A 57,671-nucleotide genomic window follows, 5' to 3' on the forward strand; every position below is an offset into this window, starting at 1 on the left:
AAATGGACTTTGTGGTAAACCAGCTATGAATGCAGATTGAGGGATGCTTAAATCTTTTGCATCAACACCGAATATCCCTTGTGCAGCTGCTTGAACACCTGCGATATTTCGTCCGTTTGCATTTCTGCCAAAAGGAACAATATTTAAATATGCTTCAAGTATTTCATCTTTTTCAAAGAAGTGTTCTAATCTCATAGCGAGTACAATTTCACGTGCTTTACGATCAAAAGAAACTTCACTCGTCAATATTTGGTTTTTCACTAACTGTTGAGTTAAAGTACTTCCACCCGTTTGAACGGATGAGTTCGTAAATTCTTGAAACGTCGCACGCATGATGGCTTTTGGAACGATACCTTCATGTTCATAAAAATATTCATCTTCTGTTGCGATAATTGCATGAACTAGATAAGGAGATATTTCTTCTAAAGAAACTTCCCTTCTTTCTAGCTCAGTAGGTAGTTCACCCAACATTACATCATTAGCAAAGAAGATCTCACTCACTTCTTCATAGTTATAAATATCTTTTTTCATGTCTTCATAACTTCTTAGTTGCTCATCTTTTACAAGTGAGGCAAAAAATCCAGCACCTGCACCACCTACAAAGAATAACGAAATAACTCCGAAGACGATAAATACTAAAAATAAATTCCAGACCACTTGGTATGTAATATCAACCTTGCTTAATATTTTTCTACGTCTTAAAAAGTGAACGAAGTGCTCACACTTTGTTGATAAAGTATTTAATAGATTTCTCATGTTAAGAACCTCCTAAACTTCAACAAATATTATACCATATTTGAAATTGTCATTAGTATGGTTTTATGTTAGAAAGTAAAGTCAAAGATTGACATTAGAAAATAATTATGTTAAAAAGATTAAAATAGTATTTATTATTGCATTGAAAAGTTTTAAGTAATAGTCTCTCCCTGTTATAGAGAGCCGACGGGTGGTGGAAGTCGGTACAAAGAGTAACTATGAATTACAAGCTTGGAGCAATCTGTTATGTTTTTACATAATAGACGGAGTGATTCCGTTATCATGGTAAGTGGAAGATTAATGTTCTTCAAGAAGGGTGGTACCGCGAGAATTCTCGTCCCTTTTTGAGGGACTTTTTTTGTCCCGTAACAACTAAATGAACACAGACGTTGCCACATCCTGTGGTAACGTCTGTGTGACCCACATCGAGTGGGCCTCAACGAACCATCAGTGGGGAAGAGGAAAACCCCTCACTGATGGAAGTTTCATTTTATTATAAACTATAATTAGGAGTGGAAAAGATGGATTTATTACAAGATTTACAATTTCGAGGTCTTGTCAATCAAGTGACAGATGAAGAAGGACTATCTAAGCAACTTACTGAAGAACAATTGACGTTATACTGTGGTTTTGACCCAACTGCAGATAGTTTACACATTGGTCATTTGCTTACAATTCTTACGTTACGTAGATTTCAATTAGCAGGCCACAAACCGTTAGCACTTGTAGGCGGGGCGACAGGGCTAATTGGCGACCCAAGTGGAAAAAAAGCAGAGAGAACCTTAAATGAACAGAATATCGTTGAACAATTTTCTGATCGTATAAAAGGACAGTTATCCCGTTTTCTTGATTTTGAAGGTGAATCTGGTGCCAAATTAGTTAATAACTATGACTGGATTGGCAAACTTGATGTGATTACATTTTTGAGAGATGTTGGGAAAAATTTCGGTATCAATTATATGTTAGCGAAAGATTCTGTTGAATCGCGTATTTCATCAGGGATCTCATTTACAGAATTCAGTTATATGATTTTACAGTCATACGATTTCCTTAAGCTATACGAAAACGAGAACTGTAAACTGCAAATTGGTGGAAGTGATCAATGGGGAAATATTACAGCAGGCTTAGAGTTGATTCGAAAAACGTTAGGTGACCAAGAGAAAGCTTTTGGTTTTACGATACCGCTTGTAACGAAAGCCGATGGGACCAAATTTGGTAAAACTGAAGGTGGAGCGATCTGGTTAGATGCAGAAAAAACAACACCATATGAGTTCTACCAATTTTTAATTAATACAGATGACCGTGATGTTATTAAATTTATCAAATTCTTTACGTTCTTATCTCACAGCGAAATTGAAGAATTAGAAAAAGCGGTCGAAACAGAAGCACATTTACGAATTGCACAACGGAGACTTGCAGAAGAACTGACTCGCTTAGTACACGGTGAAGAAGCATTACAGCAAGCGATTCGTATTTCAGATGCTCTGTTTAGTGGAGAAATTAAAAATTTAACTGCAAGTGAAATTAAACAAGGTTTTAAAGATGTACCATCGTACACTTGTGAAGACGAAAACATGGTTTTAGTCGACGTACTTGTTGCAGCGAACGTTTCTTCATCTAAACGTCAGGCGCGTGAAGATATTCAAAATGGTGCTATATATATTAATGGAGAAAGAAATACTGACGTCCAACGCCAGTTGCAAGTGGAAGATCGAATTGAAGACCAATTCACAATCATTCGCCGTGGTAAGAAAAAGTACTACTTAATTCAATATTAATGTAACTGAAAAAGGCTTAGAGAAACTGTCTCTAAGCCTTTATTATTATTCTTATTTTTATAATGGAGAAGGGCTTGTTAAACGAAAAAGAACGATTGGAATTTTCCAATCGTTCTTTTTCGTTTAACTTAACGAGAATAGAACTCTACGATAAGTGCTTCTGTGATTTCAGCAGGAAGCTCAGAACGCTCTGGTAAGCGAGTGAAAGTTCCTTCTAACTTCTCAGCGTCGAAAGAAATGTATCCAGGAACAAAGTTGTTCACTTCTACAGCTTCTTTAACTGCTGATAAGTTTTGAGATTTCTCACGAAGAGAGATCGATTGACCAGGTTTTACGCGGAATGAAGGAATGTCTACACGTGCTCCATCAACCATGATATGACCGTGGTTTACAAGTTGGCGTGCTCCACGACGAGTACGAGCAAGACCCATGCGGTAAACTAAGTTATCAAGGCGAGTTTCAAGTAAAGTCATGAAGTTTTCACCATGGATACCAGGCATTTTACCAGCATCATCGAAAATACGACGGAATTGACGCTCATTTACTCCGTACATATGACGAAGCTTTTGCTTTTCTTGTAATTGTAAACCATATTCTGAGAATTTCTTACGTTGGTTAGGACCGTGTTGTCCTGGTGCGTAAGGGCGTTTTTCTAATTCTTTACCAGTACCGCTTAAAGAGATACCTAAACGACGAGATAATTTCCAAGATGGACCTGTATAACGAGCCATGAATGACTCCTCCTTTGTTATTTTGTTTTGAGCAAAACAACAACAGTTTTGGCAATCTCCTGATATGGTCATTTTGCTTTCATGTATCTTCGCTTCGACAGCTTGAAGTTACGCGATACACCTCAATACATATACCAGCCACTGAATTGAGGAACAAAATGTGAGGGTCCAAATCAAGTTTACCTTGGCTGCCTTATTTCACACAAATACTATTATATAATTTTACTATTATGATGTCAAGAATAGGTCTTATTTCTGTCTACGAAAAGTTCATTAATATTAACATTTATTAGGGCCTTAATATATAGTAAAAGAATAATAATTCAGGTATAATGAAATAAAGAAGCATAATAAATGGGAAAATAATCAACATTAATAGGTTAAAATACCTAATTATATATTATCTAAGATGCTGTCAAAAGTATGTAACGGTGGTGCTAAACATGAATCAACTTATTCACGGTAGAGTTAATTCAATAGATGTCTCAAAACTTCTACGGATCTCAGTCACAGACAGCATCTCGATTGAAAAGTGTTTTCAGTCAGCTGTCTTATTTTTAGCTGATCAAGACGGTAAATTAATCACGATCAGAGAAGTTGGTGGATTGAAAACAAATATGATCGAAGTATTGTACAAGCTAAAAGATAGTATGCTAGAAAAAGATTTCCCGTATGAAACTAATGGATGTTATGTAGATGTTATCAACATTGAATTACAGGAACCAGTCTGGACTGGTTTTCTTGGTTTAATCGCGACAACGAATGACATAGAAAAAGGTGTGTCAATAAAGAGTTTTCTTGAAGGTTTTCGCTACTCTTTATATCTGTCTAGTCAAATCTTGATATATCAAAATGAGTTAGTCAGTAAGAGTTTAAATGAAGCTACAAACAGCTTGCACTCATTATTAAAAGAGGAAAAATATGTAATTAAATTAACTGTTATCGGAAGATTGTTACTGGAATTAGTAAAAAATACTTTTGACCGTTCTATACAAGAGGTCCTTCTCTTTGAAAAAGTAGATGATCAGCTTTTAAGCTTGATTTACTCTTCGGCAGTAGTTCATGAAACTCCGTTCCAATGTTATTTGTATGAACAAGCAATTCAAAGTGATTGGCAGACATATAATAAAGACGAGTTAGTAGAAAAAGAATGGTTGAGTTATCAATTAGAATATGCATCGGCCGTTATTGCCCCGGTTTATCATGAAGGTGAAGTCACAACGGCAATCGTTGTTTTATTAAAAAATGAAATAGAGAAAGTAGAACTAAAGCAAATTCATTCCTTCGTTAACGAAGTAAAACCGCTGTTGCTTCAAGCCTATCTGAATGAAAGAACAATCATTGAACAAAAGAGAAAATCCCTATTACTTCAAGTTACTAAAAAGTTTCACTCTTCAATGGATGTAGGTGAAGTCTTAGGTGAGATGATTAATGCAATGGAGGAAATGTACTCTTCTTTTACAGTGAAACTGCTACTATCAAGAGATTGGAAAGTCAATGAAGATTTACCTGTTCAGCAGTTTTATTATGGAATGGATTCTTCTGGGGTTGCTGAATCGGCATTTCTTACTGGGAAAATTGAAATAGAAGATAGAGGGAAAGATCAATCTTCAAGACTATACGCGCCGTTACGTGGAAAACAAGGGATATACGGAGTAATGGAAATCGAAACGACGAATACTTTAACATTTCCTAAGCATGAAATAGAATTTATTGAAACTTTAGCTGATATCGGTGGTAATGCATTAGAAAATGCTGAATTGTACCAGCAATCACAAAATTTAATAAACGACCTCCAATTAATTAACCAAACGTCACATCAACTGAATTCTAATTTGAAATTATCCGATACGATTCGATTTATGACAGATCAAATCCTTCGTTCTTTCAGTGCAAATGAAGTCGGTTATATTATGTTTGCTAGTAATGGAGAGTTACATGTACTTGAAGGAAGTACTGGATTTTACTTTACTGAAAAAGCGCAAATTCAACTGGCAACTTTAAGTAAAAAAATAAAAAAAGAAAAAGAATCGTTGTTTGTTGGTGATGCAAAAGCAGATGGAATATACGATATTGATCCTTATCAATCGTTATTAGCTGTTCCTATGGTTCAAAGCGGGGAGTTGAAAGGGATGGTTGTGGTTCTTCATAAACACCCTTACCACTTCACGTTTGAGAACTTTAAGCTATTACAATCACTTATTCATCATTCGACGTTAGCGTTTACGAATTCTATATTACATGAAGAGCTTGAACGACTTGTTATTACAGATCATTTAACAAGGTTATTTTCAAGGAATTATCTGGATCAAAAAATTCAAGAGTCGATGTTTATTGATGCTTACGGCTCCTTTATCTTAATTGATATTGATAATTTTAAAATGATTAATGATACGTATGGTCACCAAGTTGGAGACGATATTATTATTCAAGTAGCAAATGTAATTAAAAAGAGTATCCGTGACAATGATATAGCTGCAAGATGGGGCGGCGAAGAACTTGCGATTTATTTGCCAAAAGTGGATATGAAAACGGGTAAAAAAATAGCCGAACGTATTGTAAAGAGTGTTGCCTTTGAGACCAGTCCTAGAGTAACGATTTCTTGTGGAATTTCTTATTGGGACAAAAATGCTGATCAAAAGTCGTTAAAGTTATTATTTAACATCGCCGATGAGTGTCTCTATTTAGCTAAAAAGTCTGGGAAAAACCAAATGATTGATCAAAGTCAATTACGAGAAGAATGAGAGTAAGAGGAGTGGGGCGGATTGATGTTGCCATTCCATTAAAAAGAGGCTGAAAATCTATCAGCCTCTTTTTTCATGCTCATGTCAATTCCTAATCTTCTACTATGTATGTACTTGTTTTTTAGGTGTTTATATACAAAATTAGCATGATAAAACCTAATATTTCGACGGTAAAAGTAAAATGTTTACTTTCCTCTACTCCGAAACATCATAGAATAGCAAAACCTGTAGAAACATTCTCTTCGTTTGTCGATAGGTTTTCAAAGGGCATTGGTAGTAGACCCCGAAATGTATAAGTACACAGTTTGTAAAAGGAGGCACGGAAGATGACAAGTGAAAAAGAATGTACAAAACAAAAAATTATGGATGCTGCTATTTCATTGTTTAATGTCCAAGGCTTCACAGGTACATCTGTACGTATGATTGCAAATCGTGCAAATGTAAACGTTGCCCTAATTTCTTATTACTTCGGTAGTAAAAAAGGTTTACTTGAAGAGTTGATGTCGACTTTCTTTGAAGGATTTATTTCAGCATTAGAAGAAGGCGCTCAATACTTAAATAAAAGGTCTTCGAGAGATTGTTTATTGATAGCTCTGGAAAACGCACTAATTTATCAACAAGAAAATCACCATTTGGCTCGCTTTGTCCATCGAGAAATCACTTTAGACACCATGCTTGTTCGAGAAGTGATGAGTACGTATTTAATGAAAGAGAAACATATGTATTACCAAATTATAAAAAATGGAATGGACCGGCAGGAGTTTAAACGTCAGCCGATCGATTTTATTATTATTCAACTAAGAGGAATGTTAATTATGCCGTTTTTACATCCGCAATATATTCGTGAAGTGCACCATTTAATCCCACATGAGCGTTACTTTTTAAAACATTACATTAGCTACTTAACGATGTGGATGGATAGCTATTTAAGTCAAAAACCAAATCATTTTATCAAGAAGGCGTTAGGATAATCGATTAGGGATGCTGAATACCGTTTCTTTATATAGTTTATCCAGCCCTTGACATAACCCTTTGACACTATGGGCATCTGAACCGTAGATAAGAGGGATTTTTTTTTCTATAGCTTTTTTTACAACCTCTATAGGTGGGTATGGTTCGCCGCATAATGGTTTTACTACCCCAGCACTATTATAATCAAGTTCCATACCTTTTTCCTTGATTTTGTCTAAAATACGGTTGATCGATTCAGTGAAGTTTCCAATACATGGAAATTCTTGTTGGAACTTTTTGACTAATGTAATGTGCCCAATCCGTTTTGGCTTATAAATTCCTAAGTTAGCCTCGATAGATTGTTCTAACGTTGTAAAATATGTATCGTAAATAGCTTCGACAGAACCGAAAGTGTCAATCATCGTCTTAAACATTTCAGGGCTGTAATCTAGACAAAAGTAATTTTCTTTATATTTCAAAAAATGAACAGAAAGAATAGCATCGTCTAAGTAAGGTCCAACTTCATCTAAAATCTTCTTCGTTTGTTCTTCCAATCCTATAATATAATCAATTTCAAGACCTACTAATATGGAAATTCTCCCTTTATACTTTTCTTTTAATTTTTGAACATCTTCTATATAAGCTTCTAGGTCTTTTTTGGCCATAGCACTATCTTTATCTGGGACTGGATCTACAAATTCAACTGGAAGTGGGGCATGTTCTGTAAACGTGATCCCTTTCATATTCATTTCTAGTGCTTTTTTTACATAAGATTCTAATTGGTCAGTAGAACCGTGTGGACAATAAGGTGTATGAACATGGCCATCGTGAATGATCATTATAAAACACTCCTTTTATTTAACTTTTCCTAAAAAAAGTCAACCCAAATCCTTTGTTACATGGTATCATAATATGTATCAGAATCTAGCATAAAACATAAAAATCTGTAGAAATAGAAGATATGATAAAAATAATAATAGCGATTACATAAGTTTAGAACTTGTTAGGATGGAAGGGAGACCTGAAATGGTTTTATTATACATAACGATTGCTGTAGTCATACTTTTTTTTGGTTATGGGGCGTGGACGAGGAAAAGTATATATAAACAAGTTGATCGGTTAGAAGACTGGAAAATGAACATCATGAATCGGCCGATTACTGATGAGATATCAAAAGTCAAAGGGCTTACAATGTCTGGAGAAACAGAGCAAAAGTTTGAAATGTGGAGAAAAGAATGGGATGGCATAGTCGATGTCGTTCTACCAGATATTGCAGAAGATTTATTTGATGTTGAAGAATTAGCAAACAAGTATCGATTTAACAAAGCAAAATCGAATAGTAAACTTATAGAGGTACGCTTAAATGAAGTAGAAGAAAAGCTTAATCGAATGCTTAATGATATCAATGTATTAGTAGAAAGTGCAGAACAGAACCGTACGGAAATTGGTGACGTAAAAAAACAATACCAAGACATGAAAAAGCATTTTTCCTCACATCGCACTTCATTTGGTAAAGCGGCGGACCTAATTGACAGCAGAATAGAAGCTATTTATAATAAATTCTCTTCATTTGATGAAGCAACAAAGTTAGGGAATTACATACAAGCACGTGAAGTACTTGTATTAGCTAGTGAAGAAATCGCAAAAGAAAATGAGATGATGGAAGCCATTCCGAAATACCTTGTTCAAGTCCAAACGAACATTCCTAATGAATTAAAAAATCTTTCATTTGGGATGAAAGAGATGGAGGAATTTGGGTTCTATCTCGACCATTTTGATTTTGACAAGGAAATAGAAGCAATTAAAGAAACATGTGAAACATTAGTAGGATCTATTTACCAATTAGAGTTAGACGCGATAGAGGAAAGAATTGCTGAAGTCCAACAAAAAGTTGATGAGATTTATGAAGCGCTAGAGACAGAAGCAAAATCAAAACAATTGGTACAAACGTATTTAGATCAAATTGCAGACAAGTTTATTCAAACTGATGAAAAGCTTGAAGACTTAAATGAAGACGTAGAACTAGTTCAACAAAGTTATCGAATAGCTGAAGAAGAATTGAAAACTCATCAAAAAATTAATAACCAGCTTAAAGACTTAACAACTAAATTGAGTGTTATCGAGGAAGCGACAATAAATAATACTAAATCCTTTACAACGGTACAAGCAATGGTGGAGTCATTTAATAGTGAATATGAACAGCTAGAAATTGCGCTAGAATCAGCTCGAAACACCTTAGATGCGTTGCGAAAAGACGAATTAAAAGCGAAAGAAACCTTAAAAGAATTGAAACATAGACTGCTTGAAGGAAAACGCGTTGTTCAGAAAAGTAATATTCCTGGTTTACCATCTTACATTAATGATGAGTTGGAAATAGGGGAGAAAAAGCTATTTGCTGCCATCGAGAAATTAGCAGAAATCCCACTAGATTTGAGTGGGGTTATCAATATTGTTGAAGAGGCTGCAATCGCTGTTAATAATGTTTACACCTTAATAGAAGAAACAGTTGAGAATTCCCAGTTAGCTGAAAAGCTGATTCAATATGGAAATCGGTTTCGTAGAAATTCAGAGGAAACGAATAAGCAGTTAAGTGAAGCTGAAATGGCATTTAGAAGCTTTTATTATGAGGACGCTATTGAACTTGCAACAAGAGCGATCCAAAAGTATGAACCAAATGTACTTGAAAAGTTAACGGAAAAAGAAAAGAGTACAATCACTGTTTAACTATTCAAGCGTTAGAGGAGGGTAATATGAAAAAAGTCACCTTACTTAGTACAGTTGCTATCTTGTGTGTTGTAGTTTGGGTGGCTGTTTTGTTTACCCTCCTTAAATCACCTGTAGCATCAGATAAACAAGATGTGTTTGAAAAAGTTATTGAAACTAGCTCAATATTACCAGAAGAAGAACCACCACATATTGTGATAGAGACAATGGCTGATCGAATTAAGGAAACTGGGATTACCGATCAAAAGGCACGAGAATTAGCACCTAATAAAATCATATCAATCGATGAATTACTTAAAATAATAAAGGAAGAGGCTGACACTAATTAGTGTCAGCCTCTTCTTTTACTAAAAGACAAGAATATGAAAACCATAAGTGTTTACATCATTTCTTTTCTAATTTTGAAGTTCCATAAAGATAACCAATAACAGCTCCTAAGATTGCAGGTAAAAACCAGCCTACTCCTTCTGTATATAACGGGATGTAGCTAAAAAGAGAATTAATAAGATCGATTTGTATTGGTGTGGCGTTCAAACCATCAACAATACTAATTAATCCTGCACCAATTAATGCGCCTCCATAAACTTGAGGTATACCATGAAAAAACTTGTGTAAAAAGGAAAGAATAATGAGAACAATTGCAATCGGATAGATAGCGATTAAGACGGGTAAAGAAAATGAAATTAATTGAGCAAGTCCCATATTTGCCATCACTAAACTAAACAACGAAAGAATTGCGATAATTACCGTGTACGAAACGTTTGGCACTAATTTATTAAAGTATTCACCACAAGCAGAGACTAAACCAACCGAGGTTGTTAAACACGCAACTGTAATAACAACAGCTAGTAGTACAGTCCCCAGGAGACCAAATAATTCATCTGCTGTTCCAGAAAGAATGGCGCCGCCATTGTCTAACATGCCGAGTGTAGATACGCTACTTGCCCCTAAGTATGCTAATGCTAAATAGACAAGTGCTAATCCTGTGCCTGCAATAACTCCTGCTTTAAAGGTAATCGCTGTAATCGTTTTGGGATCCGTCACTCCTCGTTCCGTAATTCGTGACACAATCACGATACCAAATACGAGAGCAGCAATCGTATCCATCGTTAAATATCCATCGAGAAATCCTTTGAAAAACGGAGCAGTTTCATATTCAGGCGCTACACCTTCGATTGGTCCGAGTGGTGTGACGATCCCTTTAACTGCAAGAATAGTGATAACTACTAATAAAATTGGGGTTAGCAATTTACCTACCCGATCAACCAGTTTAGCTGGGTTAAGTGCTAGCCAAAAGGTTAGACTGAAAAAGATAACCGTAAATAAAAATAAGGGTAAACTAGAAGTAACGACCGATGGACTTAGAAATGGGACAGCACCGATTTCGTAAGCAACAGTACCAGTTCTAGGAATTCCAAAAAACGGTCCAATTGCTAAATACATTGTTAACGTAAAGATAACCCCAAATAAAGGGTGAACACGTGTTGATAAGTTTTGTAAGTTACCCCCAGCTCGAGCAATGGCCATAATGGCTAGTAACGGTAGGCCGACTCCAGTTATTAAAAAACCTAGTGTACTGAACCAAACATTTTCTCCTGCAGCTTGTCCCATAGCAGGTGGAAAAATTAAGTTTCCTGCTCCGAGAAATAAGGCAAATGTCATTAAACCTATCGCAACGGTTTCTTTTGTTGAAAGTGTATTCATAAGTTATACCTCCGATGAAAACGTTTACTTACCTGAAGACCATACTATCATAATTTTAAAAAAATTATTTTAATATAAAATAAGATGTAAAATTAAAATTATTCTTTTATTTCAAACATTTATGTATATACATAAGTATGCAGTCGAAAAGATGACGTACAATAGTTTGTATAAATGATTTGAAACAAAAAAAGAGGTAGGGTACCCTCTAGTTAACCGCTAAACCAACTGAGAGGAGATGCCCTACCTATGAGTACTAGTATAGGACAAAACACACTTGAAAATCAATTAGATTCTATGGTTCGTGAGTTTGTGAAAGAAAAACTTGAGACTATGATGAAAGAAGAAATGAATAGTTTTTTTGAACATGAACACCCAGAGTTAAAAAACCAGAAGAACGGCTTCTATCAAAGGCAACTTGATACCAAGTATGGAAGATTGGAAGATCTACAAGTGCCTCGTGATCGTGAAAATGCCTTTCAAACAGAGATCTTTTCTCCTTATCAACGACGTGAGCAGTGGCTTGGTGAAACCATTATCACAATGTATCAAAAAGGTGTAAGTACTCGTGAAATTGGTCAGTTTATTGAGCGTATTTTAGGTCATTCTTACTCTGCTGCAACGATTAGTCAAATCACCGACGTCGTGGCAGAGGATATTGAATCTTGGCTACAACGTCCACTGAAAAAGCGCTACTCTGTCCTTTATTTAGATGGTACTTATCTCAAGCTGCGTCGAGATGATGTTGCTAATGAAGTCGTCTATCTCGTTGTCGGCGTCACCGAAGATGGCTTCAGAGAAATTCTGGGTTTCTATGTTGGTGGCCAAGAAAGTGCCCTAGGTTGGAAGACGATTCTTAACGACCTTTATCACCGTGGACTTGAAGAAGTTCTTCTAGGTGTATTCGACGGGCTTCCAGGTCTTGAGGAAGCTATGAAAGCCGTTTATCCAAAAGCGGATGTCCAGCGCTGTGTTGTTCATAAGGTTCGTAATGCTCTCAATGCCGTCAGAAAGAAGGATCAGTCCGCTGTAGCTGAAGATCTTAAACCTATTTATAAAGCCAATACTCTAGAGGAAGCTAAGGGAAAGTTCCGCGCTTTCAAGGACACATGGCAAAAGAAATACCCAAAAGTCGTTAAAAGCTGGGAACAAGACCTTGAAGTTCTGCTGACCTTTTTAACCTATCCCTCCTCTATTCAACCGATGATTTACACGACGAATATCATCGAGCGAACGATCAAGGAGATCAAGAAACGCACCAAAACCATGAACAGTCTCCCCACTGAAAAAGCGGCTGAAAAAATCGTTTATCTTCAATCGATGGACTATAATCAACGCTGGGCAGAAAGAAAGTTAAGAGGCTTTAGTAATGCCTACTCTACTTTGCAGGAGATGTTCAAACAGCGATACGGAACCGAGCGCGAATAGGGATGTGGAAATTTTTTCTGGTATGGCCCCCGAGGGGGCCATACCAGAAACTCCCTCCCCTAAGACCTGAGGAAGTACCCTATTGATTTTTACACAAACTTATTGACACTACCGTCGAAAATGATACGGTATGTTTGTATTAATTACCCATTAACTATTATTATATGTTATGATAATTAGTTGTAAAAAGATGATCGTTATATCAGATTTAAAGGGGTATGTGTAAAATGGTTTATTTAGACAACAGTGCAACAACGAAACCTTATAAAGAAGTACTTGAGACGTATTTAACTGTTTCTGAACAATATTTCGGTAATCCTTCTTCACTTCATGCCCTTGGATTAGGGGCAGAAAAAGTGTTAACGAGATCAAGAGAAGTTGTTGCGAAATTGTTAGGTGTTCAAGCAAAAGAAATTATATTTACCTCAGGTGGAACAGAAGGTAATAATTTAGCGATAAAAGGAATTGCACTCGAACATAGTAAAAGAGGAAAGCACATTATTACAAGCGTTGTCGAACATGCCTCAACGTATGAGACATTTTCTAATTTAGAAAGTAATGGTTTTGAAGTAACGTATTTACCAGTCAATAATAATGGTTCAGTTTCGATTCAGGATTTGCAGCAGGCGCTTCGTCAAGATACGATTTTGGTGTCAATCATTCATGTCAATAATGAAACAGGAGCACTACAGCCAGTAGAAGAAATTGGACAGTTGTTAAAAGATTACCGGAAAACTTTTTTTCACGTAGACCATGTACAAGGAATAACCAAAGTTCCACTCGACTTAAAAAAAAGCAATATTGACCTTTGTACGATTTCGGGTCATAAATTTCATGGTGTCAAAGGAACTGGTGCATTATATGTAAGGGCAGGGATTCAATTATCGCCGATGTTGCATGGTGGGATCCAAGAAGCGAGATTAAGGGCAGGAACAGAAAATGTCCCAGGAATTGCAGCCTTAACAAAAGCTCTAAGAATGGCAAGTGACAAGGCATTAGAGGGAAAACAACGGCTCAAACAATTACAAAAGAATGCTATAGCTGGATTAACAGAAATCGAAGGCGTTGTTCTGAATAGTGACGAAGGCCAAGGGTATGCCCCTCACATTATTAATTTTTCCATTTTAGGAGCAAAACCTGAAGTTGTTATCCAAGCACTCTCACATCGTGGAGTTTATGTATCAACAAAATCTGCTTGTTCATCAAAATTGTCAGCCCCAAGTCGAATACTCTTAGAAATGGGTTTAGGCAATGAAAGAGCAGGAAGTGCGATTCGAATTAGTTTTTCGTACGAAACAACAGAGAAGGATATTGAAACATTTTTAAAAATAATGAATGAAGAAGTCCCAAAATTATTACAAGTAATGAGGTAGAGAGATGAAATATGATCATATATTGGTGAGAATTGGTGAATTAGCATTAAAAGGGAAAAATAGGAAAGTGTTTGAAAGGGCATTAGCAAGCAATATTACTGTAGTATTAAAAAATTATGATATTAAAGTAATTTCGACTTTTGGAAGAATTATGATTGAACTAAAGGATAACCGAGAAGGTGAAATTATTGAGAAACTTAAAAATGTATTTGGGATTCATTCGTTTAGCCTTGCTTTAAAAACGGAAAATGATTTAGACGACATCCAAAAAGGAGCACTTATTGCCCTTACTGACAGCAGAAATCAGCCTGTTCGAACGTTTAAAGTAACGGCTAAACGCCCTAATAAAAATTTTCCGATTGGTTCACAGGAATTAAATCATCTTGTAGGTGGATACATTCTCAAAAATACTGAGCATATTACCGTTGATGTCCACAATCCAGATGTGGAAGTAAGAGTAGAAGTTAGGGAAACGGCTACTTATATTACTTGCGGCAATATTCGGGGTGCAGGTGGATTACCTGTAGGTACAGGTGGAAAAGTTATGCTTATGTTGTCTGGTGGGATCGATAGTCCAGTTGCTGGTTATTTGACAATGAAACGTGGGGTAAAGATCAATGCGATTCACTTCCATAGTCCGCCGTACACGAATGAACGGGCAAAAGAAAAAGTAAAAGAATTAGTGCAAATTTTAACGAAGTTTAGCGGGACGATTCAGTTGCATCTCGTGCCATTTACAGAGATGCAGACAACGATTCATGAAAAAGTCCCTAGTGATTATGCGATGACGATTATGAGAAGAATGATGCTACGAATAAGTGAAAAAATCGCTCATGAGCAAAAAGCCCTTGCGATTACAACAGGAGAAAGCTTAGGGCAAGTAGCTAGTCAGACGCTTCATAGTATGAATACCATCAATGAAGTGACCAATTTACCAATCATCCGTCCATTAGTAACGATGGACAAGTTAGAAGTGATCGAAGTTGCTAAAAAGATTGGCACCTACGAAACCTCTATTTTGCCTTTTGAAGATTGTTGTACGATCTTTTTACCACCTAACTCTAAAACGAGACCAAAAAGAGAATTAGCTAATAAATTTGAAACGAATTTTGATTTCGCTGCACTAATCGATCGAGCTGTTGCTGAAACAGAAATTGTCACGATACGACATCAAAGGAATGAACAACAAGTCGAAGATTTATTTTAAAGCGAATTCTTTCTAGCAGCTGGAACATAGGGGAATCAGATGGAGTCTCCATCTGATTAGAACATCCCATCTTAGCTATGCTAAGAGGTGGGTCTTTACGCTAAAAACTAAACAGAATAAAATTGGATACAACAATTACCAATCTGAAAGCCGTATTAAATCACCACATCTGACACAGTCTATAGTTAACAAAGGAGGTGATTAACATGGCAAACAACAACAACTCAAACTCAAATCAATTAGTTGTACCTGGAGTACAGCAAGCTCTAGACCAAATGAAATACGAAATCGCTTCTGAGTTCGGTGTTCAACTTGGTCCAGATGCTACTTCTCGCGCTAACGGTTCTGTCGGTGGTGAAATCACTAAACGTTTAGTTCAAATGGCAGAACAACAAATGAGTGGTTACCAACAACAATAATCAATATAACCATTAATATCATGGCTGATGAGGGTACGGTTTATACCGTACCCTCACTTTTTGTATAAAAAAAAAATATTCAAAAAAATAGTCGGATTCTGTTATAATGAATTTGTTCGATAATTATTGATGAGGGGGAAACTACATGAAACGCGAAGATTTAATCGCTCCAGAGTATTATAATTTGTCTCAAGAAGTAGAAAAATTTGCTAAAAATGAAGATCTAGTCGCTATTAAATGGTTGAGTGAGGCTGGTGAATTACGCAATGTAACGTATGTAGAATTAGTTAAAAATGTAAATAAAATTGCAAACGCTTTCGTTAGTCAAGGATTAAAACAAGGAGATCCAGTATTGTTACTTCTCCCAAGATTGCCAGAAGCATACTTTACTTATTTAGCATGTTTAAAAGCAGGACTAGTTATTATCCCGTGTTCTGAGATGCTTCGGGCAAAAGATTTAGTTTATCGTATTAATCATGCTGAAGCGAAAGCAGTTATCGCATATTATCAATTCACAACGGAAGTAAATCTAATTCAAGAAGAAATGCCATCTTTAACTCACAAGTTTGTTGTTGGAGCCGAAGAAGCAGGTTGGACATCGCTTGATGCTTTAGCAGCTAATGAAAGTGAAGAATATGAAGGTGCTAAAACAAAACGTGATGAAATGGCATTTTTACCATATACTTCGGGTACAACAGGAAACCCGAAAGCTGTAGTGCATACACATGGCTGGGCGTACGCTCATCTTCAAACAGCATCTAAAAAATGGTTAGGCGTAGAAGAAGGAGACGCGGTTTGGGCAACAGCTGCACCAGGTTGGCAGAAATGGATTTGGAGTCCGTTCCTTTCAACAATTGGTATGGGAGCGACAGCTTTCGTATATCATGGGAAGTTTGAGCCGAATAAATATTTACAACTTCTTCAAGACCATGAAATTAACGTATTATGTTGTACACCAACAGAATATCGCTTAATGGCTAAAGTAGACAATATCGAACAATATTCCTTACCAGCTCTACGTAGTACAGTATCAGCAGGCGAGCCACTGAATCGACAAGTAATTGATACATTTAAGAAACATTTTAATGTAGAAGTTCGTGATGGTTATGGCCAAACGGAAAACACTTTACTAGTTGGTACGCTAATGGGTATGGAAATTAAACCAGGTTCAATGGGTAAACCAACACCAGGAAATCAGGTCGAAGTAATTGATGAAGATGGAAATCCTGTAAAACCAGGTGAAGTAGGAGATATAGCAGTACATCGTAGTACACCTGCGCTCTTCACTGAGTATTATAAAGATCCTGAACGTACAGCGATGGCGTTCCGTGGAGATTGGTATATTACTGGTGACCAAGCGACTAAAGATGAAGATGGATACTTCTGGTTTGAAGGACGCAGTGATGATATCATCATTAGTTCTGGATATACAATTGGGCCATTTGAAGTTGAAGATGCCCTAACTAAACATTCAGCAGTTAAGGAATGTGCAGTAGTCGGTAGTCCAGATGAAATTCGAGGAAGTATTGTTAAAGCATTTATCGTTTTGAGAAATCCAGAAGATGAAAAAGATGAAAATCTAATTCCAAGCTTACAGGAACATGTAAAAACGTTAACGGCTCCGTACAAATATCCAAGAAGTATTGAATTTGTTTCCGACTTACCGAAAACAACATCAGGAAAGATTCGTCGTGTTGAATTACGACAACGTGAAAAAGAAATGAAAGCTTAAATCTATGAAACTTTGATTGAGTGAGCGCTCAATTTTTCAAAAGGTAGGAGATATTTCTCCTGCCTCTTTGTCTAGTTACAGGCCATTCCCCTAAAAAGTTAATATCCTGCCGTTAAGTAAACGTTTCGATGGTTTGAACTGTTGACTATCGAGGTTGCTCGTAACGTTTGGCTTTTCTTGTTTATATTTGCATTTTGAGTGTAATTTTGTGAAGATGTTGGCAATGGAATTTTTAATGAAAGTGAGTGGTCCGATGGCAACGTTATGGCACGGTGGAACTTTTTATACGATGAAAATTGAGAATGAAAAGGTTGAAGCGGTTCTAACCGATAAAGGGGTTATAAAAGCAATAGGAAATATTGCTGATTTGGAAAAAAAATATCAAAGTGAGATAGTAGGTAGAGTTAATATTCACGGCGGCTTTGCTTACCCAGGTTTTGTTGATAGTCACCTACATATGATCGGATATGGTGAACGTCTACTACGACTTGATTTATCTGAAGTTCAGTCGGCCATGAAGATGAAGAAGTTATTGTTAGAAAAAGTGAACGAAGCTAAAGAAGGAGAGTGGATTATTGGGGAAGGATGGAATGAAAATAATTTTTCAGATCGAAAAATTTTTCACTTTACAGAATTAGATGAAATGGCACCTAATAATCCAATGTTACTGAAGCGTATATGTCGTCACGCATTATTAGCAAATAGTAAAGCGATGGAACTAGCTAACGTTAAGGAAGAAACGGTAGATCCCCAAGGTGGGGTAATCGTTCGTGATACAAATGGTCAACCAACGGGTTATTTCCTAGATGAAGCACAAGAATTAATTAAAAAAGTAGTACCAGAAGATAGTGCAGACTACTTACATAAAGCGTTAACGAAGTCAATTGATGACATGTTTCAACTGGGTTTAGTAGGTGGCCATACAGAGGATTTATCCTATTACGGTTCTCCTGATCGACCTTTACACGCTTTTCGGCAGGTCATTGATGGACATTCAAGAAAATTCAGGGCGCATTTACTCGTTCACCATCAAGTCGCAGAAACAGTGGACAAAAATTTATCACGGTTATTCGATAACCATCCATATATCGAATTAGGGGCTGTTAAAGTTTTTGCTGATGGAGCTTTAGGTGGAAGAACGGCGCTCCTCAGTAATCCGTATAATGATGCACCAGATACGAATGGAGTAGCCATTCATTCTCAAGAAGATCTAGATGAGATTGTTAAGGTAGCAAGGTCGATGAAAAAACCAGTAGCAATTCATGTAATAGGTGACTTAGCGGTCGAACATGCATTAAATGCGATTGAGAAATATCCACTAGTGGGTGAGCTACCTGATCGATTAATTCATGTCCAAGTGTTAAGAAAAGAATTAATGGAACGGATGAAAAAGCTCCCGCTCATTCTCGATATTCAACCTTCATTTGTAGCTACTGATTTTCCTTGGGTCGAAGAACGGCTTGGATATGATCGTTTGTCTTTTTCATTTGCTTGGAAAACGTTAATGAATTACGGATTAATATGTGCTGGCGGATCAGATGCACCTATTGAAAGTGTAAATCCGTTACTTGGAATTCATGCAGCTGTTACTAGAAGGAAAGTAACTGAGGATCATGGTGGATATTTACCTGAACAAAAGTTAACAATGTTTGAAGCGATTCAATTATATACAACAGGTAGTGCCGCAGCGATTAACGCACAAGAACATCGCGGATTGATCCAAGAAGGATTTCTAGCTGATTTTACCATATTAGAAAAGGATCTCTTTCAACTCAAAGGAAATGACATTTTAGAGGCGAAACCTTTGATGACTGTTGTAGATGAAACGATTATGTATGATCAAAGAAGGGACTGACTTTATGTCAGCCCTTGCTTTTTACAAAAACTTGCGTTGAACTTTCTCCCAGAACGAATTGTTTTTTAATTTTAAAACTTTAATTTGACGAGTTGACACTTTAATTTCCAGTTGTTTAGCATGGTGGATGCTCACTGCTTCATTATCTAATCCAATAATTGGATAATCATTTCCGTCTTGAACAATTTGAAGTTTAAGGGTACGATCGTCAGCTAATAGAAATGAAGTTCCAAGCGTACGGTAGTCGTTATTATTTAAAGAAGCAATTTCACTGACTTGCATTGATGGAAGATGTGGGTCAACTACAGCTCCACGGACCGACTTGTTATAAGCGGTACTACCTGTAGGTGTTGAAACGATCATACCGTCGCCTCGAAACGTTTCAAAATGTTGATCATCAATTAAGACGTCAATAACTAACGTTTTAATAACGTTAGAACGAATACTACATTCGTTGAGACAAAAGTATGGAGTTTCCTCATCTATTTTGACTTCGATCGTTGAATATTTTCGTACTTCCACTTGTTCGTTTTTCATGGAATGAAACATTTTATCTACTTCATTGATCGTAAAGTCGGTATAGAAGCCAATTTCATCAGTATTTACACCAACGTATAGGCAATTTTCTTGAAAATTTGTTTTTCTTAATGCTTGTAAAAAAGCATTGTCGCCTCCAATGGAAACAATAATATTAGCATCTTTCACTTCATCTACCGTTTGAAATCCATTTGAATGGGCGAATTCCTTAAGTGAGGAGACTTTTTCTTTAAGTTCAGGGGTATGTTTATAAAAGAACAAGACGTTTTTACGGTTAGGCATTATGTAACTTCCTTTCAATATGTAGTGCTTTTGATAAATTTTTCAATAGTAGTATTGGCATCTTTATTATTGTACATGTATATTCGTTTCATAATCTTGAACATTATGTTAAAATTTAACATTGTTATTACGTATAGACTAGGAGTGTTTTAATGGTATGAGTAAAAAAAGATGGCTAGCTTTATTAGCAGTTACTGTATTATTTATTCTTTCAACGACCATAAATTTAAGGGCGCCAGCTACATCGTCCAATTGGGATGAGTTGTTTAGTGCTGATGACCGTAAGTGGGTCGAGCGAACATTACGTGAAGGAGATCGAAAAGAAAAAATTGTCGTACTCGATGTCAATGGTGTTATTCAAGATCAAGATGACACATCGTTTTTATTCAGTAGTGTGGGTTATAGGCACCGCACATTTTTATCAATGCTTGAGTACGCCGCAAAAGATCCAGATGTAGAGGGAATCATTATTCGAGTAAATTCACCAGGTGGTGGAGTTGTTGAGAGTGCAGAAATTTACGATAAAATTCGTAGTATTCAAGAGGAGTATTTTAAAAAGATTTATGTTTCCATGGGAAGTATGGCCGCTTCAGGTGGGTATTACATAGCAGCTCCAGCCGATAAAATTTTTGCTAATACTTCTACAATTACGGGTTCACTAGGTGTTATTATGCAGTCTTACAATGTATCAGAATTAGCTGAACAGATCGGAATTCAGGAACAAACAATTAAAAGTGGTGAATATAAAGATATTATGTCTCCAACGCGAGAGATGACAGAAGATGAAAGGGCCATTTTACAATCTATTATTGATGATGCATATGTTGAATTTGTTGATGTTATTGTAGAAGGAAGAGGATTACCTGAAGAAGAAGTAAGGAATATCGCAGATGGTCGAATTTATAGTGGTTCTCAAGCAGTTCAACTTGATTTGGTCGATGATATTAAAAGTTATGAAGAGACGGTCGACGCTTTAATCGAAGACTTAGGGCTTGGCAACTTGCAAGTAATCCGTTATGAAACATCTGTTGGATTTAACGATTTATTACAGTTATCAGCTCAACGATTATCAATGAACCAAGGTGATTTGCTAGGATTACAGCAGTTAGTACGTCAAACGAATTCCCCGACCTTAATGTATTTATATACGAAGTAGGAGAAGTATATGGAAAATAATTATAATGAACTACAAGAAAATGAATTAACTGAAGTGATAAATGAACCAAAAAAGTACCGTTATGCAGGCTTTTGGATGAGATTATGGGCGTTTTTATTAGATGGTATCGTCATTTATAGTGTTAATGGTCTAATTACCTACCCACTATTAAGATTATTGGATCTATCGAGGGAAACCATTTGGTTTTTTTCAATTGCAGGAGTTTTAACAGCTTTAGTGGGTTTTATTTATTTTACACTTATGACCAAATGGTTTTCACAAACACTTGGAAAACAATTATTTGGATTGAAAGTCATACAAGTAAGCGGCGAGTCCCTCTCTTGGAAGACTGTCATGTTTCGAGAAGTCGTCGGACGATATTTGCACTATCCATTTTTCCCATTAAAATTATTGTATTTGATCATTCCTTTTTCAAGCAGGAAACAAGGGTTGCATGATCGGATTGCGGACACATTTGTAATACACGAAGAAAGATAACCTGTCAATTGACAGGTTTATTTTTTGTGTTTTTGGTCAATAATGGAAAAGGTTAACGTATATACTGAATCTAAAAATGAAATGGTGATTAGAATGAATATCTTCATTCTCGTTATATTAATAATCTTACTGCTTTTATTTATTATCTTCATAACCAAACTAAATATTTTCATTAGCTATTATCATAATGGGGATGATGATGAATTAATGGTCAGGGTTCGTGCATGGAGAATTTTGTCTTACACTTTTAAAGCCCCTTTAATAAAAATTGATAAAGATTCCCCTTCGATAATTGTTGAAGAGGAACAAAGTATTGGTGGTATAGAAGATGAAAAGAAAGTAAAACTAACTTTTGAGAGGATTATGAGAGACCTCGAAAAGTTTAAAGATTTTTTGCAACAGGTCGTCGGATTTCACAAAATTGTTCGGCGTTTCTTAAGTCATGTATCGGTACGAGATATGAGATGGACGACAAACATCGGTGTATCGGACGCCGCATTAACTGGCTTTTTATCGGGTATGGCTTGGTCTGTTAAAGGAGGAATAATCGGTCTTATTGCTAACTATACAAAAATGAAGCAGCTACCAAAGATCGCAATAAACCCTCACTTTCAACAGACTGTATCTCAAACAGATTTAAAATGTATAGTTTCGTTTAGAGTCGGATATTCTATCATCGCAGGAATTCTTGTTTTAAGACATTGGAAAAGACGTCCCGTTTCATTAAGAGCTAACGATGAAAAAGCTTAGATGAAATTACAACTACATATTTTGAACAAAAGAAATAAACGGTTGATAATTGGGGACAATAAAAATATATCAAATATGACAGGAGGTAATTTTTATGTCAGAACATCCTATTCAAGGTTTAATGAAAACAGCGATGGAAAATTTAAAAGAAATGGTTGATGTTAATACGATCGTTGGTGATCCAGTAGAAACTCCAGATGGCAGTGTCATCATGCCAATTTCTAAGGTTGGTTTCGGATTTGCAGCAGGTGGGAGTGAATTTGTTGTTGATCATAAAACCGCTACTGGCACAACAGAAACTCTAAATCCATTTGGTGGAGGTAGTGGGGGTGGTGTCTCTATTACACCAATTGCCTTCTTAGTTGTTAGCTCGACAGGTGTGAAAATGGTACACCTCGATAGCAATACGCACTTATATGAAAAACTTCTTGATTTTGCACCACAAGTGGTTGATAAAATTCAACAAATGGTTAATAACGGTACTGGAAACCAAGATGAAACAAAAATTACAACAACAACGTCAACAACTTCAACATTTGACGATATCGATCCAAACCGATTAACTTAATGGTAACAATGCGAAGGGTGAATTTAGTTTCCCCTTCGTTTTTTCTGGAACTTGGTAAAAAGATAAAGAACAATATTATATATTCCGCAACAACTGCCAGTAACAAAATGAATACAGACTAAATGCCCCACGTCCTGTGGCAATGTGACCCACATCGTGTGGGCCTCAACTAACCATCAGTGGTGGAAGAGGAAAACCCCTCACTGATGGAAGCTTTACTTTATAAAGGAATTCTTTTAACGTTAAAGAAGTATTTAAAGGTTGAAAAATTTACCGAAAAAAACTATGATTACACTGTACATATATTAAAAACTAAGGGAGGCGTAATATTATGGCAAATGTAACATTTAAAGGAAACCCTGTAACACTATTAGGTAACGAAGTGAAAGTTGGTGAAACTGCACCAGATTTTACAGTATTGGCTAACGACTTATCACCAGTAACATTAGCAGACAGCAAAGGGAAAGTACGTTTAATTAGTGTGGTTCCTTCTGTTGATACTGGAGTTTGTGATCAACAAACGCGTCGTTTCAATGAAGAAGCAGCTGGATTAGGTGATGTACAAGTCCTAACAGTGAGTGTGGACTTACCATTCGCACAAAAACGTTGGTGTGCAGCAGCAGGTATCGAAAACCTTCAAACGGTATCTGATCACCGTGATCTATCTTTCGGTAAAGCATATGGCGTAGCAATTGAAGAACTTCGTTTATTAGCTCGTGCAGTGTTTGTTATTGACGCTAATGATAAAGTATCATATGTAGAATATGTTTCAGAAGCGACAAACCATCCAAACTACGAAGCAGCAATCGAAGCTGTTAAGGCAGCTCAATAATAATAGTAATGAGGGGAAGAGGCTATTCTATAGTCTCTTTTTTTGATTAAAAAGTATTACTGCTTGATGAAGGGGAGGGCACGATGCAACGAAAGCGCCTGCATCGTGCCCGAGAGAGGAAGAAACTAGGAGAAAGTGGTGACGGAAGCGCCTAAACTGTATCTAGAAGAAGGATTTAGGAGGTTTTAGGTAAACAAGGAACTATTTTTGCTTGAGGAGAAAACAGATGGAAATTTTGACCTGTAATCATCCTACAAAGGTTAAAACTAATTATTTCATTGATCCCCATTAATACTAAGGTCACTAACATAATAAGAATTCTTCCCTTGCGAAATGAGTTTGTAGTTTGTCAAAAGAATATTTCGTATGGTTTTCTTAGATGTAATGATCTTACACCACTCGTATATTGTGTTTGTAGTTATTTTTCTGTTTGGGAAAAGAATAGTAAATTCTTCTACACACCTTAACACAGCAGTGGTAACATCTTCTATTTGCCCGCAATTTTTGCAAACTAATATTCTGTCATTGCACGCACCTATTAACGAAGCGCACGAAACACAAGGTATTCCCTTTTTAAGTTGTTCATAAGTATATTCAGGTAACTTGGCATAGGGGGATTTATTATGGTGAATAGTTAACAGTTTTTCTTGTTAACAGTTTTTCTGCTAATTGTGAATGTTTTTCGGTTAGTTGGTTTGTCGATTTTTTGTTTAAGTTGTTCAGAAATCGTTTAAGCTGAGTCGGAAAAATAATTTGCATATTGAGTGGGGCTTGGTATAGCTGAAAATGGGGATTCATGAAGATGAGGTATGTTTCAAGTGAAGTGATAAAAGTGTTAAACCCAAGTTCTTGGAGTAAACGTTGAAATAAAAATTCACTACGTTTTACTTGAAGGACGGGATTTTTGATTTCGGTTTTCGTTAACGTGTACCATTTATCGTCTTCGATCAAAAAGTCGCCTTCATAATTTTTGACTTCAAAGAGGTAGATTTTCTCTGTAGTTATTAATAGTGTATCGATTTGAAAAAACGTATTGTGCATTCCAATAATAAGTCATTTAATACAAGGCAATCCATCGATCGTTTCTCTAGCCATTTATCAAACGCTTGCTCACCTTTATATCCCCTTTCAAGATTTAAGTAGTATTGATCTTCCTTTTCAGATAAAATAGATCGACCATTTAAATATCTCCAAATCTTTAAAGCTACTGCTTCTTCACGAGGTTTAATAGCCATAGGTCACCCCATTAAAAGATACATTAATTTTATGAAAAATAGCTTTGACATACAAGCATTCCAATCCTATTTTTTTATAACTAGGAAGTCTAACTTTCGTAAACCTAAGTAATCAAAACGAGTCAATTACACATCACCAAAAAAAAATCAGCATAAAAGGTTTATTATGTGCTTCTTTTTGCTAAAATATACGAATGATAGGAACAATCGAACGGAGGAGAAGTTGTGTTAGAACCGAAGACAAATATAGAAAAGTTGTTTGTAGCGATTGATGAAAGTGCTGAACTACTAAAGGAAGAACTCGATATTACATATTTAGAAGCTTTAGCTGATGCGGGAGAAAATCTTTTTCAAGGTGAAGTGGTTCAAGAGATTTCGTCCGCAACTAAAAAACAATTGGAAAGTAGATTAGCTCAAATAGACTTTGAAGTCTTGCATAAAGAGGAAGTTAGAAAAGCTCTGCAATTAGCTGTGTTAAAAGGAATGAAAGAAGCGACGCAACCGAATCATGCCCTCACTCCTGATACAGTGGCAATATTTATAAGTTACTTAGTAAATAAGATTACGAGCAAAAAGGAAGAGGTGACCATTGGCGATCCAGCCGTTGGGACTGGAAATTTGTTAACGGCTGTTTTAAACGGACTGCAGAAAAAAAAGGTAAAAAGTTATGGACTAGAAGCAGATGAGACGTTGTTGCATCTAGCTTTTGTGAGTGCTAACTTGCAGGAACAACAAATTGAACTGTATCACCAAGACAGCATCAGACCGTTGAGCTTGGCACCAGTTGACGTCATTTTATCTGATTTACCAGTTGGTTATTATCCAAATGAAGAGATTGCCTTTCAATATGAGCTAAAGGCAAAAGAAGGACGATCGTTTGTCCATCACTTAATGATTGAAAAATCAGTTGAATTAACAAAAGAAAACGGATATCTGATTTTTCTTATTCCAAATTTTTTGTTCGAAAGTGACCAAGCTCCTGCCTTGAATGCATATCTTAAAGAAAAAACAATCATCTTAGGGTTACTACAGTTACCGCAAACGATGTTTAAAAACGCACAACATGGCAAAAGTATTTTAATCCTTCAAAAAAAGGGAGATGAAGCTGTTCAGCCGCGGCAAGCGTTACTGGCGGACATGCCATCATTTTCTCGTCAAGATGCGTTAGCAGATATGTTAAAGCAAATTGATCGTTGGTTTGAAGAAGAGTTAAACATTTCATAAACATCAAAAATATAATCGAAAAGCTACTTGAAAAGTGTTTTGTGCTGTTCATACATAAAACTAGCATTCCTAGTTTGCGTTGAGAGGCCGACCTTTTAAGGTAGCTTTTTTCATTTTGAAAGAGGTTAATTTCATCTACTTTCGGTTACATTAAAAGATGGGCTTACTGTTCATTAGATGTATTAGAAATAGGCATGCAAGTCTGAATTTAAAGACTTTAAAGTAGTCGGTTGAAAACAAATTACTAGAGTGTTTAAATAGGTAAGATGATCATATGACTGATTATAAAATCGATGAAATAATATACAACTTGGGTAGGAAATACACTTACCCAGCATGATTAAAGGAGCGGTTCGTCATAATGGCCAAAATAATAGCAATAAATGCAGGGAGTTCCTCGCTAAAGTTTCAATTATTAGACATGCCAGAAGAAGCAGTGATGACAAAAGGAATTGTAGAAAGAATTGGGCTAGGTGAAAGTATCTTTACGATTGAAGTAAATGGTGAAAAAAATAAAGAGACATTAGACATACCAGACCATTCGTATGCGGTTAAAATTCTCTTAGATAAGCTAACTACGTTAGGGATTATTGCATCATTAGAAGAAATTGAAGGGATAGGGCACCGTGTAGTTCATGGTGGTGAGAAGTTTAATGACTCTGTTTTAATTACAGCTGAAGTGTTAGCAGGAATTGAGGAAGTATCTGAGTTAGCTCCGTTACATAACCCAGCTAACATTATAGGTATTAAAGCTTTTAAAGAAGTACTGCCGAAGGTACCAGCAGTTGCTGTATTTGATACGGCATTTCATCAAACTATGCCTGAAAAGTCCTTCTTATATAGTTTACCGTACGACTATTACAAAGAATATGGAATTCGTAAATACGGTTTTCATGGTACATCCCATAAGTATGTATCACAGCGTGCTGCACAATTGTTAGATCGTCCCCTAGAACAAGTACGATTAATCTCTTGTCATCTAGGAAATGGAGCAAGTATTGCCGCTATTGATGGAGGAAGGTCGATTGATACATCAATGGGATTTACACCTCTTGCTGGGGTAACTATGGGAACTCGCTCAGGTAACATTGATCCAGCCCTAATCCCTTATATCATGGAAAAAACAGGGAAGACCGCTCAAGAAGTTCTCGATGTGTTAAACAAAAACAGTGGCATGTTAGGAGTTTCTGGCTTTTCTAGTGACCTAAGAGACATTGAACAAGAAGCAGAAAAAGGTAATGAACGAGCAGAACTAGCACTTGAAGTATTTACGTCTCGTATTCATAAATACGTTGGGTCTTATGCCGCGCGGATGAATGGTGTTGATGCGATTATTTTTACAGCAGGGATCGGTGAAAATAGTGATGTCATACGTGAGCGCGTTTTAAGGGGCTTAGAGTTTATGGGCGTATACTGGGACCCAACTTTAAATAAAGTAAGAGGTAAAGAAGCGTTTATCAACTATCCTCACTCTCCAGTTAAAGTTCTCATTATCCCGACGAATGAAGAAGTGATGATTGCGAGAGACACCGTACGACTCTCACAATCATAAACATAAAGTAAAATTTCATTTCGTAGGGTGTTCCTTTATCCCGTAATGAATATTAGTTATAAAACCGTTAATGAAAAAAATATTATAAAAAACAGGTAGACCCTTCAAAATGATAAAAGGTCTACCTGTTTCTGTTTTTATTCCTATGGATCGTCTTTTATCCCGCAACAACTGGCAGTAATAACTAAATGCACACAGACTAAATTTGGCACATCCTGTGGCAACGTACGTGTGACCCACATCGTGTGGACCTCAACTAACCATCAGTGGGGGAAGAGGAAAGCCCCTCATTGATGGAAGTTTCACTTTATGACAAAACTAAGAACTTGACCTTCTAGCGAACCAATCTGTGTGCAAAAACTTTTATTCAATAAATAGATCGCATACAATGAAAGTAACTTAGAAGTTTTGGGAGAGTGTTCATAATTGAGTTGGATGAACAAACAAGAAGGAGAACGGGTTGTCGATTACTTCATTGTGAAAGATCGGGAAACAAATATCGCGGCAAATGGCAGTGATTATCTATCTCTCACGTTAAGCAATCAGCATGGGATCCTACGAGCGAAATTATGGGACGTAACGGAAAAACAAAAAGAATGGTTATTAAAACGAGCGATTATTAAGGTTGATGGTATGATCACGTTTTTTCGGGAACAAAGACAATTGAATATTCAGCGTGTCCGCCTTGTGACAGAAGAAGATGCTATTGACATCAATGAGTTAGTCAATCATGTTACAATTCCCCGTGAGGAATTATGGCAGGAGTTACGTATGTTTATCGAAGAAGTTGAAAGTGATACACTTCGCGAATTAATTAAAACATTATTAAGAAAGAAGGACTTACGTGAAAAACTAACGACGGTCCCAGCGGCTAAAGAATATCATCATGCGTATTATGCAGGGTTGCTTGAACATATTGTTACACTTTGTCATGTTGCAGCACAATTATTACCAGTGTATCCACAATTAAATAAGGATGTTATCATCACATCTTGTATTTTGCACGATATAGGTAAAACGAAAGCAATAAGTGATCCGATTGTACCTGACTATACAACCAGTGGCGAATTACTTGGTTATGTCTTCTTAAGTATAGAAATGATACTAGAAGGAGCGATACAAGCAGGAATTTCGACAGATCACAACGAAGTTTTAGCAGTAAAGCATTGTGTTCTGTCAAATGATCGACAACCAACACAAGCAAGTGGAGTTCGTAGTAAAACAGCAGAGGCTATATTTTTTCAACATATCAATCAACTGGATAATGAATTAAATGCTCTATTTACGCTAGGTAATGAATCTAATGAAGATTGGACATTTTTACCAATGTTTAAGCGAAGGATGTATACTTATCGGAAATAAAAGAGCTACAACTAGGGGGAACAAGGGGATGAACAGAGTTTCGCAAGAAAAGATAGAGAAATTAAAATTAACAGAAGATCAGTTAGCCAATCGTTTTGATTTTAACCAATTTCCATTTCAAACCACAGCAGAAGTCGATAGTTTAATTGGAGAGATGGTTGGACAAGAACGAGCAGTTCGAAAAAATAGTTCGAGCGAAAGGAGTAAAAGCGAGTGACTTTAACGAAACAGGAACAGCGTTTGATATTAGAAATTGAGCAGTGGGAAGAAACATTTTTTCTACATGAGCCGACAGACTTTGAAACAATGTATCAAAAATGGTTAAACGTCGGTTTAGACCAAATTGGTAAAGATAAAAAATCCAAAGTTTTGGAGACTATCGATAACTTTTTATTTCATTTACATGCGATGATTCAAAATTCACGGTTTCATGAAGATGCAAGAGAGAGAATTCTCGAACAAGCTAAAGTGTTTAATGCAGAAATTGAAGAAGTTCAAGATATTCGAACATTGTCAATTGAAAAGCTAAACTTTATGGCCAAACAACAAATGGCGAAGCAACGGCTAATGTCAATGGGGCAAGGCGGTGTTTCGGGTATGGGGGGAATTCTTTTATTAGGAATAGACCTCCCTGCCATGATTGCCATTAACATGAGAGCAATTCAACTCATTGGCCTGTCTTATGGATATGATGTAAAACGTCCTGCTGAAATGATGGTCGCCATAAAAATTTTTCATGTTGCGTCTTTACCGAAAAACTTACAAGCGGGTGCTTGGGATGCATTATGGGAGGAAGTACAGTCGGAAGATTATGATGAATGGTTTTATACAGGAAACGAAGAAGTTGCAGATATTTCTTGGATCCAACAACCTTTAAGACAATTAATAAAAGTTATGATGATTATGTTATTACGGAAAAAATTAATCCAAGGTGTGCCGCTTATTGGAATGGTTTTTGGAGCAACGATGAATTATCAATTTTCAAGGCAAGTAACCGAAGTGGCGCAACGGTTTTATCAAAAACGATTATTAATTGAAAAAGGTTAAATAGCGAAGCGAAGCCCTTATCTTTAGAGGACTTCGCTTTTAATTTGTGTCTATTAGTAGAATATTGTTTGAATTACAGCGGTAAACTAAGTTAATCGCAAAGAAACGACATACTTATTACCTCCTAGATTATTGGTGAACTTTGTCTGTGACATTTTGATTGATGCGGTACCAAATCCAGAGGTCGTTAATAATTGAAGCTAATTCTGAAATATCACTATTTAATTCACAAGATTTCGGAAAGTTTTCTTCGTTATTAAGTGCTGCTTGTTTTTGATTAATTTGTACTTCAAGGTCAGCAATTCGATCAGGTATACTCCCGCGATTTTGTTCCCATCGAAGTAAAATTTCTGTTTGCGTAGAAAATGTATATTCATCCCAGTCTTTATATAAATGGGGTATCTCTATTCCTAAGCGCTTATCATATATAAATTTAAAATCCACATCTCCACCTCCTCTTTTAATTTTACATGAACTATCTAGAGATTTAAACATATAGATAGTGAAAACAAAAATTGATAAATAATATTCAATTTTTTTAAATTACCCTATTGCCAAAAATGAAGTTAGTTGTTAAAGTAATGAATAATAATTAGTTTTTATTTAAGTTTATTCATTTTATAAGAATTTGATTTCACTGTTGTTATCAATATTCGGAAAGCATTATGGAAGTCATCATATAAAGCTTGAGTAAAATGGTCAATACATTACTTTTAATGCTCGCTAATCGGCGAGTTTACTTTAGAAAATCAATGCATAAAAATGATTGATAAAGAATTTATATTCATATACTTATTGGAGGGAATAGCATGACTAAGAAAAAAGTAGTATTAGCATATTCTGGGGGATTAGATACATCGGTAGCAATTAAATGGTTAAGTGACCAAGGGTATGACGTTGTAGCTGTCGGTCTTGATGTTGGTGAAGGAAGAGATTTAGATTTTATTAAAGAAAAAGCTCTTACAGTTGGAGCTATTCAGTCCTATACAATTGATGCGAAAAAAGAATTTGCAGAAGAGTTTGTGCTACCAGCACTTCAAGCTCATACATTATATGAGCAAAAGTATCCGCTAGTATCGGCGTTATCACGTCCATTAATCTCAAAGAAGCTCGTTGAAATTGCAGAGCAAGTAGGCGCTGATGCCGTTGCTCATGGTTGTACAGGTAAAGGAAACGACCAAGTGCGTTTTGAAGTATCCATTCAAGCGTTAAATCCTGATTTAGAAGTACTTGCTCCTGTTCGTGAGTGGGGTTGGTCTCGTGATGAAGAAATTGAATATGCAAAAAATAACAATATTCCGATCCCAATTGACTTAGACAATCCGTATTCAGTCGATGCTAACCTTTGGGGACGTGCGAATGAGTGTGGAGTCCTAGAAGATCCTTGGGCGACTCCTCCAGAAGGTGCATACGAAATGACAGCACCACTTGAAAAAACACCAGATGTTCCAGAGTACTTAGAAATTGCGTTTGAACAAGGAGTACCTGTGTCATTAGATGGAACAAAGTATGAACTACATGAACTTATTTTAAAATTAAATGAAGTCGCTGGTAAGCATGGGGTTGGACGTATTGACCACGTGGAAAATCGTCTTGTTGGTATTAAATCTCGTGAAGTATATGAGTGCCCAGGTGCGATGACATTGATTAAAGCTCATAAAGAATTGGAAGACTTAACATTAACGAAAGATGTAGCTCACTTTAAACCAGTAATTAGTCAAAAATTAGCAGAAGTGATTTATAACGGTTTATGGTTCTCTTCTTTAACTCCAGCCCTACAAGCTTTCTTACAAGAAACTCAAAAGAATGTAACAGGGCTCGTTCGTGTAAAACTATTTAAAGGCCATGCAATTATTGAAGGACGTAAATCAGAATACTCATTATATGATGAGAAGCTTGCTACGTATTCAACGGATGATGAGTTTGATCATAATGCAGCAGTTGGATTTATCAAACTTTGGGGCCTACCAACAAAAGTAAGTAGTAAAGTAAATAAGGACGTGAACAACAACAAGGGGGTCAAACTGTGAGTAAGCTTTGGGGTGGTCGATTTACGAAAACAGCCGAAGAGTGGGTCGATGAATTCGGCGCCTCTATCGGCTTCGACCAACTACTCGTAGAAGAAGACATCGAGGGAAGTTTAGCACACGTTAAAATGCTCGGTAAATGTGGCATTTTGGCAGAAGATGAAGTGGAGAAAATTACGGAAGGTTTACAGAAAATTTTAGCCAAAGCTCAAAATAGTGAGCTTGAATATTCTGTCCAAAATGAGGATATTCACTTAAACGTGGAAAAGTTCTTAATTGATGAAATTGGTCCAGTCGGTGGAAAGCTTCATACAGGTAGAAGTCGAAACGATCAAGTAGCAACAGATATGCATTTATACTTACGTAAACAAATTGAAGAAATTCTTTCTGAAATTAAAAGCTTACAACATGCTTTAGTCGAGCAAGGGAAACACCATATTGAAACGTTAATTCCAGGCTATACACATTTGCAACGGGCGCAGCCTGTTTCATTTGCGCATCATTTAATGGCTTATTTCTGGATGTTAGAGCGAGACTTTAATCGTTTTTCAGATAGCCTAAAGCGCGTCAACATTTCACCACTCGGTGCAGGAGCGCTCGCTGGAACGACTTTCCCGATTGATCGTCACTATAGCGCAGAGTTATTAGGATTCGATGGGATTTATGAAAATAGCCTAGACGCGGTCAGTGATCGTGATTTCATTCTAGAGTTTTTAAGTGGCTCATCGATTATGATGATGCACTTATCAAGACTTTGTGAGGAAATCATCCTATGGTCATCACAAGAGTTCCGTTTTATCGAATTAGATGATGCCTTTGCAACAGGAAGTAGCATCATGCCACAAAAGAAAAATCCTGATATGGCAGAACTGATTCGTGGAAAAACAGGACGAGTGTATGGAAGTTTATTCTCCCTATTAACGATCCTGAAAGGACTTCCACTTGCGTACAATAAAGATATGCAAGAAGATAAAGAAGGTATGTTTGATGCGGTGACTACGGTCAAAGGTTCACTTAAAATCTTTACAGGTATGATTGAAACGATGACAGTCAATACCGATGTGATGGAGCAAGCGACGCATTCAGACTTCTCCAATGCAACGGAGCTAGCGGATTATTTGGCAAGCAAAGGAATGCCGTTCCGTGATGCGCACGAAGTTGTAGGAAAGCTTGTGCTTCACTGTATTCAACAAGGGCACTATCTCTTAGACCTTCCGTTTGCTGAGTACAAAGAAGCAAGTTCTCTATTTGAAGAGGATATTTATGAGGTGCTTCAACCGAAAACAGTCGTTGCCCGTAGAAATAGTGCGGGTGGGACAGGATTTGCTCAAGTTCAAATAGCGATCGAAAAAGCAGAAGCTTTGTTAAACAATAAATAGAAATCGCTCTAATTAGCGGAATAAATCGTATCGAATATAGAGGAAAGCAAGACGTAAATCAAGCCGATTTACGTCTTGCTTTCGTTTATCTCGCACCAGCTGGCAGTAATAGCCCCACCAAGAGTGCATGAATGAGTGCTTAAAGTATTAAAAAAAGCATTGAAGTTAAACTCAATGCACGAGGCTCATCTTTAAGACTTTTTTCTGCTCAAGAAAGCTATTAAGATACAAACATCGTATCTAGGTTAAGCTTGCTATCTTCTTTTTGAATATAGTCATAAATTTTATTTTCAACGGATACATCTAATTGTTGAAATCCGATATTACCGAATAAAATATTAAACTCAAATATATAAAATTGATTGTCAACCATAGCGACATCAAACCCAGCATGGTTAATTCCGAGTGTTTCGGCAACATGCTTTACTAAATCAATAGCCTCTCTAGGAATCAACTCTAACAAAATTTCCCCACCTTGGGCTAAATTATTTAAATGACTTTCTCCATTTCCGACACGCCAATACGCAGCAATAACGTCATCACCTACATAAACGATCCTCATGTCACGATCAATCGGTAATTGTTCTTGTACGTATAAAACATGACTAACTGATGCATATTCACGCAATTCTTTGACATCATGAATTAAGTACACGCCTTTCCCCATCGAATTTCGAACTTCTTTTGCAATAAAAGGGAACGGCATTTCATTTAATACGGTTTCAATGCCAAACTCATTGTTGGGTAAAATTAATGTATAGGGGACATGTTGTGGACAAATAGCCTTTAATGCACGAGTCATTTCAATTTTGTCATGTCCTAAATGATAAGAGTTGACGCTAGGAAAGATTTTTTTCTTTAGACCGTAAACGAGTGAATTAACTTGCCAATACTCGGGAAACAAAACCCAATCTGATTCTTTGATTTGGTCAATATGTTGAAACATAGAATCAGATTTTAAATAGGTAGTATTCGGAATACCTATCGTACGATAAGGGTTAAATGTAATATGTTTCATGTGTTCATTTCTCTCCCTAAACAATATTCTATTGTAAATTTTTTTTAACTAACTAAAACAAACATTTTAAATATTTGACTTATTGAAAATATTCAAAAAAATAAAACCATTTTTCATAACAGAGTAGGCAAGTAATTCGATTACGGATAATAAAGGTTAAAATTTTATCCTAATTTAATTTTACTTATAGTAACAAGAATTACAACAATTATTTTTAGAAAAAAAGGCTACAAATTTTACTAAAAAAGAGGTGATGTCTAAGAGTTAAACTCCACCGTTACTTATTAATAAAAGATTAGTTACGTACCTCGAAAAAATCCATAAAAAAAGATGTCCCTATGTGTTAAGGACATCCTCTTAAAGTTTATTAATTTCTAACGATTAAAACGTCACATTTCGCGTTCCTTGTAATGAATTCAGAAACACTTCCAATTAAAATACGTTCGACCGCATTAAGACCAGTAGCACCTGTAACGATTAAATCAACTTCGTGCTTATTAGCAATATCTTTTGCAATTCTTACTTTTGGAGAACCGAAATCTAGTACTACAGATACATTCGTAACTCCAGCTTCTTCTGCTTCTTTTTTGTATTGACCTAGAAGCTCATTTGCATACGATTCTGCACGAGCAACAACGGTACGGTCATATTGTTCAACCGTAGCAAAAGTACGAGTATCAATAACATGTGCAATAAAAAGTTGGGCATTATCTTTTTTTACAATATCTAAAGCTTTTTTTAATGCTACATTTGCTTCTTCAGAACCATCTACTGCTACTAAAATATTACGATAATTTTTTTCCATATTATCTACTCCCCTAAATAAATTGTGAAAACAATTTAACCACGTGGTTTTTCTAGATGTGTTTTATTTACCACAATTTCATTTTATCAAAACATTTTAATAATGATATCCTCATAAATAAATGTTCATGAATTGTTAAATAATAAACTTGGTTCTAAGATCTGAAGGGGGTACTTTTATGAAGGAACATAAGCTATCTGGTACAATTTATGATGAAGAAGGGGAAATGATGGTTCTCGAGCAAATTATGGATTCGTATCGGGTAGGAACGACAGAAGATCATGCATCAAATAGTCAAAATGAGACTAATGAACAATTAAGAGGGTAACGAGTAAGAAAAGGCTGACGGTTAGTAGTCGGCCTTTTTACATAACTTTTTTTTCCAGCAATAACTGGCATTAATCCCCCTACTTCAAGATTTCGAGGAATCTAAGAAGGAGAAGTGGGTGAAGAGGAAAATCTTCACTGATGGAAGTTTCGCTTTAACAGGTAAGCAATCTTTTTTACTTAATGTCCCTTTCATTGTATGATCAATGTAAAAGGAGTAGTTTCAATAGGTGGAAGGTGTGACGTTTATGCGACATGCGATTGTTACGGCAGGTACAAAAGGACTTGGCCTTAAAGTTACAGAGCAATTATTAGAAGAAGGGTATTCTGTTACGGTTAGTTATCGAAGTGATTTTATAGCCGTAGAAAAGTTGAAAGAACGATGGAAAGAAATAGTAGACCGACTTCATTTTGTGCAGGCAGACGTTACAAATAAAGAAGATTTAAACGAACTGATCCAATCATCAATTCGTAAGTTCCAAAAGATTGATATATTTGTTCATAATGCAGGTCCTTATATTTTTGAGCGTAAAAAGTTAGTTGATTATACAGAGGCTGAGTGGTATGAAATGGTTGAAGGTAATTTAAGTTCATTCTTTCATATTGCTAAAGGCGTCATTCCGCTTATGCGAAAGCAAAAGTTTGGGAGAATTGTTGCGTATGGATTTCAAGGTGCAAATGATGCACCAGGATGGATTTATCGTTCAGCATATGCCGCTGCAAAAGTTGGGCTTGTTTCCTTAATGAAGACGCTAGCCATCGAAGAAGCAGAGAATGGTATTACCGTTAATATGGTATGTCCAGGAAATATTTTAGGTGAAATGAAGGAAGCAACGATTGTGCATGCTCGTCAGTTTTATGATGAAAAAACACCAGTCGGTCGTTCAGGAACTGGTGAAGATATTGCAAGAGCAATTAGTTTTCTTTGTCAAGAAAATTCGGATATGATTACAGGAACCGTACTTGAAATAACAGGTGGACTTGACGTAATTAATAGTCATAGATAAAACAGTGGTGATATCCAAATCCAATTGGTGAAGTAGGTAACATGTTATATTTTAAATATAACATGTATTTTTTTTTCCAAAATAATGCACCTTAATACTAGAGGTGATATGGATGAAAAAACGTCAAATCTTATTTGTTCTTCTAATGGGTGTGCTGTTACTTGCTAATTCACCGTTAGGCTTAGCATCAGAGCTCATGGATAAATTTGCAATCAAAATTACAGTTATTGAAAATGGGGTCATTCATCAATGGGAGTATGATAACCCAGATCAATATGAATATGAAACAGGTAATGAGATAAAAAGAGGGAAAGAAGCTGAGAAAAAAGTACAAGAGATGATCTCTCTTATCCAACTTCGTGAAGATGCCAAGGTTGAATTTATGGTAAAACAGTTAAAAGCGAATGGATATGAAAATATTGAACGATTAGATATAAGAATGATGAACGGTGAAGGAAAATTATTTACATGGGTGTGGGACAAGGAAAATTCTTCGTAATGGTAATAGAGGTTTTGGGAATGACTAAAATGAAATTGTTTTTCCAAAAGTATTCACTTTACAAATGAGGTGTAAGGTTTGAAAATCGGTGTCCCAACTGAAATAAAAAATAACGAAAATCGAGTAGCGATGACGCCTGCCGGAGTTATTACGCTCTCTAATTTAGGACATGAAGTTTTTATTCAAAAAGGGGCTGGAAATGGCTCAGGCTTTACGGATGAACAATATGTAAATGCTGGTGCGATAATCGTTGAGTCAGCAAAGGAAGCTTGGTCACAGGAGATGGTAATGAAAGTTAAGGAGCCACTTGCTGAAGAATTTGATCACTTTTATGAAGGTCAAATTTTATTTACGTACTTACATTTAGCTCCAGAGCGTCAATTAACCCAAGCGTTGATAGATCGAAAAGTAGTTGGAATTGCTTATGAAACGGTACAGCCACCCAATGGTTCACTGCCACTTCTCATTCCGATGAGTGAAGTGGCTGGACGAATGGCTTCACAAATCGGTGCGCAATTTTTAGAGAAACCAAATGGGGGGAAAGGTACATTATTATCAGGAGTTCCAGGTGTTAACCGTGGAAAGGTTACGATAATCGGTGGAGGAATTGTTGGTACCAATGCAGCAAAAATTGCGATTGGTTTAGGAGCTAATGTGACTATTCTTGATTTAAGTCCAGACCGACTAAGACAATTGGATGATATTTTCGGAAAAGAAATTAACACGATGATGTCTAACCCAATGAATATAGCTGATTCAGTTCGTGATTCGGATTTAGTCATTGGTGCGGTTCTAATTCCAGGTGCAAAGGCTCCGCGTCTTGTGACAGAAGAAATGATTCAATCGATGCAACCAGGTTCCGTTGTAGTTGATGTTGCAATTGATCAAGGTGGGATTTTTGAAACAACGGACCGTATCACAACGCATGATAACCCAACGTATGAAAAACATGGTGTGCTGCATTACGCTGTCGCCAACATGCCAGGAGCAGTGCCAAGAACTTCGACGATTGCGTTAACAAACGTAACGATCCCATTTGCAGCTCAAATCGCAAACAAAGGATTCCGACAAGCTTGTCTTGATAATTCAGCGTTATTAAAAGGAATTAACACATTAGAAGGGCATGTCACCTATCAAGCCGTTGCCGAAGCTCAAGACTTAGAGTATAAGAGTGCACTGGAAATACTGCAAAATAATTAGAAAAAAAGGAAGCAGCTAAGGATGATATCATCTTTAGCTTTTTTCTTTGATACGGTAGAGAAATAGAGCATATATTAAAGTAATGAAAATCTTATGGTAAAATAAGCTAAAGGATTAAGGTAAAGGGGAAACGAATGAAAAAAATATTGGATTATCTGTTACTTACCATTGGCTCTTTAATCACAGCGGTTGGGTTAGAGTTAATTCTTGCTCCGAATGGTTTAGTAGACGGTGGGGTTACCGCCATTTCTATTATGGTAAATTCGGTTTGGGGCTTTCCTATATGGGCAGTGTACATTGCTTTAAATCTACCAACGTTAATGTTTGCAGCAAACTTTATGGGAAGGCGATTTGTTGTTCGAACGATCTATGCCAATATAGTCACTACACTTGGGCTTATGTGGTTAGCCCCAATGGCGGCTATCACCTCTTCGGAAGTTTTAATCGTTTTATACGGTGGATTGCTCTTAGGTGTAGGAATTGGTCTTGTTGTTAAGTCTGGTGGGGCTGTTGATGGAACGGAAATGTTAGCAATTTGGATGCAACGTCGTTTTCATATTCCAATTAGTACATTTTTATTAGCCGTTAATGCACTCATATTAACAGCAGCGGCCTTTGTATTTACATTAGAAAAAGCGATGTTCTCGATTGCTGTCTTCTATATCGTGTCTAAAATGATAGATTTTGTATTAGATGGTTTAAATCAAGGGAAATCGGTAATGATTATTTCTGACCAGCCTTATGAAGTTGGAGAATGTCTTTTGAAAGAATTAGATGTTCAAATTACTTATCTACATGGACAAGGTGGGTATACTGGTGACGAACGCTTAATCATTTATTGCATTACGAATCGCTTTATGTATCCAAAACTAAAAGATGTCGTCTTGTCCGTTGACCCGAATGCTGTATTAGAAGCCTCATTTGTAACGGAAACGCAAGGTATTAAGAAGAAGAAGGTTACTCATGATTCAAAATCATCATAATTTCGTAGCAGGAATTAACCTTATCATCTCGTAATGATAAAAAGAGAAACGAAAAGGAGCTGAATGTTTAAATGAAACTATCATTTCATGGCCACTCTGTTGTAATGATTGAGACAAATGGAACCAACATAATCATCGACCCGTTTATTACAGGCAATGGACAAAGCGATTTAAATGCAGATCATGTTAAGGTGGATGTTATTTTACTTACGCATGGTCATAATGATCATGTAGGTGACACGGTAGAATTAGCAAAACGAAACAATGCTCTTGTTATAGCACCGTTTGAATTGGCTACATATTTAGGTTGGCAAGGAGTTACTGTCCACCCGATGCATATTGGTGGTGCTCACACCTTTGAATTTGGAAGAGTGAAGTTAACGCAGGCGTTTCACGGGTCGGCTATGGTAAATGAAGATGAAAAGGCAATTATTTATACAGGAATGCCAAGCGGAATTTTATTTTCAGCTGAAGGCAAAACCATTTATCATGCAGGAGATACAGCGTTGTTTTCGGATATGAAACTGATCGGTGAACTTAATGATATCGATGTTGCATTCTTACCAATTGGTGACAACTTTACGATGGGACCTGAAGATGCATCGCTTGCAGCGAAGTGGGTTCAAGCTAAACAAGTTATCCCAGTTCATTACAATACGTTCCCTGTCATTGAGCAAGATGGAAATCAGTTTGTGCAACAACTTCCAGCTGGTGTTGGGAAAGTATTAGCCCCTGGAGAAGCAATTGAACTATAAATGATGTGAAAAGAAGCACAACTTAGCAAAAAAAGTTATGCTTCTTTTTTTATGATTTGCTCATATGATAAAATAGGACAACTTTACAAGAAAAGCGGATGTTGCCGTTTAGCACCGACAAGCAAATGTTCTGGCGGTAAAAGTCCGCAATTTGACATTTACCCTGCCAGGTTATTTGACCTCGAGGTGCTGGCTATAAAATTATTTGGGATAGAAAGGGAGGAAAGACGATGAAACAAAGACTATTTTTGTGTGTACTACTTGCATGTGCACTTATTTACTTTGCAGTACCACGTATTCCACTAGGAGAACCAGGGTTAGGTGGGATTTTTGCACTATCTTGGCTTTTATTTGCGTTAATTGTTGTAGGAGGGAATTTAGTTGGAATCCTTTACAAGAAAGAGCCTAAAAAGCTATCTACAGGAGAAGTAGAAACAGGAAATCAAGGAAATAAAGTAAGAAGATATAGTAGGTAGCCTTGAAGTGCCTATCCCCGAACAGTATAATAGAACTAATACAGTTTAGAGAAGTTTAATAGATACAGTTCACAAGAAAGTGTGGTGAGGGGATATGGCAACAAAACATGAACAAATATTGCAACATATAAACGATCTAGGAATCGGTGAAAAGATTTCGGTTCGCCAAATTGCAAAAGCACTTAATGTCAGTGAAGGGACAGCCTATCGAGCGATAAAAGAAGCTGAAAACCAAGGGTTTGTATCAACGATAGAACGAGTAGGTACAATCCGCATTGAAAAGAAAAAGAAGGAAAATATTGAAAAGTTGACGTTTGCTGAAGTCGTAAATATTGTTGACGGGTCTGTTCTCGGTGGAAGACAAGGACTTTATAAAACGTTAAACCGTTTTGTTATTGGAGCAATGAAGCTAGAAGCGATGATGCGCTATGTTGATCCAGGTAACCTATTAATCGTTGGAAATCGTTATCAGGTGCATAAAATTGCATTAGAAGCTGGGGCAGCGGTATTAATTACAGGTGGCTTTGATACGAGTGATGAGGTTATTAAATTAGCTGATGAATTAGAGCTTCCGATTATCTCAACAAGCTATGATACCTTTACAGTGGCAACGATGATTAACCGTGCTATTTATGACCAACTTATTAAAAAAGAAATCGTTCTTGTTGATGATATATTAATTCCCTTACAAGATACATATTATATGACAATAACGAATACGGTTGAAAAGTGGCATGAGTTAAATCAAAAAACAGGACATAGCAGGTATCCTGTCGTAGATGAAGGATTTAGAGTTCAAGGGATGGTTACATCTAAAGACGTACTTGGAGTCAATCGCTTAACTCCTATTGAAAAAGTGATGACGAAAAATCCGATTACAGTTAATGAACGGACTTCTGTAGCTTCTGTTGCCCATGTTATGGTTTGGGAAGGAATAGAGTTGCTTCCAGTCGTCGACCAGCAACGCAAACTGATCGGAGTTATTAGTAGACAAGATGTACTAAAGGCACTGCAAATGGTCCAACGTCAACCACATGTAGGAGAGACGATCGAAGACGTTGTTACGAGCCGCTTATCTGATCACTCCACATCGGATCAACTTTTGTTTCAATGTGAAGTCACCCCGCAAATGACGAATCACTTAGGTACGTTATCCTATGGTGTTGTGACAACAATTGTCACAGAAGCAGGGAGTCGGGCACTGAGAAAATATAAAAAAGGTGATCTTGTCGTTGAGAATGTAACTCTATACTTTATTAAGCCTGTACAAATTGATACAACAATTAATATTCAACCCAAATTGCTTGAAATTGGAAGAAAACATGGAAAAATTGATGTTGAGCTTTATCATGATGGTGAAATCGTTGGAAAAGCGTTAATGATGGCGCAACTTCTCGACTAAATAAAAATATCGTTTATCACGAGTAAACATGAATAAAGTACAAAAGAGGCAGACCTAATTGCGTCAGCCGCTTTTCACGATTATCTTGCTTTTCGTTCCTCTACGACTTGTGGAAGATAATGCTTGTAATTTTGAAAACCGAAATAGGCGTTAGCAACACCTAATAAAGTAAAAATAATTCCAATAATAATATCTACTGTACTTCTTGGAAAGACGAGTAGATTAAGGCCAAAGAAAATAAGAAATGCACCTAGTGCAATATTGGCTCGAGTTTGCTGCCACTTCTTCTCAATTGTAGCCGTTGTACGCCAAAACTTTATTTTAAAATAAATAAAGAATGCGAGCGATATCACAATTAAAATAAGTAATGATTGTGTCATGTATATAGGACCTCCTTTTGCTTTGTGTCCTTTCATTGGACAAGCGTCATTACATATTTTAACGTGAAAGGAATACTAAATCTAGTTTTCAAAGGAGAATGACAAATGATTGAAACAATTTTAAAAAAAATTGTGGAGTATGAGACGATCATTATCCATCGCCACGAACGTCCTGATCCAGATGCGATCGGTTCCCAAGTAGGGTTAGCGGAATTAATAAAATCGACATTCGAAAATAAGAAAGTATTTGTGGTCGGTGAGGAAGAACCTTCATTAAATTTTTTAGCGACGATGGACGAAATTGAGGATACTACATATACAGGTGCTTTGGTGATCGTTTGTGATACAGCGAATACGGAACGGATTAGTGATCAACGATACGATAAGGGCGATTTCCTGATTAAAATCGATCATCATCCAAACGAAGACCCTTATGGAGATATTGTCTGGGTGAATACCGAAGCGAGTTCTGTCTGTGAAATGATCGTAGAACTGTATTTAGAAGCGAAAAATTATGTCTTAACCGATCAATCCGCTTTACTATTGTATTCAGGAATTGTGGGGGATACGGGACGGTTTCGCTATTCAAATACTACGTCGAAAACACACCGATACATAAGCGAGTTATTACAATTAAACATTGATCAGACGATGTTTTATTCAAACCTATATAAAAAAGATGAAAAGATGACTCGTCTTGAAGGATATATCCTCCAACATTTTGAGATGGATGACAGGGGACTAGGAATCATGAATTTAACAAAGGATGTTCTCCAAAAGTTTAAGGTTACCGCAAATGAATCTTCTCAATTGGTGAATTCTTTTAGTGATGTTGAAGGTCTAAAAGCATGGGTATTTTTTGTAGAAGATGAAGATAGTGGAGACATTCGAGTGCGATTACGTTCGAAAGGTCCCCACGTTCATCAGATTGCACAAAAGTATCGTGGTGGCGGTCATCCGATGGCTTCGGGAGCGAAAGCAAAAGATTGGAATGAGACAAAGCTCATTATTAAGGATTTACTTGAAGCTTGTAAAACAAAATAAGCGAACTTGTTTGAGCAAGCTGGACCATCGGGTAATCCGATGGAGTCTTGACTCCACCTGATTAGAACTTCCCACCTACGCTAATAGGTAGTGGTCTTCACCCTAAAAACTGAAACAGATAAAGAGAGACTTCCAAAAAATTCTACGATCGGAATTTTGGAAGCCTCTCTTTTTGTTTATCCCGCATCAACTGGCAGTAATATCCCCACTTCAAGACTTCGAAGAATCAAAGAAGGATAAGTGGGGGATAAACTGCCAGTAAGTGCCTGATTGGTTCAACTAACCATCAGTGGGGGAAGAGGAAAACCTCACTGATGGAAGTTTCACTTTATTCTTTTTTGTTTGCTGGAATAAACCACGAACCCATTTCGGTAACATCTTCGTATACTTCAATACCTTCTTTGGCCAGCTGCTTTTTTATCATCTCGGATACTTCTTTTGATTCAGCGAATGCAGAATACCCTGCCTTTAACTTTTCTACTTTTTTTAACGCCATTTCTTTTCGATTAATTACCATTTCTTTTCCAGTAACATCCATGTAAAGCACCTCCTACGGATTGGAGTGATTTGTTCGTTTTAGACAAATATGCTAATTCTATTATAACGGAAAAGAAAGAGAAATGAGAGTATTTTGCAATAATTTTCACAAATTTTCTACTTAGTAAATCTTGTGTTAAATGAGATGTTATGGGGCTAGTTCTATTTTCATATGAAGAACTAATGTGGTGTATAAGTGAACTTGTTCTACTTTTAATTTGTAACGATTGTCACCAATTTCAAATACCGTATTTTCAATTGTTCGAATCATTAATTCCTCTGTAGCAGAAACCGTTGCAATGTCTTTTCCTTTTAAAAAACGAAGTTCATTCAAACCTTTTTGTTTTAATTCATATAACGTTAATTCACTTAGTTTTACTTGTTTTTCATTTGTAAAGTACATTTCTAGCTCTTGGATCGTCAGCTTCTTTTCATTTTCCTCATTCAATTTTTTTTCGACGCTTCTTAACGTTTCAATGTCTTGTTTTAAAGAGTCGATCGTAATCTGTTGTTTTTTTATTTCACTAACTAATGTTTCGTTAATGGTTCCAAATTCGTAGACAAAAAACACCCAACCGATAATCATTCCAATAATAATGCCAGCAAAGAAACGTTGCCAACCTGGTCGCTTGTAATATGGAGGAACTCTCATAAATCACTACTCCTGGGTTAGCCATTGAATAATCGTTGTCCCGGCTTGAGCGCCACATAGGGCAGAAAAAATCATTAAAAGCGTTTTGAAAATATCATCATGTGTTCCTTGAAATAGACCACGTTCTAAGCTCGTAAACGCATCAAATGTACCACCTATGGCTGCGACAATCGCCCATATCTTTAAACTTGCTGCTAATTCACTTATCTTTTGCAATGGGGGTTCCCCGATTAAAAATGCACTAATACCACCAATAATAGCACCACCTATGATTACACCAAAAGCAACGAAGAAGTCTACAACGAGAGTAGCAGCAAAATTTCGGTCCATATAGAACCTCTCCTTTTTCTAAACAAGATGAATTCCTTTCTATCATGTATAGCTCGTCTTTAGTGATAATATGCTTGTTTTTTCCTTTCGAGACCTTCAATAGTATAATGAAAATAAAGGGTGCGTTAATCACCTTTAATGTGGGAAAGGTGCCTGGCACCTATTAAGGGAAGGAGACGTCAGATGAGTTTTGTCCATCTGCATGTACATACAGAATACAGTTTATTAACAGGCGCATGTCGGATCCGCGAAGTCGTACAAAGTGCAAAGGACAAAGGGTTTCAAGCACTAGCGATCACGGATAAAGGTGTTCTTTTTGGGGCAATTCCTTTTTATAAAGAGTGTTTAGCAAAAGGAATTAAGCCTATTATCGGACTGGAGTTAAAGGTAACGAATGCCGATCAAACAAAAGCTTACCCCATTCTTTTTTATGCTAAAAATAGAATAGGATATCAACATTTAATTCAACTTTCAACGCTTGCGAATCGTCACCCTCACCAAACAGTTGATTTAGATAGTGTCCTCAAATACAAGGATGGTTTAATCGTTGTCATTGGGTATGAAAAGGGACTAATTCTTGATGCCATCTACTCCAATAATCAACAGGAGTTGGAGCAATTTCTCAGACAGTTGAAGGCAAAAATAAGTTTGACTGATCTGTATATCGAAATTCAAATTCATCACAGAGAAGATTTAGTTATACTGAATAAAGTTGTAGAACTAGCTATGTTCTATGAAATTGAAGTAGTTGCTTCTAACCATGTTCATTTTACGGATCAAGAGCAAGTATTAGCTTATGAAACCGTAAACAGCATTCGAGAAGGGAAATGGGTTGAACGTGATGATCTTCGCCATGAGCAGTATTATTTAAAAACGGCAGAAGAAATGAATATCCTTTTTAAAAAATACGTTAGCTTTTTAGCCAATTCAGTAAAGATTGCTGATCGTTGTTCGCTATCGCTTTCGCTTGGTACTATACAACTACCGAAATTTCCGCTAACTGGAGATGTTACGAGTGATCGTTTTCTCTATGAAAAATGTCTTGAACAAATGACATTAAAGTATGCTGATATTACGGATGTAATAAAAGAACGACTTCGTTATGAACTACAAGTCATTTCGACCATGGGTTTTAGTGACTACTTTTTAATCGTATGGGATTTTATGAAGTTTGCTAGCGACGCGGGAATGATAACAGGACCAGGAAGGGGTTCGGCTGCAGGTTCATTAGTTGCTTATTTGTTAGACATTACTAAGATTGATCCAATCCAATACGGTTTATTGTTTGAACGGTTTTTAAATCCAGAACGGATAACGATGCCGGATATTGACATTGATTTTCCAGATCATAGACGTGATGAAGTGATTGACTATGTCCGTCAAAAATATGGTGAAGAGCATGTAGCACAAATCATTACTTTTGGTACGTTAGCAGCAAGAGCAGCAGTTCGTGATGTGGGCCGAGTGATGAACATCGATAGTCGAATTATTGATAGGGTGGCTAAGCTGATCCCCAACACACCAGGGATTAAGTTAGAAATCGCATGGATGGAAAATAAAAAATTACAGCAAATCGTTCAAGATACACCTGTTGCCAAACGGTTGTATGAAGCAGCACGGTTAGTAGAAGGATTACCTCGACATACGTCTACTCATGCTGCAGGAGTTGTGATGAGTTCAACACGTTTAACGGATCATGTGCCTTTATTAATCGATGAACAACGAACAGCTTTGACGCAATATTCAATGGGCGTATTAGAGGAAATTGGCTTATTGAAAATGGATTTTTTAGGTCTACGGAACTTAACGCTTTTGGAGCAAATTGTATTTGCTGTTAAAAAAAGTACAGGTGAGACCTTAAATATCGATGCATTGCCACTTGATGATTCTAAAACGTTTGAGTTGCTATGCAAGGGTGAAACAACAGGGGTATTTCAACTAGAGTCTCAAGGGATGAGAAGAGTATTACAGCAGCTGCAACCATCTGAGTTTGAAGATATTGTTGCTGTTAACGCTCTTTATCGACCAGGTCCTATGGAGTTTATTGGGACCTATATTGATGGAAAGCATAATCGTCGAAAAGTAATCTACCCACATCCGCATTTGGAACCAATATTAAAGCCAACATATGGTGTTATCGTTTATCAAGAGCAAATTATGCAGATTGCAGCAACGATGGCAGGGTTCTCACTAGGGGAAGCCGATTTATTGAGACGTGCGGTCAGTAAGAAAAAGCGAGATGTGTTAGAAGAACAGCGATTTAAGTTTGTGAAAGGCGCGAAACAACAAGGGTATGATGAAAAGAGTGCAAATGATGTTTATAACATGATCGTCCGCTTTGCTAACTATGGCTTTAACCGTAGTCATGCCGTCGCTTATAGTATGATTGCGTATCAATTAGCATATTTAAAAGCGAACTATCCGACATCGTTTTATGCTGCTTTGTTTTCAAGTGTTGTTTTTCATCAAGAAAAATTAAGTCAATATATAGCGGAAGCGAAAAATCACGGCATTAAGATATTACCACCACATATTAATCGTAGCTCCTATACTTTTTCTATGGAGGAGCAAGGAATTCGCTTTGGTTTTGCGCCAATTCGATATGTGGGGGAAAAAGCGGCTTCAGAAATCATCAGCAAACGAAACAACAAGGATTATAAGGATTTATTTGATTTTTGTGCCAGAGTGGACATGCGTGCAGTAACGAAACGAGCCATTGAAGCTCTCGTTGTTGCAGGTTGCTTTGATACATTTGGTTATCACCGTGCTCAATTACTAGCTACTCTAGATGATGCACTCGAGTATGGAGAAGAAGTTATGAAAAATCATAAAATGAACGGACAGCTATTTTCACTTGAAATGGAGCGACCAAGTTACTACTCAGTTCCACCATTTAGTGAAGAAGAGCTTCTCCACTATGAATTAGAAGTGACAGGATTGTATCTATCAGGGCACCCGCTTTTAAAGTATTCTTCTATTTTAAAAACATACCATCGGGTGTCCACGAATCAAGCTAGTATCGGAAGTCGAGGATCGAAGCAAACGATTGCGGGATTTTTACAAAGTGTCAGAAGGATAAAAACGAAAAAAGGGGAAGAAATGGGCTTTATTCGTATACAGGATGATGTAGGTGAACTAGAAGTCGTTATATTTCCAAAAAGTTGGCAACACTATAATCACCTTTTAAAAGAAAAAGAATTAGTGCTAGTAGAACTGCAAATAGATGAAAAACAAGATAGACGGTCATTCATTGTTCAACATCTAGCATTATTAAAAGATATAAAAGAAAAAAAGAAAGAAACAAGAATATTTTTACGAGTGCAGGAAAATCATGAAAAGAAGGAGATACTTGAAAAGGTAAAAGAAATTCTCTTATACCATAATGGAGATGCACAAGTTATTTTATTTTACGAAGAAACAAATAAGAAAGTTGTTTTATCCGAACAATATTCGATAAGTAGTACAGGTGAGGAGATCAGGCAGTTACAGAACCTTCTAGGAACGAAAAATGTTGTGATTAAAAGTGAATAAGTAGTGTAACAATTTGTCGGGTCTGGTATAATAAAATTCAGTTTGTTAGTGGTCAGACCAGTAAAGTCTGAACGAATCTAAAAAGTATTCGATAATAGGATGAGAGAGAAGGAGAGAATGCACATGTCGACAATTAGAGAAGAAGCCCTACATATGCATCGTGTGAATCAAGGAAAATTAGAATCGAAATCAAAGGTTGCGGTCCGTAATGCGTATGATTTAAGTCTTGCGTATTCCCCAGGTGTCGCAGAGCCTTGTAAAGAAATTTTTGATAATGTAGAAAACGTTTATGAATATACGATGAAAGGTAATATGGTTGCTGTCGTATCAGATGGTACTGCAGTACTTGGACTAGGGAACATCGGCCCAGAGGCAGCTTTACCAGTAATGGAAGGGAAAGCTGTATTATTCAAGTCATTTGCAGGTGTGGATGCATTTCCAATTTGCCTAAAAACGAATGATGTAGAAAAAATTATCGAAACCGTCAAGCTTCTAGAACCTACGTTTGGTGGTGTGAACTTAGAAGATATTGCTGCTCCGAACTGTTTCGTAATTGAAGAACGTTTAAAAAGAGAAACGAACATACCTATTTTCCATGACGACCAACATGGTACAGCCATTGTTACATTAGCTGGATTAATTAACGCATTGAAATTAACGGGTAAAAAAATGTCTCAAATTAAAGTAGTTGCTAATGGTGCTGGTGCAGCAGGGATTGCCATTATAAAACTAATGCATAGTATGGGTGTGCGAGATATTATTATGTGTGATTCAAAAGGCGCGATTTATGAAGGACGTCCACATGGTATGAATGACGTGAAAGCGGAAGTTGCTAAATTCACAAATCGTGAACATAAAGAGGGAAATCTCGAAGACGTAATTAAAGGAACAGATGTATTTATTGGTGTATCTGTTGCTGGTGCGCTTACAAAAGAAATGATTGAAAGCATGAATGATGATCCAACGATTTTTGCGATGGCTAATCCAGTTCCTGAAATTATGCCAGAGGATGCAAAAGCGGCGGGAGCGAAAGTAATTGGTACAGGACGCTCGGATTTTCCTAACCAAGTGAACAATGTTTTAGCATTCCCAGGTATATTCCGCGGTGCATTAGATGTTCGTGCAACACATATAAACGAGGAAATGAAAGTAGCAGCTGTTCATGCGATAGCTAATTTAGTTAGTGAAGAGGAGTTAAATGCGGATTATGTGATCCCTGCTCCATTTGATGCAAGAGTAGCACCTGCAGTAGCGGCTGCAGTGGCGAAAGTAGCAATGGAAACAGGTGTAGCTCGTAAAAAAGTTGATCCTGAACAAGTGGCGGAAAAAACGAGAAAACTTGCTGTAATTGAATAGTATGAGCAAAAGGTTGTGACTCCCGTGGCTAATGACCAACCAAAGCTATATATTGAAATTATAAAACAACTTAATCAAATCATTCGGAATGATCAATTAAAAAGCGGAGATCGACTCCCATCTGAACGTGAACTAAGTGAACGTCTTCAGGTGGGACGTTCTTCTGTAAGGGAAGCCTTTCGAGCGTTAGAATTACTAGAATTAATCGAAACCCGCCGCGGCGAAGGGACATTCATTAAAAAGGCTGGAAGTCATCGATTAGTCGAAATTATTTTATCTTTTATTTTAAATGATGAAAGTGCTAGACAAGACCTTGCAGAGACGAGGAAAATTGTTGAGGTTGAAGCATTACGATTAGCGTGCCAACGAATCACAGATGAACAACTAGATACGTTAAACAAACTTATCGAGAAATCGAAAAGTGAATGGCAACATGGAGATTTTCCTGTCGAAGAAGATTACTTATTTCATAAAACGATTGTAGAAGCTTGTCACAATGGTTTGTTGCTAAATCTATGGATTCCATTAGTAGAGTATAACAAAGTTGCCATTCGTGAGTCTTTAGCTCGCGAGGGAAGACCTGCAGCATCAATAGCAGAACACGAAAAGGTTTATGAAGCGTTATCGCGAAAATGCGAGCAGGAAGCTGTTGTTGCGCTAGAAGAGCATTTAAAAAATAGTCGATTTTAATCGTTATTTCAAGAACGATTGCAAATGGCCATTTATTGCGGTTGAAGAAATGATTGTGATATGATTATGTAAATTTTGATAGTATCTCTAAGTACAGAGAGAGGTGTTAATGTGTTAAGAGACTTTTTTACAAAAAAGAAAAAGTATGCAACTATACCATCTGAACGAGCGAAGCAAGAAGTTCCAGAAGGGTTAATGACAAAATGTCCGTCTTGTCGGACAATCATGTACACAAAAGAATTAAAGAAAAATTTATATGTCTGCTCAACTTGTGGACATCATCATAGAATGCCCGCATATGAGAGAATTGACAGTCTTGTAGATCAAGGAACGTTCGAAGAATTTGATAAAGATATGATTGCTACAGATCCTCTCCATTTCCCTACATATGAAGAAAAGCTAGAGCAAGACCGGAAAAAAACGGATTTAAATGAAGCGGTCGTAACGGGTAGAGGGAAAATGGACGGGTTTAACATAGTGATTGGTGTAATGGATTCTCGTTTTCGAATGGGAAGTATGGGATCTGTCGTTGGAGAAAAGATTACAAGAGCGATTGAACGAGCGATTGAAGTGAAAGAACCATTTATCTTGTTTTCGGCCTCGGGTGGGGCAAGGATGCAAGAAGGGGTACTTAGCTTGATGCAAATGGCTAAAACGAGTGCTGCATTGCAAAAGCTAGATCGAGAAGGTGGCTTGTTTATTTCGATTATGACGCACCCAACAACAGGGGGAGTTTCGGCAAGTTTTGCTTCACTTGGCGATTACAATTTTGCTGAACCGAAAGCATTAATTGGTTTTGCAGGTCGACGAATTATTGAGCAGACGATCCGTCAAGAATTACCAGTGGATTTTCAAACCGCTGAATTTTTATTAAAGCATGGTCAGCTTGATAGAGTCGTTCCTCGTCAAGAAATGAAAGAAACGTTAGTAAAAGTTATTTCAATGCATCAATAAGTAAGGAGGTGGAACAGATGTCTGATTTAAGTTTTGAAAAACCGATCATAGAACTAAAAGAAAAAATTAAAGAAATTAAATCTTTTACACAAGAAAAGGATATTGATTTGTCTGCTGAAATTGTCAAACTAGAAGCTAGACTAGAACAATTAGAAGCAGATATTTACGGCAATTTGAAACCATGGGAGCGTTTACAAATCGCCCGTTTAGGTGAAAGACCGACTACTTTAGATTATATCAATCACTTATTTACTGACTTTATTGAATTGCATGGTGACCGTTTATACGGTGACGATGCAGCGATTGTTGGTGGGGTAGCGAAATATAAAGGAAATCCTGTGACCGTAATTGGTCATCAAAGGGGAAAAGACACGAAAGAAAACATTCATCGTAACTTTGGGATGCCACATCCAGAAGGGTATCGAAAAGCGTTACGGTTAATGAAACAGGCTAATAAATTTGGAAGACCGATCATTTGCTTCTTAGATACCAAAGGAGCATACCCTGGAATGTCTGCCGAAGAAAGAGGGCAGAGTGAAGCGATTGCTCGTAATTTACTAGAAATGTCAGGGTTTACCGTCCCGATCATCTGTATTGTTATTGGAGAAGGTGCAAGTGGTGGAGCGTTAGCTATTGGCGTTGGGAACCGAATTTATATGCTAGAAAATACGTGGTTTTCCGTCATCTCACCAGAAGGAGCGGCAGCATTATTATGGAAAGATGCAGGTCAAGCACAACGTGCAGCCGATACGATGAAAATTACAGCTCCAGACCTTAAAGAGTTAGGTGTAATTGATGATATTGTTCCTGAAGTTAGAGGTGGAGCACATCGTGATGTGCAGGAACAAGCCAAAATGATCGATCGAATTATTGAAGAAGCGTTAGCTCAACTATCTTCTTTGTCTCCAGAGGAACTAGTAGAAGAACGTTATCAAAAATACAAAAAAATTGGACAATATACGTTTGTAAACGATACCATCAGCATAAACTAAGGAAAAGTGCTTTCTATCCGTAAATAGAAAGCACTTTTCGTTTTGGTTCATGCTATTGTTTTCCTTTTTTTATCGTGGTAGATTGAATTATACGAAAAGCACACATAAGGAGGAAGTAGAATGAAAAAAATAGGTGTGTTAACTAGTGGTGGCGACTCGCCTGGAATGAATGCTGCTATTCGTGCAGTCGTTCGAAAGGCGATTTTTCACGGAATTGAAGTATATGGTGTTTATGCTGGTTTTACTGGATTAATTTCAGGGGATATAAAAAAATTAGAAATTGGTTCTGTTGGTGATATTATACATCGTGGAGGAACGATGTTACATACGGCTCGCTGTGAAGAATTCAAAACGGAAGCAGGTCAGAAAAAAGCGATTGAACAATTAAATAAAATAGGCATTGAAGGGTTAGTCGTCATTGGTGGTGACGGTTCATATCGTGGTGCACAAAAATTAACGGAACGCGGTTACCCGACAATCGGAGTACCAGGAACTATTGATAATGACATTCCAGGTACGGATTTTACAATCGGTTTTGACACGGCTTTAAATACAATTATTGATGCGATTGATAAAATTCGTGATACGGCTACATCTCATGAACGAACATATGTTGTGGAAGTGATGGGAAGAGATGCGGGTGATTTAGCATTATGGGCAGGTTTAGCAGATGGTGCGGAATCGATCATTATACCAGAAGAACAGTATGATATGGATCAGATTGTAAGACGGCTTGAACGTGGTCATAAGCGTGGAAAAAAACACAGTATTATTATTGTCGCGGAAGGGGTAGGAAGCGGCATCGATTTTGCCAATAAAATTCAAGAAGCAACACAAATGGAGACACGTGTGACGGTATTAGGTCATATTCAACGTGGAGGTTCACCAACGGCTTTTGATCGTGTATTAGCAAGTCGCCTTGGAGCAAAAGCTGTGGAGTTGTTATTAGAAGGTCAGGCAGGTAAAACGGTAGGAATCGAGAGTAATAAGCTTGTTTACCATGATATCAATGAAATTCTTAAAGTTAGGCATATTCTTGATAAAGAAATGTACAATCTTTCTCAAGAATTATCAATTTAGCTCGTAAATAAACAATACAAGTTTTTATAACTATTTGTGTGATAGTTATATATACAGGGAGGAACAATTAGCAATGCGAAAAACAAAAATAGTATGTACGATTGGTCCAGCAAGTGAAACGGTTGAAAAGTTAATTGCGTTAATCGAAGCTGGAATGAATGTTGCGCGGTTAAACTTTTCTCATGGTGATTTTGAAGAACATGGGGCACGAATAAAAAACATTCGAGAAGCAGCTGAAAGAACGGGAAAGAATGTAGCGATCCTCTTAGATACAAAAGGACCAGAAGTTCGAACTCAAACGGTTGAAGGCGGCGCTGTTGAATTAAAACAAGGACAAGAATTAATCCTAGCTATGGAAGAAGTAGTAGGAAATGCAGCGAAAATATCAGTTACATATCCTGGTCTAATTCATGATGTTCATCCTGGATCTAAGATCTTATTAGACGATGGATTAATTGGGTTAGAAGTGATTGAAATAGGAACAAATGAAATCAAAACAAAAGTTTTAAATACAGGTGTGTTAAAAAATAAAAAAGGCGTCAATGTACCAAATGTAAGTGTCAATTTACCAGCTATCACAGACAAAGATGCTGAAGATATAAAGTTTGGAGTAGAGCAAGGTGTTGACTTCATTGCTGCATCTTTTGTGAGAAGAGCATCAGATGTCCTGGAAATCAAAGATCTTTTAGAAAAATATAAAGCATCAGATATTCATATTATTCCGAAAATCGAAAATAGAGAAGGTGTGGATAATATTGATGAAATTTTACAAGTAGCTGACGGATTAATGGTGGCACGTGGTGACCTTGGAGTTGAAATCCCTGCAGAGGAAGTGCCGCTCGTTCAAAAAGAATTAATTAAAAAGTGTAATGCCATTGCAAAACCCGTAATCACTGCGACACAAATGCTCGACTCAATGCAACGTAATCCAAGACCAACACGTGCAGAAGCGAGTGATGTAGCTAATGCCATTTTCGATGGAACGGATGCGATTATGCTTTCTGGTGAAACTGCAGCTGGAGAATATCCAGTTGAGTCTGTACAGACGATGCATAATATCGCTAGCCGTACAGAAGAAGCTTTAAATTACAAAGAGATGCTTTCTAAGCGAATTAAAGATACACGAATTACAATTACAAGTGCGATTAGCCAATCGGTTTCTCATACCGCTTATAATTTAAATGCATCAGCTATTTTAACGGCAACGGAAAGTGGATATACAGCGAGGGTAACAGCGAAATATCGGCCAAAATCGCCTGTAATCGCCGTTACGAGTAGTGAAAAAGTATTACGTCGACTTTCATTAGTATGGGGCGTCATTCCAAGATTAGGAAGAGTTGCATCGACAACAGATGAAATGCTCGATATTACAGTACAAGCTGCAATGGATTCAGGTTATATTAATCACGGCGATTTAGTAGTCATTACAGCAGGTGTACCTGTAGGAGAAACAGGGACAACAAATTTACTAAAAGTTCATGTTATCGGCGAAGTGGTTGCAAAAGGTCAAGGAATCGGACGCAGAACGGCAACTGGAAAAGTAGTTGTGGCCAATTCAGCTGAAGAAGCGAACAAAAAAGTGAATGAAGGGGATGTACTCGTTACTTTAAGTACAGATAAAGATATGATTCCTGCATTTGAAAAAGCTGCTGCAGTTATAACTGAAGAAGGTGGATTAACTTCTCATGCTGCAGTTGTTGGACTTAATTTGGGCAAACCTGTAATTGTTGGGGTCGAATTTGCAACAGAGCGATTTAAAGACGGTGAAGAAGTAACTGTCGATAGTGCAAGAGGAGATATTTACAGAGGACACGCAAGTGTTTTATAATATTTACAAAGAAAAGAAGGGTATGCCCTTCTTTTTTTGAATTTAAGGGAGTGTTTTTTTACTTAGCTGACGATCAATCGTGTATTAGAGAGGAAATAAGAAAGTAGGTTACACATATGTTTCGATTGTTACTTTTGTTAATTATCGTAGTGCCTGCATTAGAAATTGCAGTGTTAATATTATCAGGAAATTATTTAGGAATTTGGCCAACTATTTTTCTCATTATCTTAACAGGTGTATTAGGAGCATGGTTAGCGAAAAAAGAAGGTCTCCAAACATTACGCCTAGCCCAGTTACAAATGCAACAAGGTCAGTTGCCGAATGGGGTTATTTTAGATGGCATTTGTATCTTAGTAGGAGGAGTAGTACTACTCACTCCAGGATTTATTACTGATGCGATCGGTTTTTATTTACTTATTCCATATACTCGTGCATCAGCAAAAGCGCTTTTAATGAAAATTTCACAACGATTGATCAATAGTGGAAATTTTATTTTTATTTCTAGAAAATAAGATTTTTTTTTCAGCCTATTTTGACAAAAAAAGAGTAGACACGAATTCTTTCCGAATTCGGTCTACTTTTATTAATTTAGCCATCTATCCATACATTTATCCTGTTATCCTGGTTAAGTCTTAGGGTAAAAACCCCCACCTCTTAACGTAAGTGTAGGTGGGAAGTTCTAATTAGGTGGAGTCGAAACTTCTTCTGATTCCCTGATGTTCGAGCTTGCTGGAACGAGTTCGCTATGATTTCTTCTGGAGAACAAAATCTCGAATATCATGGAACACATTAGCTTTGTAAATCGTATTGAGAAAAACTAAACTTGCCGGTCCAATAATAAGCCCTAAAAATCCAAATAATTGAAAACCAACAAATAAGGCAATTAGCATTGCTAATGGTTCGACACCTATGCTACTAGATAGTACTTTCGGTTCGAGTAATTGTCGTTGAATTAATATGATACCATAAAGCACACAAAGACCGATTGTTAACGATAACTGACCAGCAAAAAAACTATAAATAATCCATGGAATAAAAATAAGTCCTGTACCTAAATAGGGAATTAAATCGACGATAGCAATGATAACTGCAATAGTAAAAGGATATTCGACTTGTAAAATGAGTAGACCTGATAAAACGAACACAAACGTTATTGAAATTAATGTGAGTTGACCGAGCATATAACCGAAAAGGGCATGCTTTAAATCATTTAGTACTTTTGTAGAACTTTCAATTACTTTTTGTGGTAAAGATTTTCGGAAAAAACGAGTGAGTTTATACCAGTCTTTACTAATAAAAAAGGTAGCCATTAATGTAAAAAGAAATACAGTAGCAAGATTTGGCAAGGACAAGAGAAAGTCCGATAAACCATTAAATAACTTTTGTACCGCTGAGCCTGCGTTCGTTGCAATTTGCGAACTGAATGTTTGAATATAGTTCAAAATGGTGGATTGTTGTTCGGCTTCCAGCGAATTAATCGAACGAATCACTTGCTCATAAATAGGAAGTAACGTCGTAAAGAAAAACCCCTCAAGGTAAAGAACAAGTGTATTAATATGATACGGGAGTACTGTAGCTAAATGATTCGACCCAGAAATGATTTCTGCGATAAATAACGTAATAAGACCAGAGAAAACAACAAAGATTAACATTAATGACACGAACACGGCAATAGTTCTGTTCAATTTCCAACGAAACTCAAGAAAATTCACGAGTGGATTAATTAAAAATGCAAGTATAAACCCAAATATAAAAGGGTAGGTTACCGATGTAACATAATATGAACTTATAACAATAGACAAAATGATCATAAGTACAAAAATGATTCGCAAAGTTAAAGTGAATTGTTCTTTATTCAATAGGATCCCTCCCTTGCTTGTACATCATATGAGCATACAGTTAAAAAAATGAGAAACGGACAAGAAATGATTGATTAAATAGGGATCTACAGGTTTTGAAACGGAATTGTATCAG

General features: G+C 36.8%; 55 protein-coding genes and 1 other annotated feature (1 of these 56 only partly in view). Of the genes, 40 read left to right on the plus strand and 15 right to left on the minus strand.

Annotated features, from left to right (window positions below):
• Positions 1-756: the beginning of a transglycosylase domain-containing protein gene (locus BK574_RS22110; protein WP_078430113.1), read on the minus strand. It extends 2,079 nt beyond the left edge of the window; the window shows 756 of its 2,835 coding nt (coding positions 1-756); its start codon is at positions 754-756; its stop codon lies off the left edge, out of view.
• A 133-nt stretch (positions 757-889) separates the two neighbouring features.
• Positions 890-1,101 (plus strand) — a binding site (T-box leader).
• A 176-nt stretch (positions 1,102-1,277) separates the two neighbouring features.
• Between BK574_RS22110 and tyrS the strand changes: the two genes are divergently transcribed.
• On the plus strand, positions 1,278-2,534 hold the full coding sequence (gene tyrS / locus BK574_RS22115) for a tyrosine--tRNA ligase (protein WP_078430114.1): 1,257 nt from the start codon (positions 1,278-1,280) through the stop codon (positions 2,532-2,534).
• Positions 2,535-2,662: 128 nt separating this feature from the next.
• Here tyrS and rpsD read toward each other — a convergent pair whose 3' ends face one another.
• Positions 2,663-3,265 carry a 30S ribosomal protein S4 gene (gene rpsD / locus BK574_RS22120; RefSeq protein WP_075385975.1) on the minus strand — a complete coding sequence of 201 codons (603 nt, stop codon included), beginning with the start codon at positions 3,263-3,265 and terminating at the stop codon, positions 2,663-2,665.
• Positions 3,266-3,708: 443 nt separating this feature from the next.
• On the opposite strand from rpsD, the gene BK574_RS28565 reads away from it, so the two are divergent.
• Positions 3,709-6,009, plus strand: a complete 2,301-nt coding sequence (locus BK574_RS28565) for a sensor domain-containing diguanylate cyclase (RefSeq protein WP_238458071.1) — start codon at positions 3,709-3,711, stop codon at positions 6,007-6,009.
• Positions 6,010-6,335: 326 nt separating this feature from the next.
• A complete protein-coding gene (refZ, locus tag BK574_RS22130) occupies positions 6,336-6,980 on the plus strand; it encodes a forespore capture DNA-binding protein RefZ (RefSeq protein ID WP_075385976.1) in 645 nt (214 codons plus the stop codon).
• On the opposite strand, the gene hisJ is transcribed toward refZ, so the two are convergent.
• Complete coding sequence (gene hisJ / locus BK574_RS22135; protein ID WP_078430115.1) at positions 6,972-7,799, minus strand: histidinol-phosphatase HisJ; 828 nt, start codon at positions 7,797-7,799, stop codon at positions 6,972-6,974. The two genes, refZ and hisJ, sit on opposite strands and share 9 nt — an antisense overlap.
• Positions 7,800-7,986: 187 nt before the next feature.
• On the opposite strand from hisJ, the gene ezrA reads away from it, so the two are divergent.
• Entirely contained in the window at positions 7,987-9,684 is a 1,698-nt protein-coding gene (gene ezrA, locus BK574_RS22140; RefSeq protein ID WP_158211723.1) for a septation ring formation regulator EzrA, read from the plus strand.
• Positions 9,685-9,710: 26 nt separating this feature from the next.
• A complete protein-coding gene (locus tag BK574_RS22145) occupies positions 9,711-10,013 on the plus strand; it encodes a hypothetical protein (RefSeq protein ID WP_078430117.1) in 303 nt (100 codons plus the stop codon).
• A 55-nt stretch (positions 10,014-10,068) separates the two neighbouring features.
• Here the strand turns inward: BK574_RS22145 and brnQ are convergent, their stop codons facing one another.
• Complete coding sequence (gene brnQ, locus BK574_RS22150) at positions 10,069-11,388, minus strand: branched-chain amino acid transport system II carrier protein (RefSeq protein ID WP_078430118.1); 1,320 nt, start codon at positions 11,386-11,388, stop codon at positions 10,069-10,071.
• Positions 11,389-11,637: 249 nt separating this feature from the next.
• Here brnQ and BK574_RS22155 point away from each other — a divergent pair, with 249 nt between their 5' ends.
• From BK574_RS22155 to BK574_RS22180, 6 genes are all read left to right on the plus strand, one after another.
• A complete protein-coding gene (locus BK574_RS22155) occupies positions 11,638-12,816 on the plus strand; it encodes an IS256 family transposase (RefSeq protein ID WP_078430119.1) in 1,179 nt (392 codons plus the stop codon).
• 227 nt (positions 12,817-13,043) lie between these two features.
• Positions 13,044-14,189 carry a cysteine desulfurase family protein gene (locus BK574_RS22160; protein WP_078430120.1) on the plus strand — a complete coding sequence of 382 codons (1,146 nt, stop codon included), beginning with the start codon at positions 13,044-13,046 and terminating at the stop codon, positions 14,187-14,189.
• A 4-nt stretch (positions 14,190-14,193) separates the two neighbouring features.
• Positions 14,194-15,396 carry a tRNA uracil 4-sulfurtransferase ThiI gene (thiI, locus tag BK574_RS22165; protein ID WP_078430121.1) on the plus strand — a complete coding sequence of 401 codons (1,203 nt, stop codon included), beginning with the start codon at positions 14,194-14,196 and terminating at the stop codon, positions 15,394-15,396.
• Between the two features lie 206 nt (positions 15,397-15,602).
• On the plus strand, positions 15,603-15,815 hold the full coding sequence (locus BK574_RS22170; RefSeq protein WP_075385982.1) for an alpha/beta-type small acid-soluble spore protein: 213 nt from the start codon (positions 15,603-15,605) through the stop codon (positions 15,813-15,815).
• A 145-nt stretch (positions 15,816-15,960) separates the two neighbouring features.
• The gene (gene mbcS / locus BK574_RS22175; protein WP_075385983.1) at positions 15,961-17,547 is read left to right on the plus strand and encodes an acyl-CoA synthetase MbcS; all 1,587 of its coding nucleotides are present in this window, start codon (positions 15,961-15,963) and stop codon (positions 17,545-17,547) included.
• A 223-nt stretch (positions 17,548-17,770) separates the two neighbouring features.
• Positions 17,771-19,402 (plus strand): amidohydrolase, encoded by a 1,632-nt coding sequence (locus BK574_RS22180; protein ID WP_338020614.1) that lies wholly within the window; start codon positions 17,771-17,773, stop codon positions 19,400-19,402.
• A gap of 21 nt (positions 19,403-19,423) precedes the next feature.
• Here BK574_RS22180 and BK574_RS22185 read toward each other — a convergent pair whose 3' ends face one another.
• A complete protein-coding gene (locus BK574_RS22185; RefSeq protein ID WP_078430122.1) occupies positions 19,424-20,221 on the minus strand; it encodes an NAD kinase in 798 nt (265 codons plus the stop codon).
• Positions 20,222-20,378: 157 nt separating this feature from the next.
• Here BK574_RS22185 and sppA point away from each other — a divergent pair, with 157 nt between their 5' ends.
• From sppA to tpx, 5 genes are all read left to right on the plus strand, one after another.
• Complete coding sequence (gene sppA / locus BK574_RS22190; protein WP_078430123.1) at positions 20,379-21,377, plus strand: signal peptide peptidase SppA; 999 nt, start codon at positions 20,379-20,381, stop codon at positions 21,375-21,377.
• Positions 21,378-21,386: 9 nt separating this feature from the next.
• The gene (locus tag BK574_RS22195; RefSeq protein ID WP_078430124.1) at positions 21,387-21,875 is read left to right on the plus strand and encodes an RDD family protein; all 489 of its coding nucleotides are present in this window, start codon (positions 21,387-21,389) and stop codon (positions 21,873-21,875) included.
• Between the two features lie 93 nt (positions 21,876-21,968).
• Positions 21,969-22,625: a DUF2953 domain-containing protein gene (locus BK574_RS22200; RefSeq protein ID WP_218970610.1), complete on the plus strand. Its 657-nt coding sequence runs from the start codon at positions 21,969-21,971 to the stop codon at positions 22,623-22,625.
• 94 nt (positions 22,626-22,719) lie between these two features.
• Positions 22,720-23,193, plus strand: coding sequence for a GerW family sporulation protein (ytfJ, locus tag BK574_RS22205; RefSeq protein ID WP_078430126.1), 474 nt, complete (start codon positions 22,720-22,722; stop codon positions 23,191-23,193).
• 331 nt (positions 23,194-23,524) lie between these two features.
• On the plus strand, positions 23,525-24,025 hold the full coding sequence (tpx, locus tag BK574_RS22210; RefSeq protein WP_078430127.1) for a thiol peroxidase: 501 nt from the start codon (positions 23,525-23,527) through the stop codon (positions 24,023-24,025).
• Between the two features lie 621 nt (positions 24,026-24,646).
• Here the strand turns inward: tpx and BK574_RS28570 are convergent.
• Together BK574_RS28570 and BK574_RS28575 are read right to left on the minus strand one after the other, a co-directional pair.
• On the minus strand, positions 24,647-25,066 hold the full coding sequence (locus BK574_RS28570) for a nuclease-related domain-containing protein (protein ID WP_238458072.1): 420 nt from the start codon (positions 25,064-25,066) through the stop codon (positions 24,647-24,649).
• Positions 25,030-25,260 carry a hypothetical protein gene (locus tag BK574_RS28575; RefSeq protein ID WP_238458073.1) on the minus strand — a complete coding sequence of 77 codons (231 nt, stop codon included), beginning with the start codon at positions 25,258-25,260 and terminating at the stop codon, positions 25,030-25,032. Before BK574_RS28575 ends, BK574_RS28570 begins: the two co-directional genes overlap by 37 nt.
• A 225-nt stretch (positions 25,261-25,485) precedes the next feature.
• Here BK574_RS28575 and BK574_RS22220 point away from each other — a divergent pair, with 225 nt between their 5' ends.
• The 5 genes from BK574_RS22220 to BK574_RS22240 all read left to right on the plus strand — a co-directional run bounded on the left by BK574_RS22220 (position 25,486) and on the right by BK574_RS22240 (position 30,445).
• Entirely contained in the window at positions 25,486-26,484 is a 999-nt protein-coding gene (locus tag BK574_RS22220; protein ID WP_078430128.1) for a class I SAM-dependent methyltransferase, read from the plus strand.
• Between the two features lie 361 nt (positions 26,485-26,845).
• Positions 26,846-28,036, plus strand: coding sequence for an acetate kinase (locus BK574_RS22225; RefSeq protein ID WP_078430129.1), 1,191 nt, complete (start codon positions 26,846-26,848; stop codon positions 28,034-28,036).
• A 435-nt stretch (positions 28,037-28,471) separates the two neighbouring features.
• Positions 28,472-29,398: a 3'-5' exoribonuclease YhaM family protein gene (locus BK574_RS22230; RefSeq protein ID WP_078430954.1), complete on the plus strand. Its 927-nt coding sequence runs from the start codon at positions 28,472-28,474 to the stop codon at positions 29,396-29,398.
• Between the two features lie 28 nt (positions 29,399-29,426).
• On the plus strand, positions 29,427-29,615 hold the full coding sequence (locus tag BK574_RS22235) for a hypothetical protein (protein WP_075385993.1): 189 nt from the start codon (positions 29,427-29,429) through the stop codon (positions 29,613-29,615).
• Entirely contained in the window at positions 29,612-30,445 is an 834-nt protein-coding gene (locus tag BK574_RS22240; RefSeq protein ID WP_075385994.1) for an EcsC family protein, read from the plus strand. Before BK574_RS22235 ends, BK574_RS22240 begins: the two co-directional genes overlap by 4 nt.
• Before the next feature lie 129 nt (positions 30,446-30,574).
• On the opposite strand, the gene BK574_RS22245 is transcribed toward BK574_RS22240, so the two are convergent.
• A complete protein-coding gene (locus BK574_RS22245; protein WP_075385995.1) occupies positions 30,575-30,889 on the minus strand; it encodes a hypothetical protein in 315 nt (104 codons plus the stop codon).
• A gap of 365 nt (positions 30,890-31,254) precedes the next feature.
• Between BK574_RS22245 and BK574_RS22250 the strand changes: the two genes are divergently transcribed.
• Positions 31,255-32,475, plus strand: a complete 1,221-nt coding sequence (locus tag BK574_RS22250; protein WP_075385996.1) for an argininosuccinate synthase — start codon at positions 31,255-31,257, stop codon at positions 32,473-32,475.
• Positions 32,472-33,851: an argininosuccinate lyase gene (gene argH / locus BK574_RS22255; protein ID WP_075385997.1), complete on the plus strand. Its 1,380-nt coding sequence runs from the start codon at positions 32,472-32,474 to the stop codon at positions 33,849-33,851. Before BK574_RS22250 ends, argH begins: the two co-directional genes overlap by 4 nt.
• A 220-nt stretch (positions 33,852-34,071) precedes the next feature.
• On the opposite strand, the gene BK574_RS22260 is transcribed toward argH, so the two are convergent.
• Both BK574_RS22260 and BK574_RS22265 read right to left on the minus strand, forming a co-directional pair.
• Positions 34,072-34,869 carry an ATP-grasp domain-containing protein gene (locus BK574_RS22260; RefSeq protein ID WP_078430130.1) on the minus strand — a complete coding sequence of 266 codons (798 nt, stop codon included), beginning with the start codon at positions 34,867-34,869 and terminating at the stop codon, positions 34,072-34,074.
• 367 nt (positions 34,870-35,236) lie between these two features.
• On the minus strand, positions 35,237-35,674 hold the full coding sequence (locus BK574_RS22265) for a universal stress protein (protein WP_075385999.1): 438 nt from the start codon (positions 35,672-35,674) through the stop codon (positions 35,237-35,239).
• A 178-nt stretch (positions 35,675-35,852) separates the two neighbouring features.
• Between BK574_RS22265 and BK574_RS27710 the strand changes: the two genes are divergently transcribed.
• The 8 genes from BK574_RS27710 to BK574_RS22300 all read left to right on the plus strand — a co-directional run bounded on the left by BK574_RS27710 (position 35,853) and on the right by BK574_RS22300 (position 42,323).
• Positions 35,853-36,002 carry a hypothetical protein gene (locus BK574_RS27710; RefSeq protein WP_158211725.1) on the plus strand — a complete coding sequence of 50 codons (150 nt, stop codon included), beginning with the start codon at positions 35,853-35,855 and terminating at the stop codon, positions 36,000-36,002.
• Between the two features lie 247 nt (positions 36,003-36,249).
• Positions 36,250-37,008: an SDR family oxidoreductase gene (locus BK574_RS22270; protein ID WP_075386226.1), complete on the plus strand. Its 759-nt coding sequence runs from the start codon at positions 36,250-36,252 to the stop codon at positions 37,006-37,008.
• Positions 37,009-37,120: 112 nt separating this feature from the next.
• Positions 37,121-37,507 (plus strand): hypothetical protein, encoded by a 387-nt coding sequence (locus BK574_RS22275; RefSeq protein WP_078430131.1) that lies wholly within the window; start codon positions 37,121-37,123, stop codon positions 37,505-37,507.
• A 78-nt stretch (positions 37,508-37,585) separates the two neighbouring features.
• Positions 37,586-38,707 carry an alanine dehydrogenase gene (gene ald / locus BK574_RS22280; RefSeq protein ID WP_078430132.1) on the plus strand — a complete coding sequence of 374 codons (1,122 nt, stop codon included), beginning with the start codon at positions 37,586-37,588 and terminating at the stop codon, positions 38,705-38,707.
• Positions 38,708-38,841: 134 nt separating this feature from the next.
• Positions 38,842-39,690, plus strand: coding sequence for a YitT family protein (locus BK574_RS22285; protein WP_075386002.1), 849 nt, complete (start codon positions 38,842-38,844; stop codon positions 39,688-39,690).
• Between the two features lie 71 nt (positions 39,691-39,761).
• Entirely contained in the window at positions 39,762-40,445 is a 684-nt protein-coding gene (locus BK574_RS22290; RefSeq protein WP_078430133.1) for a metal-dependent hydrolase, read from the plus strand.
• Between the two features lie 230 nt (positions 40,446-40,675).
• The gene (locus BK574_RS22295; RefSeq protein ID WP_078430134.1) at positions 40,676-40,921 is read left to right on the plus strand and encodes a hypothetical protein; all 246 of its coding nucleotides are present in this window, start codon (positions 40,676-40,678) and stop codon (positions 40,919-40,921) included.
• 94 nt (positions 40,922-41,015) lie between these two features.
• Entirely contained in the window at positions 41,016-42,323 is a 1,308-nt protein-coding gene (locus BK574_RS22300; protein ID WP_078430135.1) for a DRTGG domain-containing protein, read from the plus strand.
• Positions 42,324-42,403: 80 nt separating this feature from the next.
• Here the strand turns inward: BK574_RS22300 and BK574_RS22305 are convergent, their stop codons facing one another.
• On the minus strand, positions 42,404-42,703 hold the full coding sequence (locus BK574_RS22305; protein WP_075386006.1) for a YtpI family protein: 300 nt from the start codon (positions 42,701-42,703) through the stop codon (positions 42,404-42,406).
• A 105-nt stretch (positions 42,704-42,808) separates the two neighbouring features.
• On the opposite strand from BK574_RS22305, the gene BK574_RS22310 reads away from it, so the two are divergent.
• On the plus strand, positions 42,809-43,747 hold the full coding sequence (locus tag BK574_RS22310) for a DHH family phosphoesterase (protein ID WP_078430136.1): 939 nt from the start codon (positions 42,809-42,811) through the stop codon (positions 43,745-43,747).
• 328 nt (positions 43,748-44,075) lie between these two features.
• Here BK574_RS22310 and BK574_RS22315 read toward each other — a convergent pair whose 3' ends face one another.
• The 3 genes from BK574_RS22315 to ytrH form a co-directional block, all read right to left on the minus strand.
• Positions 44,076-44,285 (minus strand): YtzJ family protein, encoded by a 210-nt coding sequence (locus BK574_RS22315; RefSeq protein ID WP_078430137.1) that lies wholly within the window; start codon positions 44,283-44,285, stop codon positions 44,076-44,078.
• 147 nt (positions 44,286-44,432) lie between these two features.
• Entirely contained in the window at positions 44,433-44,936 is a 504-nt protein-coding gene (gene ytrI, locus BK574_RS22320) for a sporulation membrane protein YtrI (protein WP_078430138.1), read from the minus strand.
• A 6-nt stretch (positions 44,937-44,942) separates the two neighbouring features.
• A complete protein-coding gene (gene ytrH, locus BK574_RS22325; RefSeq protein WP_075386009.1) occupies positions 44,943-45,266 on the minus strand; it encodes a sporulation membrane protein YtrH in 324 nt (107 codons plus the stop codon).
• Positions 45,267-45,449: 183 nt separating this feature from the next.
• Here ytrH and dnaE point away from each other — a divergent pair, with 183 nt between their 5' ends.
• The 8 genes from dnaE (at position 45,450) to BK574_RS22365 (ending at position 56,209) form a co-directional block, all read left to right on the plus strand.
• Positions 45,450-48,797: a DNA polymerase III subunit alpha gene (dnaE, locus tag BK574_RS22330; protein WP_078430139.1), complete on the plus strand. Its 3,348-nt coding sequence runs from the start codon at positions 45,450-45,452 to the stop codon at positions 48,795-48,797.
• 123 nt (positions 48,798-48,920) lie between these two features.
• Complete coding sequence (ystJ, locus tag BK574_RS22335; RefSeq protein ID WP_075386011.1) at positions 48,921-50,153, plus strand: NADP-dependent malic enzyme; 1,233 nt, start codon at positions 48,921-48,923, stop codon at positions 50,151-50,153.
• Positions 50,154-50,177: 24 nt separating this feature from the next.
• Positions 50,178-50,843, plus strand: a complete 666-nt coding sequence (locus BK574_RS22340) for a FadR/GntR family transcriptional regulator (protein ID WP_078430140.1) — start codon at positions 50,178-50,180, stop codon at positions 50,841-50,843.
• A 111-nt stretch (positions 50,844-50,954) separates the two neighbouring features.
• Positions 50,955-51,797 carry an acetyl-CoA carboxylase, carboxyltransferase subunit beta gene (accD, locus tag BK574_RS22345; protein WP_078430141.1) on the plus strand — a complete coding sequence of 281 codons (843 nt, stop codon included), beginning with the start codon at positions 50,955-50,957 and terminating at the stop codon, positions 51,795-51,797.
• A 17-nt stretch (positions 51,798-51,814) separates the two neighbouring features.
• Positions 51,815-52,789 (plus strand): acetyl-CoA carboxylase carboxyl transferase subunit alpha, encoded by a 975-nt coding sequence (gene accA / locus BK574_RS22350; protein WP_078430142.1) that lies wholly within the window; start codon positions 51,815-51,817, stop codon positions 52,787-52,789.
• Positions 52,790-52,909: 120 nt separating this feature from the next.
• Positions 52,910-53,869 carry a 6-phosphofructokinase gene (pfkA, locus tag BK574_RS22355; protein WP_075386015.1) on the plus strand — a complete coding sequence of 320 codons (960 nt, stop codon included), beginning with the start codon at positions 52,910-52,912 and terminating at the stop codon, positions 53,867-53,869.
• A gap of 73 nt (positions 53,870-53,942) precedes the next feature.
• Complete coding sequence (gene pyk, locus BK574_RS22360; RefSeq protein WP_075386016.1) at positions 53,943-55,697, plus strand: pyruvate kinase; 1,755 nt, start codon at positions 53,943-53,945, stop codon at positions 55,695-55,697.
• Positions 55,698-55,813: 116 nt separating this feature from the next.
• Positions 55,814-56,209: an FxsA family protein gene (locus BK574_RS22365; RefSeq protein WP_075386017.1), complete on the plus strand. Its 396-nt coding sequence runs from the start codon at positions 55,814-55,816 to the stop codon at positions 56,207-56,209.
• A 231-nt stretch (positions 56,210-56,440) separates the two neighbouring features.
• Here the strand turns inward: BK574_RS22365 and ytvI are convergent, their stop codons facing one another.
• Positions 56,441-57,556, minus strand: a complete 1,116-nt coding sequence (ytvI, locus tag BK574_RS22370; RefSeq protein ID WP_078430143.1) for a sporulation integral membrane protein YtvI — start codon at positions 57,554-57,556, stop codon at positions 56,441-56,443.
• Positions 57,557-57,671: the final 115 nt, after the last annotated feature.

The sequence above is a fragment of the Alkalihalobacterium alkalinitrilicum genome, from assembly GCF_002019605.1.
In the GTDB taxonomy this organism is placed as follows: domain Bacteria; phylum Bacillota; class Bacilli; order Bacillales; family Bacillaceae_F; genus Alkalihalobacterium; species Alkalihalobacterium alkalinitrilicum.

Excerpts from the sequence above, each read along its gene's own strand:
- tyrS (WP_078430114.1), top strand. The coding sequence starts at position 1,278 with ATGGATTTATTACAAGATTTACAATTTCGAGGTCTTGTCAATCAAGTG.
- rpsD (WP_075385975.1), bottom strand. The coding sequence starts at position 3,265 with ATGGCTCGTTATACAGGTCCATCTTGGAAATTATCTCGTCGTTTAGGT.
- BK574_RS28565 (WP_238458071.1), top strand. The coding sequence starts at position 3,709 with ATGAATCAACTTATTCACGGTAGAGTTAATTCAATAGATGTCTCAAAA.
- refZ (WP_075385976.1), top strand. The coding sequence starts at position 6,336 with ATGACAAGTGAAAAAGAATGTACAAAACAAAAAATTATGGATGCTGCT.
- hisJ (WP_078430115.1), bottom strand. The coding sequence starts at position 7,799 with ATGATCATTCACGATGGCCATGTTCATACACCTTATTGTCCACACGGT.
- ezrA (WP_158211723.1), top strand. The coding sequence starts at position 7,987 with ATGGTTTTATTATACATAACGATTGCTGTAGTCATACTTTTTTTTGGT.
- BK574_RS22145 (WP_078430117.1), top strand. The coding sequence starts at position 9,711 with ATGAAAAAAGTCACCTTACTTAGTACAGTTGCTATCTTGTGTGTTGTA.
- brnQ (WP_078430118.1), bottom strand. The coding sequence starts at position 11,388 with ATGAATACACTTTCAACAAAAGAAACCGTTGCGATAGGTTTAATGACA.
- BK574_RS22155 (WP_078430119.1), top strand. The coding sequence starts at position 11,638 with ATGAGTACTAGTATAGGACAAAACACACTTGAAAATCAATTAGATTCT.
- BK574_RS22160 (WP_078430120.1), top strand. The coding sequence starts at position 13,044 with ATGGTTTATTTAGACAACAGTGCAACAACGAAACCTTATAAAGAAGTA.
- thiI (WP_078430121.1), top strand. The coding sequence starts at position 14,194 with ATGAAATATGATCATATATTGGTGAGAATTGGTGAATTAGCATTAAAA.
- BK574_RS22170 (WP_075385982.1), top strand. The coding sequence starts at position 15,603 with ATGGCAAACAACAACAACTCAAACTCAAATCAATTAGTTGTACCTGGA.
- mbcS (WP_075385983.1), top strand. The coding sequence starts at position 15,961 with ATGAAACGCGAAGATTTAATCGCTCCAGAGTATTATAATTTGTCTCAA.
- BK574_RS22180 (WP_338020614.1), top strand. The coding sequence starts at position 17,771 with ATGGAATTTTTAATGAAAGTGAGTGGTCCGATGGCAACGTTATGGCAC.
- BK574_RS22185 (WP_078430122.1), bottom strand. The coding sequence starts at position 20,221 with ATGCCTAACCGTAAAAACGTCTTGTTCTTTTATAAACATACCCCTGAA.
- sppA (WP_078430123.1), top strand. The coding sequence starts at position 20,379 with ATGAGTAAAAAAAGATGGCTAGCTTTATTAGCAGTTACTGTATTATTT.
- BK574_RS22195 (WP_078430124.1), top strand. The coding sequence starts at position 21,387 with ATGGAAAATAATTATAATGAACTACAAGAAAATGAATTAACTGAAGTG.
- BK574_RS22200 (WP_218970610.1), top strand. The coding sequence starts at position 21,969 with ATGAATATCTTCATTCTCGTTATATTAATAATCTTACTGCTTTTATTT.
- ytfJ (WP_078430126.1), top strand. The coding sequence starts at position 22,720 with ATGTCAGAACATCCTATTCAAGGTTTAATGAAAACAGCGATGGAAAAT.
- tpx (WP_078430127.1), top strand. The coding sequence starts at position 23,525 with ATGGCAAATGTAACATTTAAAGGAAACCCTGTAACACTATTAGGTAAC.
- BK574_RS28570 (WP_238458072.1), bottom strand. The coding sequence starts at position 25,066 with ATGCACAATACGTTTTTTCAAATCGATACACTATTAATAACTACAGAG.
- BK574_RS28575 (WP_238458073.1), bottom strand. The coding sequence starts at position 25,260 with ATGGCTATTAAACCTCGTGAAGAAGCAGTAGCTTTAAAGATTTGGAGA.
- BK574_RS22225 (WP_078430129.1), top strand. The coding sequence starts at position 26,846 with ATGGCCAAAATAATAGCAATAAATGCAGGGAGTTCCTCGCTAAAGTTT.
- BK574_RS22230 (WP_078430954.1), top strand. The coding sequence starts at position 28,472 with ATGAACAAACAAGAAGGAGAACGGGTTGTCGATTACTTCATTGTGAAA.
- BK574_RS22235 (WP_075385993.1), top strand. The coding sequence starts at position 29,427 with ATGAACAGAGTTTCGCAAGAAAAGATAGAGAAATTAAAATTAACAGAA.
- BK574_RS22250 (WP_075385996.1), top strand. The coding sequence starts at position 31,255 with ATGACTAAGAAAAAAGTAGTATTAGCATATTCTGGGGGATTAGATACA.
- BK574_RS22260 (WP_078430130.1), bottom strand. The coding sequence starts at position 34,869 with ATGAAACATATTACATTTAACCCTTATCGTACGATAGGTATTCCGAAT.
- BK574_RS22265 (WP_075385999.1), bottom strand. The coding sequence starts at position 35,674 with ATGGAAAAAAATTATCGTAATATTTTAGTAGCAGTAGATGGTTCTGAA.
- BK574_RS27710 (WP_158211725.1), top strand. The coding sequence starts at position 35,853 with ATGAAGGAACATAAGCTATCTGGTACAATTTATGATGAAGAAGGGGAA.
- BK574_RS22270 (WP_075386226.1), top strand. The coding sequence starts at position 36,250 with ATGCGACATGCGATTGTTACGGCAGGTACAAAAGGACTTGGCCTTAAA.
- BK574_RS22275 (WP_078430131.1), top strand. The coding sequence starts at position 37,121 with ATGAAAAAACGTCAAATCTTATTTGTTCTTCTAATGGGTGTGCTGTTA.
- BK574_RS22285 (WP_075386002.1), top strand. The coding sequence starts at position 38,842 with ATGAAAAAAATATTGGATTATCTGTTACTTACCATTGGCTCTTTAATC.
- BK574_RS22290 (WP_078430133.1), top strand. The coding sequence starts at position 39,762 with ATGAAACTATCATTTCATGGCCACTCTGTTGTAATGATTGAGACAAAT.
- BK574_RS22295 (WP_078430134.1), top strand. The coding sequence starts at position 40,676 with ATGAAACAAAGACTATTTTTGTGTGTACTACTTGCATGTGCACTTATT.
- BK574_RS22300 (WP_078430135.1), top strand. The coding sequence starts at position 41,016 with ATGGCAACAAAACATGAACAAATATTGCAACATATAAACGATCTAGGA.
- BK574_RS22305 (WP_075386006.1), bottom strand. The coding sequence starts at position 42,703 with ATGACACAATCATTACTTATTTTAATTGTGATATCGCTCGCATTCTTT.
- BK574_RS22310 (WP_078430136.1), top strand. The coding sequence starts at position 42,809 with ATGATTGAAACAATTTTAAAAAAAATTGTGGAGTATGAGACGATCATT.
- BK574_RS22315 (WP_078430137.1), bottom strand. The coding sequence starts at position 44,285 with ATGGATGTTACTGGAAAAGAAATGGTAATTAATCGAAAAGAAATGGCG.
- ytrI (WP_078430138.1), bottom strand. The coding sequence starts at position 44,936 with ATGAGAGTTCCTCCATATTACAAGCGACCAGGTTGGCAACGTTTCTTT.
- ytrH (WP_075386009.1), bottom strand. The coding sequence starts at position 45,266 with ATGGACCGAAATTTTGCTGCTACTCTCGTTGTAGACTTCTTCGTTGCT.
- dnaE (WP_078430139.1), top strand. The coding sequence starts at position 45,450 with ATGAGTTTTGTCCATCTGCATGTACATACAGAATACAGTTTATTAACA.
- ystJ (WP_075386011.1), top strand. The coding sequence starts at position 48,921 with ATGTCGACAATTAGAGAAGAAGCCCTACATATGCATCGTGTGAATCAA.
- accA (WP_078430142.1), top strand. The coding sequence starts at position 51,815 with ATGTCTGATTTAAGTTTTGAAAAACCGATCATAGAACTAAAAGAAAAA.
- pfkA (WP_075386015.1), top strand. The coding sequence starts at position 52,910 with ATGAAAAAAATAGGTGTGTTAACTAGTGGTGGCGACTCGCCTGGAATG.
- pyk (WP_075386016.1), top strand. The coding sequence starts at position 53,943 with ATGCGAAAAACAAAAATAGTATGTACGATTGGTCCAGCAAGTGAAACG.
- BK574_RS22365 (WP_075386017.1), top strand. The coding sequence starts at position 55,814 with ATGTTTCGATTGTTACTTTTGTTAATTATCGTAGTGCCTGCATTAGAA.